Raw genomic sequence first — 57671 nt, 5'->3', positions numbered from 1 at the left:
CGATGCCGGCAACCTCACCGGCGACGACGACGCGTGGTACAGCCCGTACCACGCGCGCGCCGAACGCGTGGCCGAGCAGATGAACGCCTATCTCGCGTGGGAATTGCAGCTCGTCGAACAGGTGGAGCGCGACGGAATCGCGTCGATCGATGTCATCGATTTCGGCACGGCGACCGCGAAGCGCAGCCGCGCGCACCTCGCGAGCCTCGCGGAGCGCGCAGCATGAGCGCGATCGCTCCCGCGTTCGACGGCGCGACGAGTCCCGCCGACATTCCCGGCAGCCCGCTTGCGGCCGCCTTCGCGCAGCCGCTGATGCTCGGCCTCTTCCTGCCGATACAGAACGGCGGCTGGTCCATCTCGACGCTGCCGCGCGGGACCGACTGGCGCTTCGACTACAACGCCCGTCTCACGAAGCAGGCGGAGGCGCTCGGCTTCGACCTCGTGTTCGGCCTTGCGCAATGGCTCGGCAAGAACGGCCACGGCGGCGCGCTCAAGTATCGCGAGCAATCGCTCGATGCGTTCATCGCGACGAGCGCGCTCGCCGCCATCACTGAGCGCATCCTGCTCGTCTCGACGGTGCATGTGCTCTATGGGCCGTGGCATCCGCTGCATCTGGCGAAGTTCGGCGCAACGCTCGACCACATTTCGAACGGACGCTGGGGCATCAATCTCGTGACCGGACACGTTGTAAGCGAATGGGCGATGTTCGGCCAGCCGATGATCGAACACGACGAACGCTACGCGCGCGCCGCGGAGTTCGTCGGCGTGCTGGACACGCTGTGGCGCAGCGACGCGAACCTCGATATCCGCACGCCGCGCTGGCGGCTCGACAACGCGTTCGTCAGCCCGCGTCCGCGCTTTCATCGTCCCGTGCTGGTGAACGCGACGGGTTCCGACGCAGGCATCGACTACGCGGTGCGGCATTCCGACCTCGTCTTCATCACGAGCCCGGCCGGCGCGGATTTCGCCGATGCGATCGGCGCGCTCCCGGCGCACACCGCGAAGATTCGCGAGGGCGCGGCGCGCGTTCGGCGGCGCGTGCGCACGCTCATCAACCCGACCATTGTGTGCCGGCCGACCGAGCGCGAGGCGCGCGCCTATCACGACGCGATCGTCGCGCACGCCGACGAAGGCGCGCTCGACGGTTTCGTCGGCATGCACGGACGCAGCGATGCGAAAGCGTGGGGGAAACACAAGCGCGAGCAGCGCATCCTCGGCGGCAACCTGCATCTGATTGGCTCGCCGGAACAGATCGTCGATCAGTTGATCGCGCTCAAGCGCGCCGGATGCGACGGCGTGCAACTCACCTTCTTCGACTTCGAACCGGACCTGCGCTATTTCGGCGAAGCGGTCCTGCCGCTGCTCGTCGAAGCCGGCTTGCGCGTGCCCGCGGCACCGGTTCAACCTTCCTTGCAGACAAGCTCATGACCCAGCCGCGTCAACTCCATCTGAACACGAACATCACCGCGCTCGGCCGTCACCCGGCGGGATGGCGCACGCTCGACAATCCGCGCTCGATCATCGACCTGAACTTCTTCAGGGAGATCGCCGCGATTGCCGAGCGCGGCAAGCTCGACGCGGTGTTCCTCTCCGACCTGCTCGCGCTGCGCAATCCTGCCGAAGGGCCGTCGCAGGCGCTGGAGCCGACGGTGCTGCTCACCGCGCTCGCGGGCGCGACGACGCATGTCGGGCTGATCGGCACGGCATCGACGACCTTCAACGACCCGTTCAACCTCGCGCGCCGCTTCGCCTCGGTCGATCACCTGAGCGGCGGGCGCGCCGCGTTCAATGCGGTGACGACCTACGACGCATCGGCGGCCGCCAATTTCAGCCACGATGTGCCGCTCTCGACGGACGAGCGATACGCGCGCGCCCAGGAATTCGTGGAGGTCGTGACGAAGCTCTGGGATAGCTGGGAGGACGACGCCTTCATCGCCGATCAGGAAACCGGACGATATGCCGACCCGTCGCGCGTGCATGCGATCGACCATGGCGGCGCGTACTTCTCGGTGCGCGGGCCGCTTACCGTGCCGCGCAGCCCGCAGGGCCGCCCGGTGCTCGTGCAGGCGGGATCGTCCGAAGGCGGGCGCGCGCTCGCTGCCCGTTTCGCCGATGCCGTGTTCACCGCGCAGACCACGCTACCGACCGCGCAGGCTTTCTACGCGGAGATGAAGGAGCGCGTGCGGCGGCACGGCCGCAGTCCCGATCACTTCCTGCTGCTGCCGGGGCTGTACCCGGTCATTGGCGGCACGGAAGCGGAAGCCCGCCGGCGCAAGGCCGAGCTCGACGCGCTGCTCGATACCGATCGCGAAGTCGGGCGGCTTGCCGGTGCGCTCGGCCTCGCGCCGGACGACCTTCGGATCGATGGGCCGCTGCCTTATGAACTCATCGCGAAGACGGCGCGCTCGGACATTTCGCGCGGTTTCGTCGATTCAACCGTGGCGCTCGCGAAGAGCGAGAACCTCACGGTGCGCGACCTGCTGGACCGCAATCCGGGCGCGCACCGGATCATCGTCGGCACGCCTGAGCAAATTGCCGACGACATCGCGCAATGGTTCCACGAGCGCGGCGCGGACGGCTTCAATCTGAACGCGGACGTGTTTCCCTCGGGTCTCGCGGTGTTCGTCGATCATGTTGTGCCGATCCTGCAACGCAAAGGCATCTTCCGGCGCGACTACGAAAGCGCGACGCTGCGCGGCCATTTCGGGCTGCCGCGTCCGGACAGCCAATACGCGCGCCATGCGCATGCCGCCTAAGGACATCGCGTGAATCATCCATCACCAGCAGCAGTGGCTTGGGTCATCCGGTCCGATACCGAAGCCGTCGAAGCGGCGCGGCGTCTTGCGCGCCTGTTCGAAGCGGATGCATCGCGGCGCGATCGCGAACGCCGGCTGCCCTACGCCGAAATCGACGCGTTCACCGCGTCCGGCCTGTGGGGAATCAGCGTGCCGCGCGCATTCGGCGGCGCGGACCTGCCGCTTCGCGCCATCGTGGATGTCTTCGACATCGTCTCGGCGGCGGACCCGTCGCTCGGGCAGATTCCGCAGAACCATTTTGCGACGCTCGAGCGCCTCCGGCACGACGGCACGCCGAGCCAGCAGGACTTTTTCTTTTCGCGCGCGCTCGCCGGCGAGCGGTTCGGCAACGCGACCGCCGAACCGGGCGACCGTCTTCCGTCCGAGCACGAGACGCGGGTCCGGCGCGCCGGCGGCAAGTTTCTGCTTTCGGGCCGCAAGGTCTATTCGACCGGCGCGTTGTTCGCTCACTGGATACCGGTAGCCGCGCGCGACGACGACGGCTTGCCGGTGACCGCATTCGTCGCCCGGCACGCACCCGGCGTCGAGGTGATCGACGACTGGTCGGGTTTCGGCCAGCGCACCACGGCGAGCGGTCAGGTTCGCCTCGACGACGTTGAACTGGACGGCTTGCAGATCGTGGAACGGGGGAGGCGCGAAGGGATCGATGCGGCCAACGCGGTTTCGCAATTGATTCACGCGGCGATCGATCTGGGCATCGGACGCGGCGCGCTCGACGACACGCAACGTTTGCTGCGCACGCTCGCGCACCCGGCTCGCGGCAGCGGCGTGCAGCAGGCGAGCGCCGATGCGTACACGTTGCGCGACATCGGCGCGCTGACCGTCGATCTTCACGCGGCACAGGCGCTGTCATGGCGTGCCGCCGACCTGATCGATGCCGCGCGCGCCGTCGATGCATCGCGCCCGGACGTCGCCGCCGCCATCGTCGCGACGGCCGAGGCGAAGATACTGACGACGCGCTTCGCGCTCGAAGCATCGAGCAAACTGTTCGAACTGGCGGGCACGCAATCGACGCTCGAAGCGCACAACCTGGATCGTCACTGGCGCAACGCGCGCACGCACACGCTGCACGACAGCGTGCGCTGGAAGTATCACGCGGTCGGGCAGTATGCGCTGAACGGGCTGTTGTGTGACCCGTTCACTTACGCGCATCCGTACACTAATCTAAGTTCGGATGACGAATGATATGGCGGTCGCGATGAACTCAAAGGTCCGAGACGGCCGCTTCGCCGATCCGGAACGCCGCGAGTTCATCCGCCGCGCATTGGCCGATGAGACCCGTCTCCCATTCGAGATACGCCCGCGCCGCGTCGAGATTGCCGTCGTGGCGGTCGTGCACGAAGAACAGGAAATCGATGCGATCGGGCGGCGGAAGCTGAACCGCCGCGCGATCGACCGCGAACCCGGCGCGCTCCCAATCATCGGTGAAAGGCGCGGCCAGCGTCACGCGCGCATGGCCGGCTTCACGCAAGTCGCGCGCGACGAGCCGCGCCTGGGCCAGCGTAGCGTCGTCGGCGATGAGGACGAGCGGCGTATCGCGATCGGCCCTGCGTGCGCGCAGCGTCTCGAAGACGCGCGCGCGCGTCGTCCAGACGGAACCGGCGGGGCGCGACATCTGATGCGCCTCGCTAGAACGCAGATCGAGCACCACGGCATGCGGATCGGGCGGCGCGTCGTCGCTGGTTTCGGTGATGAACGGGTCGTCCGGACGCTGCAACCCGCGCAAGCCCGACACGAACGCCGCGTCGACGGTCGCCGTCTCGTAGCCCGCTTGCACGAGCCAGTGCGCGACGACCGGCGCGCGGATGCCGTCGTGGTCCACGAGCAGAATGCGCGCATGACGCACGGCCACGCGTTGGTCCGTCGCCTGGATGAGCTGGCCGCCCGGCGCGTGGCGCGCGAACGCGAAGCCGTCGCGGGCGTGCTCGTCGGCGGTGCGCACATCGAACAGGTAGGTGGTGCGCGACGGGTCGTCGAGCCACGCTTGCGCGCTGGCTTCATCGAGCGCCGCCACGCCGAATCGCTCGGCCAGCGCCTGTGCGCGCGAACGGGCCGTGTCGCGTTCGGGTGTAGTGAGCGGCGGAAGATCGGCATAGCTGCGCGTGCTGCCGCGTTCCAGCGCGAAGCCTGCGAGCGCCCATCCCTGCGTGCCATTCTCGAGCGCGAAAACCTCGCGGCGGATGCCCAGATTGCGCAGCGTCTGCGCCCCGATGATGCTGCGCGTGCGTCCGGCGCAATGAACGACGATGGTGGTGTCGGGCAGTCCGGCGAACGCGTCGACGTAGGCCGGCAACTCGCCGTTCGGCACGCACACCGCGCCCGGAACGGCCATCTTGCGATGCTCCTCGCGGGTGCGGCCGTCGATCACGGTGAGCGGGCATCCGCCGGGTTCGGCGCGCCACCGGTTCAATCGCGATGCGCTCACGTGCGGCGTGTCGTAAGCCTGCTCGACCAGTTCGCCGAAGGTCTTCGACGGCACGTTGACGCCGCGAAAGAGCGTATAGCCCGCGCGTTGCCACGCGGGCGCGCCGCCATCGAGGATCGTGAGATCGTCGTAGCCGAGTTCGCGCAGACGCGCCGCGGCGCGCCACGCGACAGGCGCGTGATCGATGCCGTCGCCTGTGGGCTGCGTGCCGTCATCGAGCAGAACGATGCGCACGCTCTTTCGCGGCAGCAGTGGCGGCGCGTCGAGTTCGAGGCGGCTGAACGGCAGCGGGATCGCAAAGAACGGATGGCCCTCGCCGAACTGGCCGGCTTCCCTTACGTCGAGCAGGGCGAGTTCGCGGCCATCGTTAAGCCAGGCGCGCAGCGTGGGCGCGTCGATGGCGCGGAAGGAGTCGATGCGAAAGGGCATGGGTCGGGTCAGGTGCAAGTGAGACGAAACGCGCGGCGCAGGTCGTCGATGAGATCGGCGGCGTCTTCGAGGCCGACATGCAGGCGCACGACGGGCGCGTCGCCGGAAAAGTAGCTATGCGGGCGAAGGCGCGATGGGGGCGCCAGTAGAGCGAGACTTTCGTAGCCGCCCCACGATGCGCCGAGCGAAAACAGTTGCAGCGAATCGATGAACCGGCCCGCACGCGCGATATCGCCATCCGCGAAGGCGAACGACACGAGGCCGTTCGCGCCGGAGAAGTCGCGTCGCCAGAGCGCATGGCCGGGATCGTCCGGCAGCGCCGGATGAAACACGCGGGCGACCGCGCGCTCCTGTTGCAGGAACCGCGCGACCTCCAGTGCGTTCTGCGCGTGGCGGGCGAGCCGCACGCCGAGCGTGCGGATGCCGCGCAGCGCGAGATACGCATCGTCCGCGCCGACGGCGAGGCCGAGCGCCTCGTGCGTATCGCGAAAACGCAGCGCGAGCCCGGGATCATTGGTGCTGATCGCGCCTTGCATGAGATCCGAGTGACCGCCGATGTACTTGGTCGATGCCTGCACGGACACGTGCGCGCCGTGCGCGAGCGGTTGATGCAGCCATCCGGCGCTCCAGGTGTTGTCGGCGGCGAGAATGAGTCCGTGTTGCTCGGCGAACGCGCCCAGCGCGGGCAGGTCGGCGATCTCATACAGGAACGAACCGGGTGATTCGACGTAGACGAGACGCGTGGCCGGACGCAGCGCATGCGCCGGCACGCCGTCTTTCGCGGCGAAGTAGGTCACGTCGACCCCGAGCCGCGCGAGCAGCGGTTCGAGCCGCTCGCGCACGGGGCCATAGACGCTGTCCTGAATCAGCGCATGGTCGCCGGGGGAGAGCAGCGACAGGAACGCGAGCGTGATCGCCGCCATGCCCGATGGCGCGAGCAGCGTATGATCCGCGCCTTCGAGTTCGCCGATCGCCGCTTCCAGCGCGCGATGCGTCGCGGTTCCGTGACGGCCGTAGGTCGCGACATTCTCGCCGTCGTGCCGCAGCCGATGCAGCCGTTCGTAGTCCGCGCCCGACCCGAAGCGCACCGTGCTCGTGCGCACGACCGGGACGTTGACCGGGGCGGCGCCGCTATCGTCGAATGCGCCGAGACCCGCGTGCAGCAGGCGCGTCGACAAGGCGTGAGCGCGCGCGGTCATCAGCCGACCGCCTGAGTCTGCCGATGCAGATGCGTCGCGTTGTAGCGCACGATGCGTCCGTCTTCGAAACCCAGCCGCCCTGAGAGCGTTTCGAGCGGGCGCCCGTACAGATGAAAGTGCAGCGTCGGCGCTTCGCCCGTCACGTGGATGCTGTGGATATCGTCGGGCAGGAAGGCGATCGGCGTGCCCGGCTGGACCAGCACCTCATGGTCGGGTTCGAGCGTCGCGCGATCGTCGTCGCTGCGGTCGTCGGTGCGGCGATACACGCGGTTCAACTCGCTGCCCTCGACCGCGACGATCACGGCCCAGGTGTCGTGGTTATGCGGAATCGTCGTCTTGCCCGGCAGAAGAGAATTCAGATACAACGCAATGCCGTCGGCGCCGGGATTGAGACGATAACGCGTGGACGTGTCCCCGCTCGCGGGGTCCGGCGGAGGAAAGTCCGCGCGCGAAAAAAGCGCGGGGCGGGCGGCGAGCGCCTGCAATGCATCGGCGATTTTGGCGAGCGCGTCGTGCGTGAGGCCATCGCGTTCGAGAATGGCCGCGCTGGAAGCGATCAATGCATCGACGTGTTGTGTTCGTTCGCGGGCGACGGAGTGGACAGGATCGGTCACGATGAAGTGGAGACGAGAGAAAGGGAAGACGCGCCGGATGAGCGCGAGCGCGTGCGTCGCACCCGGCCGGAGGCGCCGTCGAGAAAGCGCCGCGTGCGTTCGTCGCGCGGCGCATGAAAAAGTTGTTGGGGCGAGCCTTCCTCGACGACGACCCCGCCTTCGGTGAACACGACGCGGTCGCTGATGTCCTCCGCAAAGCGCATTTCGTGCGTGACGAGCACGCAGGTGAGGCCGTCGTCGACGAGCTGACCGATGACATTGAGCACTTCGCCGACGGTCTGAGGATCGAGCGCGGAGGTCACTTCGTCGAAGAGAATGAGTTCGGGCTGCATGGCGAGCGCCCGCGCAATGGCGACGCGCTGTTGCTGTCCGCCCGAAAGCTCGCCGGGATAGGCGTGCGCCTTGCCGGCGAGTTTCACCTTCGCGAGCAGCGCATGGGCCTCATGCTCGGCCTCGGCGCGGCTCATCCCGAGCACGCGCACCGGTGCGATGACGAGGTTCTGCAGCGCCGTCAGATGCGGAAACAGGTTGTATTGCTGAAACACGAAGCCGATGCGCTTGCGCAACGCGATGCGCTCTTCGTCCTTCGTGAGCGCCGTCACGTCGATGCCGTCGACACGAACTTCGCCGCGCTGAGGCGCGGTCAGCCCGTTGATGCAGCGCAGGATGGTGGACTTGCCCGACCCCGACGGCCCGATGATCGACACCGCCTGATTGCGGCGCACGTCCAGATCGATGCCGCGCAGCACGGCTGTCTCGCCATAGGACAAGTGGACATCGCGCAAGCGGACGGACACGTGAGGCGCGGGGTGCGCTTCGGCATCGGTATCGGCATCGGCTGCGCGGCCATCGATGAGCGTCATCATGCGATGCGCAAGGTCGCGGAGCAGGGAAAACGCGTCATGCCTTCGCCTCTCGATCGGAGCATTGGGAACGAGCCATTCTAGGAATGGAGCGGCGCATTTCGAACCAAGCATTCGTCACAACCATATATGCGCGGACGACGGCGCGCGGCGTGTTTTGCATCGCGCATGCTTTGCATAGCAAAACAGATTGGTTTTCAGCGGCACGGGGCTCGCCTACGCTAGCGTTCCTCCAAACACATGAATATCGAGGCGCCGATGCGATTCACGGTCAAGGCCTATACAGCGGTGCGGCGTGCGATGACGGCGAGCGCGCTGGTTGCCGCGGGCATCGGCGCGGCTCACGCAGATGCAACGCTCGACAAGATCAATGCGCGCCACGAACTCGTCGTCGGCGTGATGATCACGGGCGGGCCCTTCGGCTCCATCGATCCGGCCACGCAGAAGCTGCGCGGCGTCAACGTGGATATCGCGGAGGAACTGGCGAAGCGCCTGAACGTCGATGTGCAACTGGTGTCGGTGCAGCCATCGACGCGCGTGCAGTTCCTGCAGCAGGGCAAGGTGGATATTCTCGTGGCGAACATGGAGTACACCGAGCAGCGCAACGAGATCCTCGATCACGTGCCGACGCCTTACTACCAGGTCGGCGGCACGGCCATCACGTCATCGACGAGCGGCATCGCGCGATGGGAAGATTTGCGCGGCAAGCAGGTCTGCATCTCGCAGGGCAGCAGCTATATCAAGCCGGTCATCGAGCGTTTCGGCGCGGTTCCGCGCGCGTTTCCGAGCGCGGCGGAGTCGCTGCTCGCGTTGAAGGGCGGCAATTGCGTGGCGGCCGTTCATGACGCGGCGCCGCTGCTGTATCCGCTCGTCGCGCGCGATCCGGAATGGCGCGGCTATCGCACGCTGCAGCCGGAGCTGATCCCGTCGCCATCGGTCATCTGGGCGCGGCAGGGCGAGAAGGATACGGTCGCGAAGCTCGATCCCATCGTGCGGGACTGGCATCGTACGGGCTGGCTCATCGGCGTGGAGGCCAAGAACGGCCTGACGCCGCCGTCGCCCGCGCTCGCCGAGTGGCACGCGAAATATGCGTCGAGCACGGTATCGTCGAAATGAGCGTGCATGAGCTGATCGAACGGGTCGCGCGCGCGGGCTTCGATTACCGTTTCCTGTTCGACCACTACGATCGCACTTCGTACATCGAAGGGATGGCGATGAGCGCGGGCATCGTCGCCTGCACGTTGGCAGGGAGCGCGCTGGCCGGCGTCGTCCTGCTCGGCGGACTGCGCTCGCGGTACGCGCTCGTCGCAGGCGCGACGCGCGGCGTGATCGAGCTCACGCGCAACACGCCCGCCATCGTTCAGCTTTACTGCGCGTTCCTCGTGCTCAACACGCTCATTACCCAGCAGCTTCAGGCGCATGGCGCGCGCAATCCGCTCGCGCCGTTCTTCTGGGTCGTGCTCGTGCTGTCGGTCAACAAGGGCGCGTTCCATGCGGAAGCCCTGCGCGCGGGCTTCGAAGCGGTGCCGCGCGAAACGCTCGACGGCGCGCAATCGCTCGGCTTCTCGCGTTCCGCGCGGTTCTGGAGCATCGAGTTGCCGCTGGCCTTCAGGACGGCGCTGCCGGCGCTCACCAATAACGCCGTGGAGCTCGTGAAGGCATCGGCGATTGCGTCGGCGATCGCGGTCGGCGACATCACCTATCAGTCGATCATGATCTGGACGCAGCGCGACAACGTGCTCGCGCTGATGCTCCTGATCCTCGCGTTCTTCTACGCGTTGACCGCGCTCGTGACCGTGACCAGCCGATGGATCGAACGGCGGCTCGCGGTGCCCGGTTATGGCCAGCATTAGCCCGGCGGCGTACACTTCCCGGACCGGCAGCTATGCGGCGGCGACCATCGCCGTCGCGCTCGCCGTGCTGTGGCTTCTCGCGCCGCGCGACATCGAACCCGCGCATCTGCTCGCGCTGTTCGCGCAGTGGCTGCCCGCGCTGCTGCGCGGGTTCGCCGTGAATGCATCGATGAGCGCCGGAGCCCTTGCGCTCGGCACGATCATCGGCTTGCTGATCGGCGCATCGGAGTCGAGGCAGGGCGTGGCCGGGCGGCTGGCGCGGCTGTGGGTGCAGGCGTTCCGCAACGCGCCGTGGCTCGTGCTGATCTTCTTCACCACCTATGCGTTGCCGTTCGAATTCCGCATCGGCGGACACGGCGTGCCGTTTCCGGACTGGCTGAAGGTGATCGTCGCGCTCGCCTTGCCCGCGAGCGCCAACGTGGCCGAAGTGTTCCGGGGCGCGGTGCAGTCGATTCCGCGAACGCAGTGGGATGCCGCCGGATCGCTCGCGATGTCGCGCAGGCAGATTCTGTGGTGGATCGTGTTGCCGCAATGCGTGCGCCGGATGCTGCCGCCGTGGATGAACGTGTATTCGATCATCACGATGGGCACGGCGCTGTCTTCGCTCGTCGGCATTCACGACGTACTCGATACCGCGCGGATCGCGAGCACGACGGTCGCGCACTCGAGCTTCACCGTGCTCATGTACATCGCCGCGCTGGCGTTGTTCTTCCTCTATTGCTATCCGGTCGGCCTGCTGACGCGTGCGCTGGAGCGGCGCTGGTCCGGGCCGGCGCGCTGATGTTCTTCCGGCATCGCCGGCCCTATCTCATCTAACACTTCGCACATGACTTTCGATTCGCCCCGCATCACCCGACGTCAGATCCTGCAATTGCTGCTGGCCAGTTCGGGTGCCGGCGCGTTGTCTTCTGCCCGAGCGGCGCAGGCGCTGGCGGCGCTGCCCGGCTCCGTGATCCGCGGCGGCACGCTCGTCGCCAACGTCGCGCCGGAACCGGGCGGTCTCGTTGCAGGGATCAACATATCGAGCCCGGCGGTCGTGATCTCGGCCAGCATCTTCGATGGCCTCGTGACCTACGACAGCGAGTATCGCCCGCAGCCGCAGCTCGCGGAATCGTGGCAGACATCGCCCGACGGCAAGTCGATCACCTTCAACCTGCGCAAGAACGTCAGGTGGCACGACGGCACGCCGTTCACTTCGGCGGACGTGCAGTATTCCATTCTGAACGTCGTCAAGAAGACGCATCCGCGCGGCGCTTCGAACCTCGCCAAGGTAACCGGCGTCGATACACCCGATCCGCATACGGTCGTCTTCCGTCTCAGCGGCCCGTCGCCTGTGTTGTGGGCGGTGCTCTTCGGCACCGAGACGCAGATCGTGCCGAAGCACTTGTACGACGGCACCGATCCGTTGACGAATCCGTACAACGTCAAGCCGGTCGGCACGGGCGCATTCGTCTTCAAGGAATGGGTGCGCGGCAGTCATGTGACGCTTCAGCGCAACCCCGATTACTGGGACAAGGGACGCTCGGGAAAGGACGACAAGCCTTACCTCGACCAGATCGTCTTCAAGATGATCCCCGACAGCGCGGCCCGCGCCGTGGCGCTCGAGACCGGCGAGATCGCTTTTGCGGCGAACAATCCTGTGCCGGAGAGCGATGTCGCGCGCCTTCGCAAGGACCCGCGGCTCGCGCTCGACACGGTGGGCTGGCAGGCTCCCGCGCCGATGTTCTTCTTCGACTTCAACTACAAGCGCAAGACTTTCGACGACATCCGCGTGCGCAAGGCGTTCGCGCATGCAATCGACCGGGCCGCGATGGCGCGCATCGTGTGGTTCAGACTCGCGGATGTCGCGCAAAGCTGCGTGCCGAGCTACCAGAAGCAGTTCTTCAAGCCGGGACTGCCGCAATACGCGTTCGACCCGAAGGAGGCCGAACGCCTGCTCGACGAAGCGGGCCTGAAGCGCGGGCCGGACGGCGTGCGGCTGCGCATCGATCACGTCACCGAAGTCGCTTACGGACAGGTGTACTTGCGGGCCGCCGAGATGATGCGCCAGCAGCTCAGAAACGTCGGCGTGGAAATGACGCTCGTCAATCTCGATCTGCCGAGCGTCATTCGCAAGCTCTATACGGAGCGCGACTTCGATACCGCGTCGATGTGGTATTCGGCGTATCCGGATCCGCAGATCGGCGTGACGCGGCGTTTCTGGAGCAAGAACATCAAGCAGGGCGTGCCGTCTAGCAATGCGTCGAGTTATTCGAATCCGCAGATGGACAAGATTATCGAAGGCATTCAGGAGGAGGGCGATGTAGCGAAACGGAAGGTGCTCATCGACCAGTTGCAGCAATTCGTGCAAACGGAAGTGCCATCGATCAATCTGCTCGAGCTCAAGTTCTTCGGCTTTTATTCCAGCAAGATTGCAGGGCTGCGCAAAGGTCCGATGCTCTTCTATTCGACGCTCGCGGATGCGTGGCTGCAAGCTTAGGCGTCAAATAAGTTTATGAAGTTTGCTTCGTTGCCTCGCATGTCATGGCGACCGTAAGCTTGTCGCTCTCTCGCGATGCCGCCCGCCTGTCCGCACGCTGCGCCGGACACGGCTGAAAGCCGCGCGCATCGCGTCTTCTGTCTGCTCGGGAATTCCATTCGATGAACGTAAAACGACCGGCGCTCGCACGCGCTTTGGCCTTAGTCATGGCGATCGCCTCGAGCGCGGCGATCACCGCCTGCAGCAAATCGGAGTCCGCAACATCCACGCACGCGGCCGCGAAACAACCGGCGACGGGCGGCGATCTCACCTGGGGCGTGACGACCGAGCCCGCTTGCTTCGATCCGCATCGCTCGTCGCAACAAAACTCGTTCTGGGTCATCCGCAATTACATCGATTCGCTCGTCTCGAAGCGCACCGACGGCACCTACGCGCCGTGGCTCGCGAAGTCGTGGAGCATCGCCGACGACGGCAAGAGCTACACGTTCACGCTGCGCGACGACGTGAAGTTCACCGACGGCACGCCGTTCAATGCGGACGCGGTGAAGGCCAACTTCGACTACATCCTGAAGAACGTCAGCACGACATCGGCGTCGGCGTCGCTGCTCGTCGCGTTCGATCGCGTCGAAGTGGTGTCGCCTTACGTCGCGAAGCTCGTGATGAAGCAGGCCGATTCCACGACGCTCGAATCGCTCTCGAGCGTGAAGCTCGGCTTCATCTCGCCGAAGGCGCTCGCCGAGAACAAGGACCTGTGCGGCGGAGGACCGGGCATCGTCGGGACCGGGCCGTTCGTGTTCGAGTCGTATCAGCGCGGACAGCAGGCGACCTTCGAGCGCAATCCTAATTATGGATGGGCGCCCGACAACGCCGCGCATCGCGGACCGGCCTATCTCGATCGCGTCACGTATCGGTTCTTGCCGGAGGCGGCCGTGCGAACCGGCGCGCTGAGTTCGGGGCAGGTCGATCTGATCGAAGGCGTCCAGCCGACCGACATCGCCGTGTTCGACAAGGTCGATGGCTTCCAGTACGTACACGGTCCGTCCGCGACGACATCGTTCACGCTGAACATCAACTACACGGTGCCGCCCGCCAACGACGTTCGCGTGCGGCGCGCGCTGCGCGACGGCTTCGATCTCGACGCCATCGTGAAGAGCGTGTATCTCGGCACGGTGCGGCGCGCGTGGTCGAACATCGGTCCGGACAATCCGGACTACGCGAAACAGCTCGCGGGTTCGTGGGGCAACAAGATCGCCGACGCGAACCGTCTGCTCGACGAAGCCGGATGGACCGCGCGCGACAAGGGCGGCTTTCGCACCAAGGACGGAAAGCGACTAACGATCGAAGTCGGGTATCCCCAGCCTTATGTCCGTGATAGCCGCGACGTGTTGATTCGTGCCGTGCAGTCTGCCTTGCGGCAGAACATCGGGCTCGATCTGAACCTGCGCATCACGACCGCGGGCGACTTCGCCAATCAGAAGGCGACCGGCGTGTGGTTCATCTATCCGAACACGGACAACCCGTCCGATGTCGCGATGGAACTGTGGGACATGCTCGGCGACAAGGGCTTCCTGTATAGCGCCATTCCTGCCTCCGACAAGAAGATCACCGGCGACATCGACCGCGCGCGCCTGATGCCGATCGGCGATGAACGGCGCAAGCTGCTCGGCGAGATTCAGGCGCGCGCCGTCGATCAGGCGTTCATCGTGCCGCTGTTCGCGCCGGTGTATCACCTCGCGTCGAAGTCGAACGTGCATGGCATCGGGTTCGAGCCGCAACTCGACGGCCCGGCGAGCGCTTACGACATCTGGATCGACAAACAGGGAGCGTGAGATGCGCAGACAGATCGCGACGCGCCTGATGACGGGATTGCTCGTGCTGTGGCTCGCGGCGTCGGTGGCTTTCGTCGCGATACACGCGCTGCCGGGACGCATCGAAGACGTGCTCGCGGGCGATCTCGCGTATCCCGGCTTGCGCGAGGCCATCGCCGCGCAATGGGGCCTCGATCACAGTCTGCCGTGGCAATACGGGCAATTCCTGCTGCGGCTCGCGCATGGCGACCTGGGCACGTCGTTCGTGATGCAGCAGCCGGTGCTCGACGTGCTGCGCAGCCAGCTTTGGCCGACGATGCAGCTCGCATTGTCTGCCGGCGCGCTCGCGCTCGTGCTCGCCATTCTGGTCGCGACGGTGACGGCGGGCGGGGAGGGCACGCGCGGGGCGTGGGGCGCGCTCGGCGCGCGATGCGCGTCGCTGATCGAACTCACGTTCACGTCGACGCCGGTGTTCTGGCTCGGCATGTTGCTGCTGATCGCGTTCTCCTTCCAGTTGCGGCTCTTTCCCGTATCGGGGGCGAACGGCTGGCGCGCGCTCGTCCTGCCCGCCGTGACGCTGGCGTTGCCGACCGCCGGGATTCTTTCGCAAGTGATGCGTGAATCGATCGAAGCGGCACTGGCGAAACCGTTCGTCACGACGATACGCGCGCGCGGCGTGTCCGAACTCGTCCTGCGCGCGCGTCATGTGCTGCGCCATGCGTTGCTGCCGGTCGTGACGCTCGGCGGCTGGCTGATTGGCAGCCTGCTCGGCGGCGCGGTCATCACTGAAAAGATGTTCGGCAGGCCGGGCATCGGCAGCGTGACGCTCAACGCGGTGACATCGCAAGACGTGCCGGTGGTGCTGGCCGTCGTGCTGCTCGCGGCGTTCGTGCATGTCGTCATTTCGACGTTGCTCGACATCGCCTATCTCTTCATCGATCCGAGGTTGCGCAGACAATGAGCACCGTTATACGTACCGCATTCGCTTCGCGCGGGCGCGCGCCGTTGCCCGCGGGCGTGATGATCGCCGTCGCGTTTCTCGTCGCGCTAGGCATCGCGATGGCTTTTCCACGCATCGTGACGCCGTTCGATCCGCTCGTGAGCGACGTCGCCGCGACGCTGCAGCCGCCGGACGCGCAGCACTGGTTCGGCACCGATCGCATCGGGCGCGACGTGCTTTCGCGCGTGATCCACGGCGGGCGCTATTCGTTGCTGATCGGGCTCGCGAGCATGATTGTGAGCCTCGCGATCGGGCTCGTCGTCGGCCTCTTTGCGGGCTTGTCGAACCGTCTCGCCGATGAAGCCGGGTCGCGCGTGTTCGACGTGCTCTCCGCGTTTCCGCCAATTTTGTTGTCGCTCTTCGTCGTGACCTTCTTCGGACAAGGCATCGTCAATATCGCCATTGCCGTGGGTATCGCGGGCATTCCGAAGTTCGGGCGTGTGCTGCGTTCGCAGGCGCTCGTCGTGCGCCGCGCGGATTATGTCACGCACGCGGTGAGCTTCGGTCTGTCACGTACGCAGATCTTCTGTCGCCATGTGCTGCCGAACGTGCTCGTCGCAGTGCCGGTCATCGCGACGATCGATATCGGCAGCGCGATCATCGCCGTGTCGGGACTGAGCTTTCTCGGGCTGGGTCCGCAACCGCCGACGCCCGAGTGGGGCGTGATGCTCGCCGAAGGACGCGACGTGTTGCGCGTCGCCTGGTGGCCGAGCGTGTTTCCGGGCATGGCGATCACGTTGACCGTCTTGTCGTTCGCGGTCATCGGACGCTTCCTGCAACGCAAGTTCGAGGTGCGCGCATGAAGACGCAGGCATTGGGGATGGATCGGCCGCTGGTCGAAATTTGCGGGCTGTCCATCGGTTTCGCGAATGAGAACGGCGGCGCGCCGCTCGTGCAAGGCGTCGATCTGATGATCCGTCCCGGCGAATGCGTCGCGCTCGTTGGCGAGTCCGGCTCGGGCAAGAGTCTCACGGCGCGCAGTCTGATCGGTCTCGCGGGGCGCGGGGCGCGGATCGGCGCGGAACGCTTCGAGATCGCCGGACGCGATGCGCTCGCGTTCACCGAGCGCGACTGGCGTGGCTTGCGTGGTCCGTTCGCCGGACTGGTGATGCAGGACGCGCTCGTCTCGCTCGATCCGCTGCGCACGATCGGCGCGGAGATCGAAGAAGTGCTCGCGCATCATCGCGTGCTGCGCTCGCGCGCCGGTCGTCGCGCGCGGGTGCACGACGTGATGACGGACGTCGGCATTCCCGAACCGGCGATGCGTGCCCGGCAATACGCGCACGAACTCTCGGGCGGCCTGCGGCAGCGCGCGCTGATCGCGTCGGCGATCGCGGCCGGCCCGGCGCTCGTCATCGCGGACGAACCGACCACCGCGCTCGATGTGACCGTGCAGGCGCAAGTGGTCGCGGTACTTGGCGAGCGTCTCGCCCAGGGCGTCGGCGTGTTGCTCATCAGCCATGATCTCGCGGTGGTCGCGGGCATCGCGGATCGCGTGCTCGTGATGCACGGCGGCAAGGTCGTCGACAGCGGCGCGACGCCCGACGTGCTGCAGCATCCGTCGCACGACTACACGCGGCAGTTGATGGCCGCGCAGCCATCGCTGGAGTCGCGGGGGCATCGGCTGAGTTCGGCGCGCATGGCGGTCACGACGCGCGGAGCCATGCCGGCGATCGTGCGCGATCCGCTGCCGCCTCGGGCTGCTCCGTCGGATCGCGTCGTGCTCGATGTCGGGGGCATCGGCAAGACCTTTGGACGGCGCGGCGGGGGGCGCGACGAACGCTTCACCGCGCTCGACGATGTGTCGTTTCAAGTGCGCCAGGGCGAAGTGCTCGGCATCATCGGCGAATCTGGATCGGGCAAGAGTACCTGCGGGAATATCGTGCTGGGGCTGCTCGAACCGGATCACGGGGCTGTGCGTTTTCTTGGGCGTGAATGGAACGGCGCCGGTGTCGGCGAGACGGCGCGTCGGGCGCTGCGCTCGCGCATTCAATATATCCCGCAGGATCCGTTGAGTTCATTCGATCCGCGGCATGCCGTGCGCGAATTGCTTGCCGAAGGGTTGCATTCGCGAGGTCTTTCCAAGGCGGGGGTGCTCGATCGCAGCGTCGAATTACTGGAGCAGGTCGGGCTGAGCGCGGCGTATCTGGACCGGCGGCCGGTGTCGCTTTCCGGCGGGCAGCGGCAGCGCGTGGCGATCGCGCGGGCGCTTGCGCCGGAGCCGGCGCTGATCGTCTGCGACGAGCCCGTTTCCGCGCTCGATGTGTATGTGCAGGCGCAGGTGCTCGATCTGCTGGTGTCCTTGCAAGCCCGGCTTGCGACCGCGCTGCTCTTCATCTCGCATGACCTCGATGTCGTTGCGCATCTGTGCGATCGAGTGCTCGTCTTCAAGTCTGGGCGCGTCGTAGAGGAAGGCGACGTGGAGGGGGTGCTTGCGCATCCGCGGCACGCCTATACGCGATTGCTGAAGGCATCCGCACCGACTTTGTGGCAAAAGCACGGAGAGAGACGGGATGAAGCGGCGCCCCTTGCGCGAGAACTGATGCTTTGACGCGGGGCGTCATTCGTGGCGCGTGTCAGCCTGCGCATTTGCTATGCGCGCAGTCTTGTGCTTTGGGACCGCCACTTGAAGCGCGGCTTCAAGTACTGGTAGCCCGTCCATGTCGCCGAGTTCGGCGAGACTGCCGGACACGTATCGTCTGCTGCGCGTGGCGGTCAGCGATCAAGTGCTGCTTGCCGAACTAGGCGAGAGTGTTTTGCCGGAGGATTAGAGAGAAGGCGCGTCATGGGCGCAATCTGCCGGCAACGAATCGTTAGGGGGCGGATCAACGGCGTTGCCGATAGTCCCTAGTGCGGTGATGCCTTTCGCCTGCAACTGTATTCTCAACCCCGCACATGCGGATGTCGTCAATGTCACGATTCGAATGGTGATCGATGTCCGACATGATCCGTGCCTCTTGCGCATACTAACGCGTCCATGAGGGGTGACAGACGATGCAAATATCGATTGAGCAAGCCAAGACCATCTATCGCGAAGCGATCGACCTAAGGTCGCACGACGGCGAATCAGCGAGTGGGTGCGAAGCGGTGACGGCGGAGATTGAGCGGGTTGCTCGTGCGAGGACCGAGCGTGATGCCGCAGCGGTCATCGCGTGGTGGCATCACGACTCGTCTTTAGTGTCAGACACGCCTGCTGCCGCAGTCAGACGCATTCGTCGCGCTACGCGGGCGGTGAGGGGACCAACCTAACGCCACCGCCTAGGCACTGCGACAAATGATGAACATCTTTTCGATCGATGTTGCCTTAACCGCGACCAGGTACTGCTATCCTTGAATGCCGAAAACTTTAGGGGGGCGCAGTCAGCCCGGCCGCGAGGTCCCAGAGTGATGATGCGCGCCGTGCGTTCCATCGCGCGGCGTCACGTCACGGGGTCGCATCCTGCGTGGAGTTGCAATTCACGCTGAGGTGCTTACACCAGTGCCGGATTTGTTCCTTCGAGCGCAATTTAGGAAGGCTGTTTTACAGCATCCACGTTAGGGTAGACGGACAAGCCGTTGGTCGCTCGTTGAAAATGCCACTAATCTCCAACGTTCGATCTTCATTCGTACCATTGATCCATTGATTCCTGAAATCGAATCTCGGACGGACGTTCCACCGTGGCTATCCGTCCGATTGCCGCCGTGCATGGCGGCTGCGCAGCCGGCGGTATGCGCGTCGCGCGCAGCCGCTGCGACGCTCGCGGTGCCGCCCGTGACCGGCATTGACCAGGTGGATCGGCAGCCCTCCCCGGTCACCGGTTGCAGCCGCACGGTCTACGTCCCGACGTCGAGCCGTGTGGCACTCGCGCAGTTTCTCACAGGCCTTCGACGCGCAATCTTGATAGCGCTGTCAGCGGTGCGGCAACGGTGGGCTTCTGTGCAAGTCAAACCCTCAGCCGCAATATTGTTCCGGTAGATCTTTGAGCCAAGATTACGTTGATCGTGTCTTTTCGAAGTGATGCCGCTCCGACGGCTGCGAGTATCGCTCGTTCGGAGCTCGGGGGAGTTTCAATGAACAACCGTTATTGACTGAAAAATGAACATCTCGGACTTTCGCATCGGCCTTGATTTCGCTTGCGGCCCGTTCATGTGGCGCTGCACCGACATTGGCATGCGCACGGTGACTGCTATTCGGCTGGTTGAGGATGACCCCTTCTGGTACCAAGGACCGCCATATATGGTAGAGGAAGTCGTACTTGACGAAACGGACTTAGAGGATGCATATCCCAACCACGATGCTCAAATCCGCGCGACTGTCAATGATCTCGCCGACGGACACCCTGGCTATCCCAGCGAAATCCTTCCGAGGCTGATGCGCGAGAAGGTGAGCGGCGAACGCTATCCAAGACGGCGCCTACTTCGGTTCGATCGAATACGGACCGACGGTGAATTGTTGCACCCGTACGGAGCGCGTCGCCAAGCGGGCGAGGACAGTCCGTGGATCATTAGGCTCTACCTCCCGTTCACACAAGAATGGGCGGAAATGGAAGAGGGCCAGTTCAGAATACTGCCGCTATCTACGCCCATGGCCGTTCGTGCCCGAGCTAGCCGCGACCGCCCGCGCGACTAACGAGATATGCGGCGCCTCAAGGCGGCTTTCGCGGAGTTCGTACCGTACGAGCACCGAACTTCGCTTTGCGGAGTCGGCGGCCTCCGCATCGACGAAACTGCGAAAAGTTCACTGAGTGGCTGCGCGGCGACCGCATCGTGCCCGATCGCAACGAGAATTACTGGTCGCCGGGTGGGGCGTATCTCGACCGCATCACCTGGAAAATTGCGCCGGTGTGTCGGGCCGCGCAACCGCGCTCGAGACCAGCACGGCGCGCGCTCACGCGGCTGATCGGGGCGACGGCACGGCGCTCGGCTTCAGGTCGCTCGTCAAGGACTTATCGCTCGCGCTGAAGGCGGCAGATGACCAACCGACCATTGGCCTTAACAACGTCCGACCTAATCGGCATAAGTGTCTTGATCATTCGCACCGAATGTACACTTGGGATGCCGTCGAATTGGGTTGCTAGTGATCTTCCGAAAGATGGTTGAGCAAGTTAGAAAAGAAGGGGATGTCTTAAATTTTCCCCTCGCAACAGATAGTCGGTGAGACGACGGCCCGCGAAACGCGCGGCGTTTGCGGCTGCGGCTCATATGGGCGGGATATGCTGGCGAGGGTTGATGAGCAGAAAACGCATCTTTTCGGAGTTCGGCTACCGCAGACGAACTTCCGCGCTCGAAGTTGACGCAGCCGGTCACGATCGGTTGATGACTCAACTGCGTGGTGCGTAGGCCGTCCGGGTGCGTGGGGATATTCTAATCAGGGAGCTTGCGGACTGTGTCGAGGCGCGCGGCGAGCGCCGCGCAACCCCTTTGACTCAATCAGCCCGAGACCGTAACGATGCCCTGCACAGCCAGCGGATTTCCGCCGGTCACCGCTGCCATTGGCCTCCTGTGCTTTGGCTGTCGCCTCTGGTTGTGGTTCAGCGAGGTCTGCCACGCAAGCGCCAAACCTACGAATCGCACGCGACTTCGGCCAACTCGTTCTGCCCGGGCAAAGCGCGTCACCGCCGGACGCTGCCAATTTGGTGTAATATAAATGCCAAATGGCAGGAGGCGTTATGACCGTCATCGACAAAGTGTCGGCGGATTCGTTGTTGGGCGGACGCTCGGTCTTGCGCCGCGCACCTCGGTCGGGCCTCGAGTGGGTGGATATCGTCCGTCACGGCATCTCCTCACAGGCGCTCGACTCAATGCTCAAATCCATTGCGATTTCGCAGTCAGAGCTGGCGCAGGCGCTGGATATTCCCGAACGGACCTTGGCGCGGCGCAAGCGCGAAGGCGTTTTCAGCCGCGAGGAGTCGGCCAAGTTACTACGACTCGCGCGTGTCGTGGCGCGCGCGGCGGAAGTATTCGAAGACCTCGATCTGGCGATCGGGTGGCTCAAGGCGCCGGCAGCGGCACTAGGCGACGTTACTCCGCTCAGTCTCCTCGATACGGACATTGGTGCCGATAGCGTGATGGATACGCTTGGGCGCATCGAGCATGGTGTTTTTGCATGACCTTGTCGGCTTGGCGGGTCGTGACAGAGCGGTATGCTGATAGCGCCTTCTCCGGCGAAGGTGCGCGCCTCTATGGCGGGCGGTGGAATCCGAAAGGCATCGCGCTCGTCTATACAGCACAGACACAATCGCTTGCGCTCCTCGAGATGCTCGTGCAGGACTCACCGCTGCGGGCCCGGTATGTACTGATCCCGGCGCGAATTCCTGAGACTCTGATCGAGCGCGTCGATGCTGCGAATTTGCCGCCCGACTGGAGAGAGCTCACTGCACGGACCGAACCGCAACAAATTGGGGCTGCGTGGGCGCAGAAGCGAACGAGCGCGGTGCTTGCGGTGCCGAGCGCGGTCGTCCCTGCCGAAACAAACTATCTGCTCAACCCCGGTCACCCAGACTTCGCGCAGATCGTGCTTGGAGCCCGCGATGAATGGGAAACCGACCCGCGGTTGTTGCGTCGCGCCGCTCGAAACGACGCATGATAACGTGTCGCCGGCGCGCAATCCGCATCTTGATTTTCGCAAACGGGCTTGAGCTGGGGCTTCGGCCGCGTTCGGCCGCCGCCAGGGAGGTCCGCAACGGGCGGTGAACGGGAATGTTTGAAGGCAACTGGTAAAATCTCAAACTGATTCCAGGCAAGCTTCATGGGATTCGAACAGCTCGTTGCGCTTAAGGCGCAGTTGTGACGTCGAGCGTGGAGCCACCTTTTTGCTCTTCGCGCCCTGGTTCAGCCTGTCGACGTCGCACGGGAAATGCAGCCGGAGCCTCGGCGCACGTCTGCCGATGCAGCCGCGCGGGCGGTCACTACGCTGCAACGACATTTCCCACGGACGTTTCCGCGCAGTCCGGCACCAAAGGTCCCGCTCAAGGTCGGGATTCTTAAGGACGTGCTTGCGAGAGCGGCGTCGCTTGGACTCAGTGAACGAGACGCTCGGAACGGCGTGAAGCTCTGGTGTCGTGGCCAACGCTATTGGACGTGTCTCGTCGAAGGCGCTGGGCGCGTGGATCTTGCCGGTGCAGTCGCTGGCATCATCACCGCCGCCGAAGCAGAGTTCGGGACGAGTCAGGAGAAGACTCGACTCGCACGCAGGCGGGAGCAGATTGCAAACAAGCGTCGCGCTTGATCCGTCGAGCGGTAAACATTCTCCCGTCACTTACACTTGACATAAGCCAATAGCGCATTGTCGTTAGAATTGCTAAACGAATATCGCCGGTCGCAGCTGGAGACTGGCAATAGACGTCGCATCGATTCGTCGCAGGCTTCGGCCTCTATTGCCCAGTCGTCGGACCCATACTCGCTAGAAGGTCAGTCTTGCAAGTGATGAATGCGCGTCACCAGACCTGCGCGCGAAGCACAAACCGGCAGCTGGATCAGGGATAGCATTGGCGCGCGTGGAGCACATTCACGATCAGTATGCGATCGCGCTTCACGCGATAAACAATGATGTAATTTGGCAGCTGACCATCTCGCGCGTTGGGCACGCGGCCTTCGCGGTAGGCGTACGGGTGGCTAGGTAATGTGGCGGCGGCCGCGACAATCGTGTCGAACACTGCGTCTGCCGCAAGGAAACGTCCTTCGCTAGTGTGGGCGTGTATCTTATCGAGTCGGCGTACCGCACGCGGGCGCCAGTCAACGATCATTCGTCACCTTGCGCCGCTCGACAATACGTGCGCGCATCCACGCGACCGCTTCATCGTGAGGAATGTCCGCACCTTCTTCTTCGAGTGACATGCGCACCTCTTCGCGAAACCACACGTCGTAGGCTTCCGATTCCTCCTTGGTGTCGTGCCCGCTAATGGCAGGTTCGGTCCAAATATTTCCCATGCGTCACCTCGTTAGGCATGCCTTCCGTGATAGCGTGGGCCCGTACCGCTCACGGCGCAAACTCGGGCACCTTGCGGTCAGCCTAGCGCCAAAGCTCGACAGCACGGCGACCACCGCACCGCGCTCTGTTTAGCCGGCAGCGCTGTTCAGCCGGCGATGTTGGCCCTATTAGTTCCTCTAACATTCCGCGCCCCTAGCCAGACCTGCCGTAAATTCATTATCGGACGATCGTTCGCTACAAGGCTCAGGGCGGGCCATGCAAGACCTGCTTAATGGCGCCAGTTCCAGCGCAAAGGCGGCAATTACCGGGAAAATGGACAGTCCGACGCACGCACGCAAGCGGCACCTTTCCGATTTTGCCTTTCCCCCGCGGCCTTACGGTGGCGGATCATCGGGAAAGGACACCGGCTCAGTTTGCAGTCCAAGCGATCCTGCTTGCCGCCATAGCGCGGCGCTCCGCGCGCCCAAATCGCACCTTGGAAACCCTCCCACTACTGCCTAGACTTGCCACGCTTGTAGCTTAATTGCAACAGATAATGAAAACCCCTTTTCACAATGTATCCTTCAGTCCGTCGTGTATAGCAATATTTCAAAGAATTCACGCGTGGAGCGATCGAGATGAAGAAAACCCGAGTAGCGGTGGTATCCCTGGCACTTCTTGGCGCAGCCGGTGCGGCTAACGCCCAATCCAGTGTGACGCTCTACGGCGTTCTGGACGCTGGCCTGACGTACGTGAGCCGTGTTGACAACGGCGACGGCACCGGTGGTCACCTGTTTGGCATGCAGAACGGCAACCTGTCCGGCAACCGCTGGGGCATGAAGGGTCAAGAGGACCTCGGCGGTGGCCTGAAGGCGATCTTCCAGTTGGAAAACGGCTTTGACCCGGGCACCGGCCGTCTGAACCAAGGTGGTCGCGAGTTTGGCCGTCAAGCATTCGTCGGCGTGACCAGCAACCAGTTCGGTACCGTTACTCTCGGTCGCCAATATGACCCGTCGGTCGATCTGGTCCAGGGCCTCACCGCTGACAACTATTGGGGTGCGGCGTTTGCAACGCCGGGCGACCTCGATAACTACGACAACAGCCTGCGCGTGAGCAACGCTGTGAAGTACGTGTCGCCCGTGTTCGGTGGCTTCCAGTTCGAAGGTATCTACGGCTTTAGCAACTTGGCTGGTGCAACGGGCCAAGGCAAGACGTGGGGCGGTGCGGTCGCCTATAACAATGGCCCGCTCGGCCTGGCGGCGAGCTACTTGTACACGGATAACCCGTCGGCAGGCCGCAACGCGACGACGTGGAATAGCCCGTCGTCCGACTCGCTCACGTACACTGTCATCAACAACGGCTACGCATCGGCTCACTCGATCGGCATCGCACGAGGCGCAGGTCAATATGTGTTCGGTCCGTTCACGGTCGGCGCATCGTACAGCTTCGCTCAGTACAAGCCGGACGCGTTCTCGTCGTTTGGGTCACAAGAGAAGTTCCATGTTGCCAATGGCTTCGTGAACTTCCAACTCACGCCGGCTGCGCTGCTCGGCCTCGGCTACACGTACACGCACGGCCAGGGCGACACCAATGCGACTTACCACCAAGTGAGCATCGGCGCGGACTACGCAATTTCCAAGCGTACGGACGTCTACGCTCAAGGCGCGTATCAGCACGCAAGCGGCCAACAGCGCCAGACCGACGGCACCTCCGCTGCGGCTCAAGCTTCGGTCGCCGACTTTGGCTATGCGGCTGGTCGCAACCACCAAGAAATCGCCATCATCGGCGTGCGTCACAAGTTCTAAGAACCACGGAACCACCTTCGAAAGCCCGAACGCCATCGGCGTTCGGGCTTTTTTCATTTAGGTCGCGGACGTGCCCAGTTCTTCGACGGTTTCCGCGTCCCGGAAGTGGCGTCACAGAAGCCATAGTCGTTAGAACATCGTTCGCTGGCGCGTCTACTGCAGGCATTTGCCAACGCGTCGGCGCGTGCAAGAATAACGACTCCTCTAACAAACATCGTTCGAAGTCACAGGCGACGTTCGCGCCTGCTGTTTTCGTTGGCCTCTCTCCTATGCGCTTGATCTTGATTGAACGAAACGGCATAGAAGCCGAGGCGGTAGTTGAATCGATGCGACGGGCGGGGTACACGGTAGATTGGAGACGTGATAGGGGTTCGGCCGAGCAAGCACTCAGGAACGAGTCGTATGATGTCGTACTCTTAGCACTGGACCTCCCGAATTCCGAAAGCATCGAGTTGCTCATCACATATCGGAAAGCGGGCGGCGCAGCCTCTACGCTCGTGCTCACCGACCACCAACAAGCTCACGAGCGTATCCACGCTCTGTACGCCGGCGCCGATGACCATATGACCCGGCCTTTGAATCTCGAGGAACTGTCCGTGCGGATCCACATGCTGCTGCGGCGACGTAAAGGTCACAAGCAAAAAGTCCTCCGCCACCGCAACCTCATGCTGGACCCGACCGCACAAGAATTTAAATTCGCCGGTAAACAGCTGTACCTTACGCCCCGAGAGTTTGCGGTGATGCATGCTCTTATGGAGGAGCCAGCGCGCGTTTTGAGCAGGGCTGAGATCGAGCAAAGAATCTACGGCGATGCAAACGAGGACCGTACCAACGCGATACAGGTCTACGTCAACACACTGCGCCGAAAAATCGGAAAGGATGAAATCTTGACAGTTCGAGGTGTCGGCTATCGATTGGCTTAAGCTACGGACGCTAGCGGCGGCCGGAGAACAGACAGCCTTTTAGCCGATAGGCTGTGTAGCCGCCTTCATTCGGGATAACGTTGTGATGCGCTATTCGATGAGTAAATCCGTCGTGTCACATAGGACCGGCATGTTCAAGGGCGCGCGGATGCGGTCTTCTCGCAGTGACGCTCAGTGGGAGCTGATCTTGCCAGCAGCGATGGCCTTTGCAAGTTCGTTGGCGAGCGCCGATTGCACGGACGCGTGCTTTTCCCGCACGGCCTCGGCGTCCTTCATAAGTTCGGGAAGATCATGGACGAGAGATGCGATCTCTGCGTCCCGAGCAGCGGCCAACTCCACCAGATTCTCTGGCCGCAATGCGCGTTCAAGGACTCCCGCGTCAATGCCGAAATGCTTGCCGATAGCGTCGCAAGCATGTACGAGCGCGAACGAGACTTGCTTTTCCTCGTCTAAGTCTTTGCGCTTCGCCGGTGGTCCAACTCATCAGCACGATTCTCGAGCGTGGCGTGTCAACCGGGCACTTTCGACGAGACGTTGATCCGCTCGACTTCTATGGTAAGCGGCTGGCCAACTCACCTTGATTGTGGTTGAAGCGCTTGGGAGTATCGTGTCCACTAAAGCGAATAAGCGGACACGTGAACACTATCGAAGAAGAGGCGTTGCCGACCCGTCGCCGTCGTCGGCGCTACACCGAAGACTTTAAGGCACGCGTTGTTGCCGCTTGCCAGGGTACCGGCGTGTCGGTGTCGGCGGTCGCGCTGGAGCATCGGCTCAACGCGAACCTACTGCGCCGCTGGCTTGATCAGGCAGAAGGCAGACTTCCGAAGCGGTGACCCTGCCTCCTTTCCACGTACAGCAAATTATGCAGCGATCATCCTAGCCTCGTAATCGACGGGAGTGGAGAAATCGATAGAGGTGTGCAGGCGTTGTCGATTGTAGTAGCCCTCAATCCAGTCGACGATATCCAGACGAGCCTGAGCGCGGGTTTCGTAGCGAACCTGATAGATTCGCTCGACTTTCAGGGTTTTGAAGAAGCTTTCCATTGGCGCGTTGTCCCATGCATTAGCGCGACGGCTCATCGAAACGTTCATCTTGAAGTCGGCGGCCAGTTTTCGGTACGCCCGACTTGCATATTGACTTCCGCGATCGGAATGTAACAACAACCCTGGCGGGGGCTTACGGTGCCAGCACGCGCCGCGCAGTGCCTGGCAGACCAGTTCCGCGTTGATGCGCTCTGACATTGACCAGCCTACGATGCGTCGGCTTGCCAGATCCAGAATGGCAGCTAGGTATAACCAACCTTCGCCGGTCCTGATGAAGGTGATGTCGCTGACCCAAGCCTGATCGGGCTGCCAGCCGTCAAAACGACGATCAAGCAGGTTGGGAGCCACCGGTAAGCGGTGTGTCGAATCCGTCGTCACCCGATACGGGCGTTTATAGACCGGCCGCAGCTCTAAGCGTTGCAGGCTACGGCGTACACGCTCAGCGCTGGCCGGCTGGCCCTGGATCCTTAATTGCCTTACGATCCGAGGACGGCCGTAGCTGCCGCGACTGGCGCGATGAATCGCTGCCACCTCCCGATCAAGCGCGGCGTTGGCCTGCGCTCGCTGACTTGGCCCGCGCTTACGCCACTGGCAATATCCGCTGCGCGACACCGTCAGGATGTGACACAGCCGAGTAACACTGTACTGGTCGCGGTGCTCGTCGATCCATGCGTACTTCACCGCGACCCCTTCACGAAGTACGCCGTCGCTTTTCGAAGGATCTCGATATCAAGTCGCGCACTGGCGAGCTCTTTGCGAAGGCGGCTGTTCTCCGCCTCCAGTTCGTTGACCGGGCGCGTCGGTCGCGTGCTCTTCACTTCGTGACTGTCGACCTCGCCGATACGTTGAGCAGCGCGACTGCGTCGACTCCAATTGCCCAAGGTTGCCACGGGCACTCCAAGCCTACGCGCGGCTTCGTGCTGCCCGACTGATTCGGCAAGCCTAATGGCCTCGACCTTGAACTCGTCCGTGTACTGCCGCTTTGGCACTAGCTTCTCTGACATTAAAACCTCCGTACAAACAGAAATTAGCAAATTCCTGCTGTACGTGAAATCGAGGCATGGTCACGGTTGTCTGAACGCCCGGTAGAAGCTCAATCGACACCACTACCAGCGTTCGTTCCGGTTGCCGTGGGGGCAAAGGAGGTAGGCTCGGCGGAGATCCGGGTCGAAGTTCGCCGGGGCAATCAGTCGATAACGGTGAGTTGGCCGGTCTCCGAAGCCGCGCAATGCGCGACATGGCTGCGCGAGTGGCTGCGGTGATTCGTGTCGACGCGATCTGGCTAGCAGTTGATCCGCTGGACATGCGGGCCGGCTTCGACACGGCGTTGGGGCGCGTGGTGAAGGTCTTCGGCGCCGCGCATCCGCACCACGCTTATCTGTTCACCAACCGCCGCGCCAACCGACTCAAGGTCCTGGTCCACGACGGCATCGGCATCTGGTTGGCAGCGCGGCGGCTGAATCAGGGGCAGTTCGTCTGGCCCCACGCTAGCAGCGAACCCAAGCGGCAGGTGCTCACGCACGAACAATTGGCGGGCTTGGTGCTGGGGCTGCCGTGGCAACGCATCGGCCAGGATGGCGTGATCCGCATCATCTGACGCGTCGGCGGTGACGTATACAGTTCTCCTTCTCGCGCGTGCGGGGTTCTGGCAGACTGGTCTGCATGAACCCGCCGGCCGATCTCGACGACCTCAGTCCAGAGCAGTTGCGTCCCCTTGCAACGCAACTGCTCGCTGAGGTCCGCGCGAAGGACCAAGAGGTGACGGAGAAACGCAGAGAAGTCGATGCGTTGGAACGGGAGCTGCATTACCGGCAAACCCGCATCGACCAACTGACTCACGAGATCTCCGTGCTCAGGCGCCAGCAGTTTGGCAGTCGCAGCGAGCAGCTCAGCAACGAGCAAATGAGCCTGCTTGACGAGGCGATTGATGGCGACTTGACCATGCCTCGATTTCACGTACAGCAGGAATTTGCTAATTTCTGTTTGTACGGAGGTTTTAATGTCAGAGAAGCTAGTGCCAAAGCGGCAGTACACGGACGAGTTCAAGGTCGAGGCCATTAGGCTTGCCGAATCAGTCGGGCAGCACGAAGCCGCGCGTAGGCTTGGAGTGCCCGTGGCAACCTTGGGCAATTGGAGTCGACGCAGTCGCGCTGCTCAACGTATCGGCGAGGTCGACAGTCACGAAGTGAAGAGCACGCGACCGACGCGCCCGGTCAACGAACTGGAGGCGGAGAACAGCCGCCTTCGCAAAGAGCTCGCCAGTGCGCGACTTGATATCGAGATCCTTCGAAAAGCGACGGCGTACTTCGTGAAGGGGTCGCGGTGAAGTACGCATGGATCGACGAGCACCGCGACCAGTACAGTGTTACTCGGCTGTGTCACATCCTGACGGTGTCGCGCAGCGGATATTGCCAGTGGCGTAAGCGCGGGCCAAGTCAGCGAGCGCAGGCCAACGCCGCGCTTGATCGGGAGGTGGCAGCGATTCATCGCGCCAGTCGCGGCAGCTACGGCCGTCCTCGGATCGTAAGGCAATTAAGGATCCAGGGCCAGCCGGCCAGCGCTGAGCGTGTACGCCGTAGCCTGCAACGCTTAGAGCTGCGGCCGGTCTATAAACGCCCGTATCGGGTGACGACGGATTCGACACACCGCTTACCGGTGGCTCCCAACCTGCTTGATCGTCGTTTTGACGGCTGGCAGCCCGATCAGGCTTGGGTCAGCGACATCACCTTCATCAGGACCGGCGAAGGTTGGTTATACCTAGCTGCCATTCTGGATCTGGCAAGCCGACGCATCGTAGGCTGGTCAATGTCAGAGCGCATCAACGCGGAACTGGTCTGCCAGGCACTGCGCGGCGCGTGCTGGCACCGTAAGCCCCCGCCAGGGTTGTTGTTACATTCCGATCGCGGAAGTCAATATGCAAGTCGGGCGTACCGAAAACTGGCCGCCGACTTCAAGATGAACGTTTCGATGAGCCGTCGCGCTAATGCATGGGACAACGCGCCAATGGAAAGCTTCTTCAAAACCCTGAAAGTCGAGCGAATCTATCAGGTTCGCTACGAAACCCGCGCTCAGGCTCGTCTGGATATCGTCGACTGGATTGAGGGCTACTACAATCGACAACGCCTGCACACCTCTATCGATTTCTCCACTCCCGTCGATTACGAGGCTAGGATGATCGCTGCATAATTTGCTGTACGTGGAAAGGAGGCAGGGTCAGTATTGTAGGAACGGCCGAAACGATCGTTGAGCCGTATGCTCGGCGACGACGAGCAGCGGAATCGCAACCAAGCAGCGGACATGGATGCCGAAGTGTGAAGCGAGCGAGCCCTCGCCATGAGTCAGTGATGCGCGGCCAGTCGCAACGGCCCATACAGCGGTGGGAAGCCAGCAAATCGCCGCCAGGAAAAGCGCGCGCCGAGCGACGCCTAAACCTTCATAGGGTATCAGACCGATTCGTCGCTGTAAGCGAAATGCTGCATCGTCGCGGACGATCGAGAATTCCAACGAAGATTGCTCGAAGCGGGCGCTCACGGCGCCATCCGGCCTTTCCTCTGATGCCCGCATCTTTGACTCTCGATGAACGGTTTGTCGTGGAAAGATGGCATTAGAGGGCCAATCGCGCTATTGGGAGAACGGGCAAAGCGTTTGCCCGCAGGGGCAATCTAATTCTCGGCCCGGATGGGCAGTTCAAACTCCTCCACCTGTGGGCGGCTAAATTCCCCCAGGCAGGACCAGTGGATTATGCGTCGGATTCCTCAGTGACGGCAAGCCTGGTCGCTGCTTCCCGGAGGCGATAACTCTTTCCTTCAAACTCGAGGAGTTTTGAGCGATGCAGGAGACGGTCAAGAATCGTCGAGGCCATGGTGCTGTCGCGAAGGTAGCGCCCCCAGTCCTGGACGATGCGGTTGGATGTGACGAGAATGCTGCGGCGATGCTTGTATCGTTGGTGAACAAGGGTCTGCAGCAGTTCGGCCGCGGCATCAGGGATGCGTTTGGCGAGGAACAGATCGTCAAGCACGAGAAGTTCGGGCTCAACGAGTGCCTTGAGCAGACGGTCCTGATCGGCCCGCGTTTCCACAGCATAGCCGGCGAACACGGTGTCGGACTCGACGTAGCGCACCTTCCTTCCCTGCAGGGTGGCGTTGTAGGCGATGGCCTTGGCGACGTGGCTTTTGCCGGTGCCCGTTTTTCCTATCAGCAATGCGTTGTCGCTGTCGGCGACGAACTTCAGGGTATGTAACTCGAAGCAAGCCTGACGAGGTACTTTGGGGTTGAAGGACCAGTCGAAGTCACTCAAGGTTTTTCGCTCGTCCAGACCGGACTGCTGATAACGTCGTTCGAGAAGCCTGGATTGCCGCCGATCGAGCTCGTCCTGCAGAATCATGGAGAAGGTTTCGAGGAACGGCTGCTGGCTGGCCTGGGCTTGCAGCACCCTCGTTTCCAGCGTCGCGCTGATGCCAGACAGACGCAGTTCGCGCAGCGCGCGGTCAATTTCAGCGAGGCTCATGCTCAAGAGAGATCTCCGTTGGGTGATGACATGGCGGCGCTATGACTGGCGCCGAGGGTGAACAGGTCGGCATAGTCGTCGCCGTCCCGGATGAGGTGATGTTCTTGAGTCAAGGGCAGTTCGCCCTGGATGGGCGTGTCCAGTTCAGCCAGCGCCTGCTCCAGAAGACGCTCGGTTAGCGCTTTGACCTGCTTGTAGCTGGTCACACCTTCTCTCACAGCGATCTCGCACGCCGAATCGATCAGGCGGCGGGGGTAGCGCCGGGCGAGACCGACGATGCCCCAGAGCTTGCGCTGACCGATTCTCCCTTCCGTATCGAACAGCTGCTGACACAAACGCTCGGCCGACGGCCCGATCGCCTTGGCCTGCAACAAGATGCGGCGCGTTTCCCGGGAGGGATTGAACGGTCGCTCATCGTGCGGCAACACCACTGATCCCGGCTTGTCGGCCAGAACGTGCGTGCGCAGCAATGCCTGTGTCTGGAGGTTGCGGACTTCCAGGCGACGGGCAAACTTGCGTACGAGCACCTGGCTGCCGATGAGAGCCGGTCGGGCGGCGTAGCTGCTGTGATCCACCCGTACGCACGTGTCGTCGCAGACCGTGTAGACCTTGTCGGTGAAGTATTCGAAACTGCGCGTGGGCAAAGCACCTAGATGGGGGCGCTCTTCCTCGAACATCGCCTGAACCTGGCGACGGGTGCTGCCGTGGATCCTTCTGGCCGCCCAGTTCGATTCCCATTGATCAAGGAAGGCGTTTTGCTCCTCGATCGATTCGAATCGTCGCCCCTTCAGGGCCGTGCCCTGAGTGTGCTGGATTGCGTTCTCGACGGTGCCCTTGCGATTCGGATCCCGTACGCGGGCTGGGTCCGCCACCACGCCGTAGTGAGCGAGCATGGCGGCATACACCGGATTGAGCTCCGGCTCGTACAGGTCCGGTTTGACTACGCCTTCCTTCAGATTGTCGAGAACGACGTACTGCGTGACGCCACCAAAGTGGCGCCAGGCCTGCTCGTGCAGTTCAGCCCAGACCTGTTTGCTGGACTTCCACACGACGCGGCGGAAGCTGCGCCGCGAGTAACGCAGCGTCATCACGAACAGCCGGGGCTTGCGGTATCGGTTGGTGCCCGGCACCCTGGTCAGGGCGCCTTCGCCATAGTCAACCTGCGCCTCTTCGCCAGGCATGAAGTCCAGCCGGTCGAACTGGGCCGGCTCGTGCTGACGCATTGTCCGCACGAACCGCTTGACGCTGTCGTATCCAGCGACAAAACCAAATCGGTCCACCAGATCCTGGTAGATGGCCATGGCATTGCGCCGAAGCCGCAATTGAGCCTCTATGAACTCCCGGTGAGGCTCGCAAGCTGATATCTGGCTGCCCTTTGTCGGTGGGCATGGTGGAGGAATTTGCAGCGCGCAGCCGGTGGGCACCGTGGGGGAATTTGCTTGCGCCGCTGCGAATTGCTCCTGGTACTTGCGAATCGTCTTCCGATCAACCCCGGTAACCCGGGAGATTTCCCGCTGACATTTGCCCGCAGCGACGAGTGTGGCGATGGTTGTTTGCAGATGCGGCTTCAAGACGTTCACTCCAGCCACCCCTCTTGTTCATTCTTCGAGAGGTGCAAGGTAACGTCCTGCCAGACCGCGTCAGCATCATGCTCCGCGTGTCTCTAGGTGGGGGATTTTGAGGTGCCCACAGGTGGGGGAATTTGCCCGCCCATCGGGGTTCTCGGAAAGCCATTGCCCCAAGGGGCAACGGCAGTTGCCCCATATCCCTATGGCGCGCACCGGCGTTGGGGTGAATGATTCTTAACGTCGTTCATTCCAACAGGGGTAGAACATGTCTAGGAAACTCAGATGGCTAGCCGCGATTGCCATCATGGCCCTCGACGCTGCCGTCAGCGTGACGAGCGCCGCGCCCAATCCGGCGACCGACGCTACACGCAAGGCCAACCAGGCGGTCGCAGACTATCTGCCGTTCTCAAACACGCAGGATTTCGAGGACGTGCGTCGGGGCTTCATTGCCGATCTGCCGAGTGCGGTGATCAAAGGCACCGCCGGCAACACCGTCATCGATCTCTCCCAGTATGATTTCCTGCATCAGAACGGTCCTGCTCCGGCCACAGTAAATCCGAGCCTATGGCGGCAATCGGAGCTGCTGTCCACGCGCGGACTCTTCAAGGTGGTCGATGGAATCTATCAAGTGCGTAACATCGACCTCGCAAACATGACCTTCATTCGCGGGAAGACGGGCTGGGTCGTTATCGATCCGTTGACGTCCACCGAGACCGCAAAGGCTGCCCTCGATTTGGTCAACGACAAAGTCGAGCGCTTACCCGTGACCGGTGTGATCTTCACGCACTCGCACGTCGATCACTTCGCAGGCATTCGAGCGGTTGTGGACGAAGCGGACGTTCGCTCGGGCAAAATCCCAGTCGTCGCGCCCGAAAGTTTCATGGCGGAAGCCGTCAGCGAGAACGTCTTCGCGGGCAATGTAATGAGTCGGCGCGCGTCGTACATGTACGGCAATCTGCTCCCGAAGAATCCGGAAGGGACAGTCGGCGGCGGTCTCGGTCTCACGACGGCGGCGGGCACCATCACGCTGTTCCCGCCGAACAAGCTCGTCGAAAAGACCGGCGAAAAGATGACCATCGACGGTATCGACATCGTTTTCCAGATGGCCCCCGGCACCGAAGCGCCCGCCGAGATGCTCTTCTACTTCCCGCAGTTCAAGGCAATCGACCTGGCAGAGGACGCCAATCACACGCTGCACAACCTCCTCACGCTGCGCGGTGCGAAAGTGCGCAGCGCGCAGAAATGGACGAGCACGCTCGACGAAACCATCGACATGTGGGGCAGCGACGCCGTAGTGTCATTCGGCAGTCATCATTGGCCGCAGTGGGGCAATCAGCGCGTCGTCGAACATTTGGAAAAACAGCGCGACCTATATAAGTACATCAACGATCAGGTGTTGCGCATGGCCAACCAGGGCTTGACGATGAACGAGATCGCCGAGCAGTTCAGGCTCCCAGACAGCCTCGCGAAGGAGTTCTATAACCGTGGCTACTACGGAGACCTGAAGCACAATGTTCGTGCGACATACCAACTTTATCTCGGCTTCTGGGACGGCAACCCGGCGAACTTCAACCCGTATCCGCCGGCGGAAGAAGCTAAGAAGTACGTCGCGATGGTTGGCGCGGCCAAGATGATCGACACCGCGAAGGCTGCGTACAGACAAGGGGATTATCGCTGGGCTGCCACAGTCGCGAACAAGGTTGTCTTCGCTGATCCGCAGAATCGTGAGGCGCGCAGTGTCGAAGCGGACGCGCTGGAGCAACTGGGCTATCAGGCCGAGTCGGGGCCGGCGCGCAACTTCTATTTGTCGGGCGCGCAAGAGTTGCGCGGCGGTGTGCAGAAGGCGGCGACACCTAATACAAGTTCGCCCGACATCATTCGCGGCATGACAACCGACATGTTCCTCGACTTCCTGGCCATTCACCTCAACGGACCGAGAGCGGGAGACAAGTCCTATGTCTACAACCTGAGTTTCCCGGATACGAAAGAGCAGTACGTGTTGACGGTGAAGAACGGGGTGATGAACTATCGGAAGAACAAGCAACTGGACAAGGCGGATGGCACCGTCACGTTGAATCGCGCGACGCTTGACGACATTGCTCTCGGGAAGATCAAGCTCGGCAATCTCGCCGAGAGCGGTCAGGTCAAGATCGATGGCGACTCGGCAAAATTCAAGGACATGCTCGGAAACTTCGACAAGTTCGATTTCTGGTTCACAATCGCTGAGCCTTGATAAAAAAGGCCGTGCTCCGAAATCCTTAGGTCACATTTCACGCGCCGCGTTACGAAGATGCAAATGCCGCGCGTGGAAACGACTGCGCCCTGCAGAGGGAAGCCATACGACAAATGCGCTTCCACCGCCTTCCCTGGACCGGGACGTGATGGTGCCGCCATGGCACTCGACGATCGTCCGAACAATTGAGAGCCCAAGTCCCATGCCGTGGACTTTAGTGGTGAAAAACGATTCGAAGAGCTTCGGTCGCATTGCTTCCGGGATGCCGTGACCGCGATCGGCAACGGTCAGCTCGACGCCGTGCTCGCAGGGTTGAGTCGTTATCGTGAGAAGGCGCTCCGAAGGCTCCGTCTCATGCATTGCGTCCATGGCGTTGACTGAAAGATTGAGAAGTACCTGCTGAAGCTGAATCCGATCTCCGACGACGTCGGGACATGTCGTACAGAGGTTCGACTCGATAGCGACATGGCGACGTCGAGCTTCAGGCGCCAACAACGTCAGTGTTTCGTCGATAGTGAAATTTAAGTTCAGTTCGACGAACTCGACGGGGTGCTTTCGCAGCAAATCGCGCAGGCGTTGAACTACCTGACTCGCGCGTACTGCATCACGGCGCACATCAGCAAGAATCTGCTGAAGTTCTGCCACTTCGGGCTCGCGATGCTCCAGGATCATCCCCGCCGCGTCGGCGTTGCTCAGAATGGCCCCTAGCGGTTGCCCAACTTCGTGCGCAATCGATGCGCTCAACTCACCGGCAGACGAGATGCGTGTAGCTCTGGCGAGCTCGTTGGCACGTACGGTTGCGGCTTCTTCGGCGAGTCTTCGCTTGCGATGCTGCCAGAGCAACGCCGCAATTGTTAAAGCTTGCAGCGCTACCACAGCAGCCACGAAGAGAACAGTGCCTCGATATTGATTCCAAAGGGATAGAGGCACATTGAGTTGCTCACAGTCGTCCGGAATCAGAGCGGAGCGAACCGCCAATTTATTGGCCTGGCCTCTGTCGACAATGCATCGAGATCGCTGCGTCGGCAAAGTCGCACTGTGGGGCGATACCTTGCCAAGCAAGATGGATGCGGCGAGCTCGCCCGCTCGGCGTCCGTTGTCCTCGTAGCTTATAAAAGCACCGCCTATCAGACCTTGATTCAGGTAAGTGGGATACCACCCGTAAATGGGAGCGCGCGACGCATGTGCGATCGGAGCGACAACTTCAAACGGGAAATAGGTTCGGCTTTCACGGTCGCGATACATCGTCGTATAGATAACTGCAGCGGCGGACGGGTCAAGTGCGCGGAGCCGAGTCTTCAGTTCCTCGAGGGTGAGCCCGCTCCATATGCTTACCTCCCATTTTCGAGCTCGCCGGGATCGAGCCGCCTGTTCAGCCAGCCGCGAGGTAAAGTCGTCGAAATTGCTGTTTCCTGCCACGATCACGAGTTGCGTCGCTTGCGGCTGGAGCGCTTCTGCAAGGGCAATCGTCTTGTCCGCGTCAAAATGCCAAGGGATATAAGCAAACTCGGGAGGCATGCGTGCGACACGGCTTTCGTCGATGCTTGTGATCAGGATGGGTGTCTTGGGCCAGATGTCCCTGTGATATCGCGCGGTGAAATCGAGCGCGAAGTCGGCGATGCCAATCACAAGATCGATTCGTTTGTTGCCGTATTTCTTTTTAAGAAGCGCGAGGAACTGTGGAGTCAAGTCGTCACGATCGAATCGCAATTCGTCAAGGGAGTCTGTGTAAAACTCGACGCCATCTGGCGCAGCCGCAGTTAGGGCGCTACGCAGTGCTCGGATTTGGATCGCTACCGCTGGCTGCGTAGGATCGGCGCCCGGAAGAATGACGACTCGCCACCGCTCGCCGGCATGAACGGCCATTGAGAGCAAGCCAAGAAGCAATACCAGACAATACAAGCGGCAACGTCGCTGCAATTGCGCGGGGTAAGGCGATGCAACGCGCTGTGCCGCAGTTCCCTCGGGCATATCAACTCCGAACGTTGGCGAGCCGATTTGTCGTACGCACGACCGGGGCGGCCTGCGGTGTTTCTCCTCCGATGATCGTACGACGCCCAATATAGCAAAGCTTACATTCACCTTGACTCGTTTCGGTACTTCGTGATCATGTCGGCATTCGGCGCTGGGCGCGCGCGTCTTGCCTTCAGAGGGCCGCTTTATGTTTCCTACCGGCCCATCCGCTGTTGTGTGTGTTGGATGACCGCGAAGGGTCGAAGTGCGCGTTCACGACCGGCTGCTTTCGGGAGGCGAAATTCCAGTGACCGTTTTACTGCGATGAGCTCGAAGGGCCGATGGACGCAGCCCGGCCCCGATCCGGCCGTTCAAGAGATGCATCCTCAATGACTGTTGCTGAGGAATATCGTCATCCGTCAATTTGCATCGTGCGACAAGTTCGCTGCGCTCTTGATGGGCACTGTGTGGGGCACCAAGGAAACCTGCAAACGAAAACGCTACCGTGGCCGCGACCGGCACTCAATGTTCGTAGTGCCGGGAGCGACGACGTGTCCTTTTGTTGGCTGGCCGAAAGGCATGCTACTGTCAAGCGTTCCGGTCGACCTATGCGGGGGCTGCGACGATGGGCATTCGTGCGTACCATTGTTTGCTTCACGACCGTGGGCGGCATGGAGCCGCGCTAGTCGCTATGGGAGACGGCGCGCGCCCGATGCCGGCTGTGGCACCGCGCTTCCGTCATCTATAGTGAGATAGACAGGAGGCCATCAATGCCCCAATCCATCGAGATCAAGCTTGAAAGGCAGTCCGGCGGCTGGGTTTGGGCTGCCGTGTTGCACGGAGCAAGCGACGGCGAGCCCGTCATACTTAGGCAATCGAGGGAAGCGTTTCCAACTGAGGGAGAGGCCCGGCAAGATGCAGAACTCGTGGTACCGGCCCTTTCCGTCAAGTCACGGCAGTGGGTGGACGAGAGTATGGAATAGCCATTGCTGCTTGCCAGAAATAACGGTCTCTTTAGTTACCGACAATGCCTGGCGCGCCCGCTCCGCTTTTAAAAATCTGGAATCCTGGCCCATTTGCAGTTGTTACCCCACCCGTGGCGGTCCTCATCGTCGATGATGACATCGCGGGCGCCGAAGCGCTCGCTGCTGCGCTCGCAACTGAGGGAATCCGAACAATCGTCGCCGATGGCGGGACTTCTGCCCTCATGACGCCGCCTGCTTGGACGCCGCATGTTGTCATACTCGACATCGAAATGCCGGCTTGCGACGGATTTGACGTGGCATTAGCGATGCGCGGATCACGCCGTTTCGCAAACACACCGATCATCGCGTATACCTCGCTGGATGAGACGGAAGTCATCGAGCGCGGCAAGGAAGCGGAAATCGACGCTTTTCACAGAAAAGGAGAGCCTTTGCGGTGCCTGCTTAGATTAATCGATCACCTTGCTCCCGGTGAGGCGGCGAAGATCCCATGATGCAGGGGCACACCGAACACTTGCGGCCTTCTCTGATCGGACTTCGCTTGTTTTCAGCTTACGCGACCGACTTAGACCGAATCAGCGTGCGGCATCGCCCTGAGCGCGAGGCCGGCATCTGCGACGCTTACGCGGTTGCGGCCTGCACATTTAGATGCATAGAGCGCTTCGTCGGCCAATCGAAGCGCGTCAGAAAGGTCGACCAGCTCGACGAACTCTGCGCCGGGCGGAAAATCGCATACGACATAGCCAATGCTCACGGTCATCGGCGCCCGCAAACCGACGGAGCCCGATCCGCTCGCGCGCTTCGATGATTCGGACTCGACGTCGCTGCGGATCGATTCGGCTACGCCTGCTGCATGCTGAGCGTCCGTATCGGCGAGCGCCAGGACAAACTCCTCCCCGCCATAGCGCGCAGCGAGGTCGCTGCCGCGGCGTGCATAGCGCGCGAGACACTCGGCGATCAGCTGAAGCGCCCGATCGCCTGCGTCGTGACCATGCTGGTCGTTGTACGCCTTGAAGTTGTCCGCGTCGATGAAGTACAGCGCGACCGTCAAGCGCTTCCGGTTTGCCAATGCCCACAACTCTTCAAGCGCGGCGTCCAGCGTCCTGCGGTTGGCCAGCCCGGTGAGCGCGTCGGTTCCTGCGATGTGCAACAGTTTCGCCTGCGCGGCGTCACGTTGCCGTAACGCCAGAAAGAGCAACCAGACGGCGAAGGTAAAGCAGCCTGTGACGATCAGAACCAGGGCCGCCACGATCAGCGAACGCCGTTTCCATTCGGCGGTCACATCTTGCAGCGACGGCGACATCGAGACGATCAGATTGCTTCCACGCACGCGAGCGAACGTGTAGACGCGCTCGACCCCGTCCATCGGAGAGGCGGCGACGTAGGACCCGCTCTTGGACGTCAGCAGTGTCGCGAGGCTTGGCGAATTCAGCGTCGGTGGCAACAGGCCCTCAGGCAGCGCCGGGTTCCTCGCCAGCAACTTGCCGTCCGTCTGAATCACGAACGCCGAGCCGTGAGGTCCGACTTGCAACTTGTCCACCATCTGCTGGAAGTACTTGAGGTCGATGGCAAGCATCGCAACGCCCGCGAAGCGCCGATCGCGTTCGGCCGTAATGCGACGGCTCAGGGCGATGGATACGTTGCCATTCCTCAAGCGCGATCGGAATGGCGCAGAGACGTAAAGTCCAGCGTCAGGCCGGCTGCGATGGACGATGAAATAGTCGCGGTCGGCGAAGTTGGCGAGAATCGTCCTGCCGCCGGGCTCCTCCGAAACGGCGCCGAATGCGTCGAGCGCGTAGATGCCGCTGATGTAGCCGGCAATCGTAGATCGATCGAACAGGACTTTGCGACGCATCCCGGGTGTAAGCGCCGCGACAGCGGGATCCTGCATGCCCTCGACCACCGCCTGCAGCGCCAGGTCATATACCTCCAGGTTGCGTGCGACTTCCCCTGCCATGGCGGAGACGACGTTGGCCGAGTTCTGCGTTGCCCGATGGATCGCCTCCTGGCGACCTTCGATCAGCACAACGCTCGTGACGCCCACGACAAGCCCGCTCATCACGGTCGCGCCGATTGCCAGCCAAAGTGGTCTTCGGATCGCAGATGTCGCGGACCTGCCGAGCAGAGAAGTCAGATGCAGCTCTGGATTGAGTTTTCCGGCGGACTGGCGGCGCACTTGCCCTCTCACCCCGTTATTGTGGTAGCACGGGACAGAAATCCCGCACGATGCCTGAAGCTGCGGCCTGTAACCGAGCGCAACGTAATAGCTCCCACCCTGCCAGCCGAGGCAAAGACGATCACCACGTCGGGCGGCGTAGCCGTATCCTGCCCGAATTCATCGCGATGTCAAATGCTTACGATGCTGTAGAGCAATTGCCGCGCTCGCTTGCGTCGGGTACCGGCGCCTTGCCCTGCCTCGCGGCACGATTGCCCCGTACACCAGCGAGTCAAAGCAATGCGGGATGGCCCCGCCTGCTTGAGGTCGGCGCGGCGTGCGGCTGGTCTGCAGCTCGATCCAGTCGGCGACCTAGCGGCTCGACGGCTGCGATTGAGGCGACCACGAAGAGTGCGCCGCCGAGCAGCGTGCGCCCCATGCACAGCGGCTTTTTTTCTCTCCCTTGCTGCGTTGACGTCCGGGCCATGAGCAGTTTCGTCGAGAAGGCTACACGCGCATCGCATCAGCGGGGAGCCCCAATAAGCTGAGCTTTCCCGGGAATGAGGCGCATCTCAGTGGGGCTACCGAAAGTGAAGCGATAAACAGCTAACGGCTTCAGAGGCGCCGATATCGTTCGCGGACTGCCCGAACGGGTCATTAAAAGCCCTTCGCTGCGAGGCGCAGCGAGGGAGAAACGGCATGATCGAAACAGAGGGCGACAAAGAAAAGCCCGCTGACAGGGGCGGGCGAAAGATTGCGTGCAACGAGAGAGGGCACGCATAAGCAGCGTAGGCCCCGGGGCGGTAAGTAAGCAAACAACGAGCAGTGGTTGCTAACCCTCGCTCGGTTTGTTGCGTCCGCTCCTTGCCCCGGCACCGCGCGCTCGCTTTTCTGCATTTCTGAATATGCACTTGATGTACCAACCTTCCTGTTCACCTCGGCGGGGCCACGGCCGTGTCCGCGTGCAAAGGAGCAAAACTAAGCAGAAAATTCGTTTATTGGCCGTGCGAGTGAAACGGCAGCCCGGGCAAGCCACCACCGAATAGCAAGGCACGGATTGCGGCAGCGACAGCGCCCGAGCTTTCGGCCACGGCAGAAGCACTGGAGGGCCGGGAGGGAACCGACCGCGCCGGCGACTATCCTCCTTGAGTCTGGAATTGCTCAAGCGGGACGATAGGCGGTAGGCTAGCTTTTGGTACAGCAAGATTCAGGTTGAGCGTTGAGCTGCCTATCGACTGACAGAACGGCGCATTGCTTTGACAACCAACGAGCGTCGAAGACACAAACACTGGAGACGGACATGCGCGCTTGGGAGCCCCACCGATGTCATTCCTATGCAATAGCCCGCTTTGGGCGCGCGGTGGACCGCTTCATTCGAGCTGAAACGCGGGCAGACCGCGAGCAGGCGATGAGGTGGGCGCGAGCTTGGCAGCGTTTGAGCGAACTGGCCCAACTGCGAGGGCAATTACGCGCGGGCCGCTAGCGCCCGCAGCAGTGGCGAGACGGCGACTATCCGCGTCGATGGACGCGAATCTAGCCATGCACCTTCCCGTCAGCGCCACTTCTCGGGTGCGTGACGCAGAAGTGATCATCACGCGTTTTCATGCTTCCCAGTTTGGACCAAAAACAGCGCTGGACAGATAGGGCTACCAGGCCCCCCCGCGATGCGCTACGCACTGCACGGGTGTTGGCTAGGGCGCTACGACCGTACCTGCAATGGCTTCGTTGAGTTGGCCGGCGTCAACAGGCTTCGTGAAGTGGAAGTCAAACCCAGCGTCAGCCGTGCGCGCCCGATCTTGAGGCTGCCCCCATCCGGTGATGGCGACGAGCGTGAGGTCTTTCGTCGAGGGCGTCGCCCTGATACGGCGCGCCACGTCTAGTCCGCTCATGCGCGGCAAACCGAGGTCAAGCAGGACCACCTCGGGGATGTACTGGCCAAGGATCTGGACCGCTTCCTCGCCCGAATAGACAGTCCGTACTTCATGCCCGTCCAATTCGAGGAGCGCCGTTATCGCATCAGCGGCATCGACGTTGTCATCAACCACTAGGATGCGGCGCGTCTCAAGCGACGATGGGAAGGCGGCTGCATCGCGCGTCGGCGCTTGCGGTGGCAGGACTCTGTACTTTGCCGGCAGATGGATGGCAAAACGGCTCCCCTTATCTTTTCCGCCGCTCGATGCCGTCAGACGGCCTCCATGCAGTTCGATCAACGATTTCGAAAGCGCCAGTCCGATGCCAAGGCCGCCTTGCCGGTGATGGTCCGGGTTCACTTGCGAGAACATCGAGAAGATCGCCGACAACTTGTCCGGCTCAATGCCGATGCCGTTATCCGTGACTGACAAGACGATCTCCACATCGTCAGCCGTCGCCGTTAGTTCAATTCGCCCGCCGGGTTGAGTGTACTTCGCCGCATTAGCGATAAGGTTGGCGATCACCTGCGCGAGCCGCAGGCGGTCAGCCTCAACGTGGAGGGGTCGGGCGGGAAGCTTGACGACGATCTGGTGGCCCTTACCCTCGAGCATCGGCGTTGCGGTTTCTACGGCATCGTCGACCACTTCCTTAAGCGCCACCGCTTCCTTGCGTAGCGTCAGCGCCCCGCGCGTGATGCGCGAGACATCCAAAAGGTCATCCAGTAAAAGGGCCATCGCCGCCGACTGCCGGCGTAGCAGCGTGATGCACCACTTCCTGCGCTCATCGGTCAGCCCGGGCTGTTCGAGTATCTCCGCGACTTGCCTGATAGGCGCGAGTGGATTGCGCAGTTCATGGGCGAGCGTCGCGAGGAACTCATCCTTGCGACGGTCAGCTTCTGCGAGCGCCTGTTCAGCGCGCACCCGCGCAGTCACGTCGCCGAACCACACAACGACCGAATCCCCAAGCGACGCAGCGACGACGTGAAACCACTGCTCGCCGTTGGCTCCTTGGATGCGTATGTCAAAGGCGTCGCGCCCTTGCCGTTCTGCGAGTGGCGCAAGTCGGTTGAGCAGAATGTCAGCGCACCCGGCCGGACGGACATACGAGGTCGAACTGCCGCCGACCACGCCTGATCCCTCATTGAATAACGACGCGGCCGCCTCGTTCAAGTAGTCCCATCGAAGCTCGGTTTTATGGGACTCGCGCACCACTGGCGTCACGATGAGAAACGGCGCGCCGGCACTGTTCAACGCCACGTCGAACCGGTGCCGAGCATCGCCCTCGACTTGCAGAAGTCGATTGGCCGCTTCCTGCGCAGCCGCTTCCGCTTTTCCTGCGCGGCGGGCCACCTTCGCCAGTCGGTATCCAGCCACTACCAGGAGACTGCCAATGACCGTGTATGCAAGCAAGACAGCACGGTCCTCCGACTGCTCAACAGCCAGACCTGAAGGCGGCAACCAAAGGGCGCCGAAGCAAAGACCGCTCGCTAGAAGCAGAAGTCCCGATCTGGCACCAAAGAGCACGGTAATCAACGGCAGCGATGCACTGACTATAAGAAACGTCAGGCGGCCATGAGCAAACATTGTCAGCGTCTGCTGAGCCAAAAGAACGACGGCTGTCGCGGCAATGCCAAACAGCAGCCGCTTCATCGGTGGGAACTGGTTGATTCGCACAATCATAGTGAGGGCCCCGTGTCGTCGTTGCGCCATCGACGTGCACTATCGTCTGCATTAAGCGTTCCTCCTATTACGAGAGTGACACCGCCTTCGGCACTGGCGAGTTGCGCATTCCGAGATCGACCGCAATGGCGCCATTCGCGCGGGCGCTACGTCGCCGCGTTGATCGCTGCTGCCGTGGGTCGGGCAGCTGGGCAAGGTGCATAGCTCGCCAGCTATCGTCGGCTATCCGATAGCCGCCACACCGACGCTTATAATCGGCACCTGCTCACCATTTATGCTGTCCGCATGCAACGCCCAATACTGCTCGCCGACGATAGCGAAGCCGATCGTGAACTGGCACTCATCGCCTTTGAACGAAGCGGAATCACCAACCGTGTGATAGCCGTCGCGGACGGAAAGGAGGCGCTCGAATTCCTGAACCGTGAAGGCCGGTGGGCGAACCGCGAGCGCGTGCCACCAGCGTTCGTGATGCTCGATCTGAAGATGCCAATAGTTGACGGCTTCGCGGTGCTCACCGCCATGCAGAGATCTCCCTTTCTGCGCCATATTCCGGTCGTCGTGCTAACGTCCTCGAGACGGGAAGAAGACCTTGTGCGTGCTTACAACCACGGGGCGAATGCATACGTGGTCAAACCTATCGAATTCCCTGAATTCGAGCGCGCTATTTTTGACCTCGGGCGGATGTGGGGCATGCTTAACGTGCCGCCGCCAGCGTTGCCCGTGTAACGTCCCCTTAGCGCATCCGCAGCTACAGCGGCCGGTCTGAGCGGTACAATTGCCCGCAGAGGTGTCTTATGCCTGGTACGACGTTCTGCTATCGCTGCTGCTTTCGCACCTGCTCCGGATAAAAGCGAAGGTTGTTAGGCCCCGAAGGTCCGCGTCGATCTCCACGCGGTCCGCGCCCGGCATGTGCGTCTAGGGGCGAGCCGGCTCTCATCTGCCACCGCGCGTCGCCGACGCCATGATGATCGGTGTCCCTGAGCGTCGGCCCACACCGGGCTCGGTGACAGCATTCGACGCCATCCATTTCGGGCATCTCCTAGTCGGTGGCAACGAGCAAGAGGCGCGTGTGGCGTAGCCTGTCAATGCCTGTTTGCCACCCTCGGCGGACGTACATCCGCGGCGGCACTGATCGCTCCACCCGGCAACGCGAAGGCGATTCGCCAATACATTCAGATCAACGACACTGATCCGAGACCTTTCAACTGGACCAAATCGGCCGACGACATCCTGGCCAGCGTCAAGCGATTCCTTTTGGCTGCTTTGTGCCGCGTTCCTTCGCTTTCCGCGTTCACCGTAGCGCGTGTTCTTTTGTCTACAAGTTTCTAACTCGGGACACGAGTGGAGCATTCTGAGCATGCTTGTACGGGCGCGGCATTTCACTTTCTGGTTAGTCGGTGACCGAGCCCTAGATCGTTCGTTAGCTGCCAGACATAGACGCGTGAGTAGCGCACGCCGAACTTCTCCTCAATGAGGTCCCGAAGTCTGGCGTTCGTCCACGACTCCGAGTCAAAGCCGTAATCCACCGCGGAGCCATTCAACGCGTCGACTATCCATTCCACGGCGTCCGGATTAAGCGCGGAAACTTTGCCTCCCACTTGCATCTCGCGCAGCGCGTCAAGTCCGCCTTTGCTAACCAGTGCCTGATACCGCTTGACCGTCGTCGGCGTCATTCTCAGCTGTTCGGCAACTTCCTTTACCGAACGTCCCTCAAGGAGTAATTGACCCGCACGTAGCCGACGGGAAACGCTGGGTAGGTTTTCCGGCGGCGTACGCATTATCACCTCCGCTGTATGAGACGCACAGATGCATGTCGAACTCTCTCAGTGGCGCAAGTGCGCCCTCCGCACAACGGAAACGCAGCTACATATTGATATACCGCGGACCGGTTCTACGCCACCCTTGCGTTACAAAAATATCACTTGAAATCGCGCCCGACATCGTTTATCTATCGGCCCCGTCAAATTTCGAGATGCCGATTAAAAAATTTGGCAGAAAGGATTCTGTTTGCTATCGTTTTCTTACTGGCAACGCGATGTCAATGCCTAGCGCGTCCGATTCGTAGTCCTACTCGATGTCCAAAGTTTGTCGGCCTGTCGCAGATGTCATCAGCGACAGCGGTTGAACTCGCCCGGAGCTGGCGCCTGCTGGTCATGGTAGGCGCGGAGTAAGCCGTAATCCGCAGCAGGCGCGGCACCATTTGGAGTGTCGATCATGAAGTTGGCAATGCAGGCTGTCTTGGCAATTCTGTTGGCGGTATTGACTGACACTGCGTCGTCACAAAACGCTTCTGACGACGCAAACAAAAGCAATAATCCGCTTAACCTCGCCGCGTCGTTTAACGTGCAGAACTACTTTACGCCCAGCATTTTCGGGGCGAGCGGTCACACAAATGATTTCCTCTTGCGCCCGACTGTCCCCCTCGGGCCGAACAACGTTATTCCATTTCCCGAAATATTCCGCCTAACGGTTCCAATTAGCACACGTCCGGATCCAGCGGGGGGTTACAACACGGGTCTCGGCGATATCAATCTCTTTGATATTTTTCTGTTGTCACAAGGTCAGACGCAAATTGGCGTGGGCCCGCTGATTACGGCCCCGACAGCGACCGACCGCACGCTTGGGACCGGCAAATGGCAAGCCGGTCTCGCCGCAGTTGCGGTAAATGCAACGAAGCAACGCCTGCTGGGCGCGCTCGTGCAATGGCAGCATTCGTTCGCCGGACAACGCGACCGCCCGACCGTACAAAGCCTGACGACGCAGCCGTTTGTCATCTGGAATCTTCCGGAGGGCTGGTATTTGCGCTCGACAGGTGTCTGGACCTTTGACCTCCAGCGTGGTTGGTACTACATCCCGGTTGGACTGGGCGCCGGTAAAGCATGGCGGAGCGGCACGACGATCTTTAACGCGTTCATCGAACCGCAGTACTCAGTCGCGCATTCGGGCAACGTCTCGCAGTGGCAGATTTTCGCTGGCCTCAACATGACCTTTGGCAAGTGATGCACGGATAAGATCATGAACATTCGAGCCGATCGCTTCGGCAGATGTCTGCGCGTGCCATTGACGCGCCTAGCTGTCGCAGCGCTAATGGCCGGTTGCCAACTGGCTCACGCGACGGAGGGCGGCCTCGGCAGGCCCATCGCGGGCATGACCGTTCTTTCAGGCATCGGCATTGTGCCGCCCGAGCCGGTCACCATCTTCAACCTTCAGCAGATCTATTTCGATGGTTCCATCAGTGCGGGTCGCCAGGTGCCGATTGCTGGCAGGACGTCGGCTGGTATCAACGGGGAAATCGCCTTCACGCTCGCTTCCATCTTGCACGTGTGGGGAAACGTGAGCGGATGGGATATCGCAAGCAGCGTTACGCTGCCTTATGTCTGGACCAAAGTGACAGGCTCCCTTTCGGCTGGTCGCTTCTCTTCGTCGACGAGCGACCGAGCGTCGAACCTTTTTGACATGTACTTCACGCCCCTTGAAGCGGGGTATCACATCACGAAGACCGACCATATCGCTCTCAGTTTCAACTTTTGGGCGCCGACGGGCCATTACAACAGCAACGATCTGGCTAACCCGAGCCTAAACAACTGGACGTTCGTGCCCCAGGTTGCCTATACCAAGCTCATCCCGCAGTACGACCTGGAGTTCGATGCCGTGCTTGGCGTGCAGTTTTACACGCGCAACACTGCGACGGATTATCACAACGCCCCGCTGCTAACGGCGGATGCGATGGGTATCAAGAGGTTTCCAAACGGCTTGGGCGTAGGGCTGGTCATGGGCACGGTGCAGCAACTCGGCAACGACAGCGGACCCATTGCTGACAGATTGAACGGCTTTGTCGGCCATGACTTCTCGCTCGGCCCTATCCTGACGTACGACACCAAGCTCTATGGCAAGCACCCCTTGTCGGCCACCATCCGCTGGGTGCCGAGCATTGCAAGCACGAATCGCCTGAAGAGCACCAAGAGCTTCCAGGCAACGGCCACCTTGGCGTTTTGACGCGCGACCCATGGAGCAATGCCATGCGCACTCGAATCGTTTTGCTGGTCTACCTGCTTGCCACTTTCGTCGCGGGATGTGCTCATGAGGTTGAGCGCCCCGCCGCATCAGCTTCCGCCCAGACTCCAGCTCCCGACGCGGCCGGTGACGTGTCCAACGCGACTACGTCCCCCGAGCCCGACGGGGACGCCCACTTAGAACCGGGTGCAATGGGTGCGCTGACGGACATGGGCGACTACCTACGCTCGCTTCCGAAGTTCGAGGTGCGTGCGGACACCTCAACCGACGTCGTACTCGACAACGGCCAGAATGCCAGCTACCTGCACCGGACGGTACTCGATGTGCAGCGCCCCAACCGCGCACGGGCCGAGGTAATGGGTAGCAGAAAGCCGCGTGGCATCGCCTACGACGGGCGCGACTTCGTCATCTTCAACGAAGGCGAAGGCTACTATTCGCGCAATCCAGCGCCGCCAACGCTTGACGGCCTCGTTCGCGAGTTGGCGACTGTCTACAACATCGAGATGCCGCTGGTCGATCTGTTTTACTGGGGCAACGGCAAGGTCGATGAGCTTGTGCTCACATCCGCTCAAGACCTTGGTCTCGAGAAAATCGACGCACGCTGGTGTGCCCACTACGCTTACCAGCAGCGAGGCGTCGATTGGGAGCTGTGGCTTGAGCGAGGCGCGCGACCGCTCCCCTGTCGAATGGTCATCACTGACACCACCCAAGCGTCGCACCCGCGTCATACCGTCACCTACCACTGGGATCTTCATCCAGCCTTCAAAACATCGACCTTTGCCTATCGTCCTTCACCGAGCTCCCACGCGATTGAACTGAAGCCGGCCACCGATTCGCCCTTGCAGGAGGTGCAATGACGCGCCGTCAACGCCTGCTAACCACCGGCGTAATTTCTGTCGTGGTGCTGTTCTCGCCTCCCGCGCTGGCGTTTCGCGGCATGGCGCGCACTAGCGTCCATCCGATGCCCCATGGTGCCTTCAGTGGCGCACAGTTCGCCCACGGCGCTTCGCACGGAGGCGGTGGGGCCTTCCATGGAGGACAACTACCGCATGGCGGCGCTGACGTGCCAACAGGCGGGGGCCGACCACCTGGTCCTGCGCCGAATCCCTTGCCGCCTTCAGGGCTCGGTCCAGGCCCGGGTCCGCATCCGCATGTCGGGCCTCCGCCCGATCCCGTTCCACGTCCGGGGCCTCAGCCACCGGGCCCGGGTCCGCATCCGCCCGGTCCAGGTCCAGGACCGCGGCCGCCCGGCCCGCCGCCGCCACCTCCACCGCCACCATCTCCACCCCCGCCGTTTTGGGGAGGTTGGTATGCAGACCCGGTCGCAGTCGGCTTAGCGGTCGGCGTGACAACTGCGCTCGTCGTGGGCACAGCCGTCGCGAGCCTGCCCCCGAGCTGTACCGCTGTGGTCGTGGGAGGCGTCACCTATCAGCACTGCGGGCTTAATTGGTATCAACCGCAGTATGTCGGAACCACGGTTCAGTACGTCGTCGTCGATCCACCGCATTGATTGCTGGGAGCAAGGATGGTCCGCTCATCTATCCAATGGTTGGTGCTGTACTGCCTCTTGGTTGCGGCAACGGCTGCCCGTGCCGCCCGAGAGGAGCCGTCGCGTCTGCGCGACACTGAGGACGGGCAGTTCGATATGAGTGACGTCCTGCTTAGTCATCGCGGCGTGCTGCCTGTTCCAAATATCATCACTGAGCCTGCCATTGGGTATGGGCTCGGACTGGGCCTGCTGTATTTCACTGCGCCCAAGCACGAAGACGGCAACTCAGACCCTGCGAGCGAAGGTAGAGAGCTAAGTCCACCCAACATTACAGGTGTGGGCGCATTCGGTACCGGAACGCACAGCTGGGGCGTGGGGGTCGCGCACTTTCATACGTGGATGGACGACCACATCCGTTACTTCGGAGCGCTCGGCAGAGTCAATCTGCATCTGAACTGGTATGGGCCACAAGGCAACGCCAATGCCTACCAGCTCAGCGGCGTCGCGCTGGTCCAGCAGGTCCTCTTCAAGCTTGGCGGCTCCCCTTGGTACATCGGACCCCGATACACCTTTTTCGACACCACAACACGCTTCGGGCCCGTTATTCCCAGCGGCATCAATCATTACGAGCGCGACGTGAAGGTGGGCAAAGCGGGCGTCGTCGTCGACTACGATACTCGCGACAACATCTTCTTCCCGAGCAAAGGCACCTATGCGGAGTTCGAGGCGGATTTCGCGCGCGGAGGTTTTGGCAGCGATGACGCGTTCGAAATGCAGACGGCCCGGGGTTATCACTGGATGCCGGTGTCCGATAAGTGGGTGCTCGGGCTGCGCGCGGATACAGGCTTCTCCCAAGGCGATATCCCCTTCTTCGTTCAGCCATACGTCAATCTGCGCGGCATCTCCCAGGCCAAGTATCAGGACCGCAACCAGCTCACGGGCGAGGTCGAGCTTCGCTACAACATCACCCCACGCTGGTCGGTCCTCGGATTCGGTGGCCTAGGCAAGGCCTACGGCAACGTTCATTCGTTTTCCGATGCGCCCACCGCGTTTGCTTTCGGTGCAGGTTTTCGCTATCTCATTGCCCGCAAGCTCGGCATCTCCATGGGAATTGATGTCGCGCATGGCCCAGGGCAAAACGCGTTCTACGTTCAAGTGGGCAGCGCATGGCGCTGAGTATGTCACTGTCATCGGAGGCAAGCATGAACACACGAACGGTTGAGGAAATCGCAGCATTACTCCAGCTCGCGGCCAAGCAGAAGACGCTAGTCAGCTATCAACGCCTGCATGCGCTGTTTGTAAAGGGCCAGTCGCTCACGGAGCGGTACCGGACACTCCAAGACGCCGCTCAACTGCTAAGCGATTGCAAGAGCCTTGACTACGGGTGCCTGATGGCGCTTCACAACGGCTTGCCCGGCGACGACTTTTTCACGAGGTTTCGGATGAACAGACCGACCGAGTTCCAGGCAGTGATGGGATTTGCGTCTCCTGGCCGCTCAACAACGAAGAAGCGTCAGATTGCCGAGCGGGAGCGAGCGCGCGTGTATCGGCACGCGTCTCAGCCCGAGTCAACTGTCACCGCTGCCGACAGCATGTAGTCGCCAGCATCCTCCTATATCGAACGTTACATAAACTGAAGGAGCAGCGTTCATGAAGATCACGCATGCAGTAGTGCTGATAGCTGTCGCCTTAGCCGGAGCAATCCTTGAGCACGCCACCGCGCAACAGCCCGACGTCGCTGTGCACCGAGGGGAGCCGCCACCAACGCAACAGACAATAGCGGAGCCCACACGTGTTCAAGGCCGGCCAGGATACAACCAGCCGAATCAATATATGAGCACGCCGGTGACCAAGATCGCCGACAATATGGAACCGATCATCAGTCATCCCGACCAGCTACAGCAGGCCCAGCAAAAGTTGAGCACGCTCCAGCAACGCACTGGGAAGCGCCCGAACATCGTCGTCTTTCTGCTCGACGACGTCGGGTACAGTGATTTCGGCTTTAATGGCGGCGGCATCGCAATGGGCAACGACACGCCCGACATCGACCGTTTAGCCAATCAGAGTCTTATCCTGTCTTCTGCTTACTCTCAGCCGAGCTGCTCGCCGACGCGCGCGACGGTCCTGACCGGCCAAAATCAGGCCCACCACGGTATACAGTCGCCGCCGATGTATGGTCAGCCTGGTGGGATGGAAGGCTTGACATCCCTGGCGCAACTCATGTCGAAGCAGGGATATACCACTCAGGCCGTCGGCAAGTGGCATATCGGCGAAAACACCGGCTCACAACCGCAAAACGTCGGCTTCGACGATTTTCGCGGCTTTCTGTCCGTCTCGGACATGTACACGGAGTGGCGCGACCCTGCTTACAATCCCGAGGTGGCCCTCAGCCCAGAGCGCTACAACTACATCCTCAACCTGCCGTTCAACAAGAGCGATGTGCATGCCGTGCGCGGTGGACAGATCGAGAACCTTTACGAAATCACTACCGATAACATCAAAGACCTCGATCAGAAATGGTCCGCCTATGTCGTCGATTTCTTAAACCGACAAAAAGACGCAACGAAACCTTTTTTCCTTTACTACGGGCCACGCGCCTGCCACTTTGACAATTATCCGAACGACTTCTATCGTGGCCGCTCTGCATCGCATACGAACTACGGCGACTGCATGGTTGAGGTGAATGATCTGTTCAAGCGGCTAGTGTCCACGTTGGAGAGTAACGGACAACTCGACAACACCATCATCTTCTTCGCCTCCGACAATGGCCCGGAAGCCGAAGTGCCACCGCACGGCCAGACGATGTTCCGCGGGGCCAAGGGGTCGACGTGGGAAGGCGGTGTTCGAAGCCCGTTCTTCGTCTACTGGAAAGGCATGATCCCCGCGCGTCGCTCCGAAGGCTTGTTCGACTTTGCCGACGTTTTCAATACGTCACTTGCACTGGCTGGTCAACCGGGCGCGTCGGTGAGCAAGCTCGTTCCCGCTAAGACGTACATCGACGGCATCGACCAGACGTCGTTCCTCCTCGCAGACAACGGCGTGTCAAACCGGAAAAGCGTTCTGTACTTCTGGAACGACGAGATATCAGCCGTGCGCGTTGACGAGTTCAAGTTCATGCTCAAGGCTCAAGAGGCGAACTCACTGACGCAGCAAGGGTTCAATGGGGGCTTCAGCGGCTCAATGCAGCAGTCTTGGGCGAGCATCATGTTCAACCTCTACACGAACCCAAAAGAAGATGAGACGATCGGCATCCGCCACATACCGATGGGCGTTCCGCTACAAGCTGAATATCTACGGTACGCCGACGTCTTGAAGAAGTACCCGCCAAGGCATCAAATCTCTCTCAAGTAGCCTTTAAGTCACGCCGGCCCTTGTGGCCGGTCTCGGGAGGAGGGCGCTATGAACGCCAAGATAATTCGTCGGTTCACTGTCGGCACCGCCATTACTCTTGCGGCACTTGCAACGTCCTTCGCCGCCTATCAGTGGACGAGCGTTCCAAAGCCGCTGACCGTTGGCGACGGCACCAATGGCCCATCGAACATGGTGTGGATTTCAGGCGGCGAATTCATCATGGGTAGCAATCATCGCCATGCGCAACCTAATGAAGGGCCCGCGCACGCGGTGAAGCTGAGCGGCTACTGGATTGACCGATACGACGTCACAAACGCTGATTTCGCGCGCTTCGTCGCGGCCACCGGCTATGTGACGACTGCCGAAAGAAAGCCGCGCTGGGAAGATCTCAAAGTACAGCTGCCTCCCGGTACTCCAAGGCCAACTGACGCTCTCTTGGTTCCCGGCGCGCTAGTTTTCCAAGGCGCTGACTCGCCAGTGCCGCTCAACGACTATTCCCGTTGGTGGAAGTTCGTACCCGGGGCAAATTGGCGGCACCCGACGGGCCCGGGCAGCTCTATTGTCGGGAGGGAGGATCATCCGGTCGTCCAGGTTTCGTTCGAAGACGCCCAATCTTATGCAAAGTGGGCGCACAAGCGACTCCCGACTGAAGCAGAGTGGGAGTATGCGGCACGTGGTGGTCTTGAGCAGGCCGATTTCGCATGGGGAGCTGAATTCTCTCCCGACGGCAAGAAGATGGCCAACACCTGGGATGACGGCGCGCGACCTTTTCCGGTTACTGCGGCGAGCGACAGCAATGAGAAGGTCCAAGTCGGCACAACGGCTGTCGGAAAATACGCGCCGAACGGGTACGGGCTTTACGATATGGCCGGAAACGTATGGCAGTGGACCGGCGACTGGTACCGGGCCGATGCGTTCCGTATCCAAGCCGCAAGCGCGAGAGTTGTTCGCGATCCAAGGGGACCCCGTGATAGCTATGATCCCGAAACAGGGGCGGTTCCTTATGCTCCCGAGCGGGTTACGCGCGGTGGCTCGTTCCTTTGCAGCGAGACCTACTGCCAGAGCTATCGTACCAGCGCGCGACGCGGAACAGATCCGATGAACGGCATGTCGCACTTGGGCTTTCGCTTGGCCATGGACCAAAGCGAATGGGCCCGTCAGGCGCAGAGGTAGCAACAAAGCGCCGGCCGCTGCCGGACGGTTTCGGCCGTCCGGAGGCCGCCGGAAGCAATGACCGAGTTACTGCAGATGGCCGCGTGCTGCCGGATGCATTGCGATTCATCGGCCGCGATATCTCGCGACGCCGTCGGCGGTCATGCATCGGATGCCGCAAGGTGATACTTAAAACGCGCGACGCTACCGGGGCCTGAAAGGTCCCGAATCGACGAGTTTCATGATTGCACGTTGACATATCCCATGCGTTCACGCTTTTCACTGCGGCACTCCGTGAGTGATTTCATGCGCCCATCGCTTGCCTGCACTCCACGTCAGCCACTGCCGCTCGCTCTTGGCATGCGCGCAGTTTCGGCATGCGGGCAGGCCAGTGAACCGCCTGGGCAGGCGCAACTGCGGCGTCAGCGGCCATGAATGCTGGAAACGCGGCGCAACGGGAAGAACGCGGGTCCACTCCTGCTAGTCACGGAGGTGTCCCCGGGGCGCCAACAGTCGCACACTGCGACGGGATGCACGCACAGCACGCGCGTATGAACGACAGTGTCTCCGCTTGCTGTCCGTTAGTTATGAAAGGCGTGACTCGGAAGATCGTCGATAAAATTTACCGATACACTGATCTATCGACGAACAAGACGGTGAAAGTGACTCTTTTCGTCGCTTATATCGCGAGCCAGAAAGTTAGAATCGCGATGCGGATGCACGATTGAGCTTCCCCTCACGTCTTGGGAAGAATATGACTGATTGGAAAAGCGATCGCCGCTGAGCGACGTCGTTCGATGATGATGTACGGGGTTATCGTTGCCGCGTTGGTCGCGTGTGCAATTGCGTCGGCATTTCAGGCAGTCGCAGTCGTCGCGGATGTGCGCATGCAAAACCGCGCGGCGGCCGCAGTGAGAGACGGCAATGCATTGACCAGCGGTTTAGAGCGAGCCGAAACCAGTCAACGGGGATTTCTGCTCACCGGTGATCAGGCCTACCTAGACCCGTTCGAAAACGGCAAACGACAGGCTTTAGCATCGCTGCAGAGTTTGACCACTTCCCTCCAGCGGCCGCAGCAACGCACCGCGCTGTCACAGATCGAAGCGGATCTCAAAGACAAGCTAGGCGAGCTCGATCTCACGATCACCCTGGAGAGGCAAGGAGACCATCCTGGCGCAATGAGAGTAGTGAGGACGAATTCGGGCAAAGCAGCGATGGACCGCATACGTCTTCGAATCGCAGGGATCACTGCGGAATGCGAAAACAAAAGGATCGCCGCCTTGCAGGATGAAACTTTCCGCGTGAAGCTTACTAGCTACGCGTTCGTGGGATTGCTTCTATCTGTGGCCGCCCTTCTCGCATTCGCGACGACGATGCAGATGAAGGCGTTCGCTGGCCTTCTGCGCGGAAACGCGCGAATAAGCCGTGCCGCGTACCGGGACTCGCTGACGGGTCTGCCGAATCGCCGCGATTTTGAGCGCAAATTGAATGAGTTAGAACGTTGGGGCAAGTACGCGAAGAGCCCGGTTACTGCACTGTTCATTGATCTTAACGGATTCAAGTCCGTGAATGACACATTGGGTCACGCGACCGGCGACACGCTGCTGCGTCAGATTTCGGGAGCGCTCCGGCAAGTGACGAGATCCGGGGATACGCTCGCGCGCGTTGGAGGCGACGAGTTCGTCGTCATTGCGCCGGGACTAGGCAAACGGGAGCAGATTGATCAACTCTGCGAGAGGCTGCTGTCGGCTGTGCGTCCGATCGAACTGGAATTTGCGTCGATAGGTCTGAGTATCGGAGTGGCAACTCGCAAAGCGCCGGATGAGACGCTTGAACGACTCGTCCAGCGGGCGGATATTGCGATGTACGAAGCCAAACGATCAGGCGGGGGGTATCGATTCAGCCAAGAAGATGAAGGGACAGCGTTCGCGTGAGTCGCACGCCACAAAGCGATTCTCCTTCGTCGTCTCGTGTTCAGCGGCCGTAAGCCCGCACAAGGCAGAACAGTCGATGTAAACAAGTAGGTGCAATTGCATCTTTCCCTTCAGTACTAAAAGCGCGAGCCGTAATTAGCGCTAGAGCGTCGCGCAATTTTGCGCTTGCATCTCCGCTCGGGCGGAGCCAGTATGGCGCGCCGCGCGGGCACAAGACGCCGTACGGGCCCATGAACGGACTCCGAGAGAACCCGAGAATGAAATTTAAGAACATCACAATAAAGAACCGGTTGATCGCTGGCTTCGGCCTTCTGGCTGTGCTGGTCGTGCTGGTGGCAGGCATGTCCGTGCGCGCGCTGTCCGTCGCGACGGGCGAATTCAAAAGTTACGTGAACGGAATCAATGCGCGCGCCGACGTCGCCAATCAGATCCGCACGGCTGTAGACCGGCGCGCGATCGCCGCGCGCAATCTTGTGCTGGTTATGAAACCCGCCGATATCGAACTCGAAAAGGCCGCCGCCACGCGCGCCCACGAAGACGTGCAGGCGCGCCTCAAGCAACTCAACGACATGCTTGCCAGCGCGACCGACACGAGCGAGAAGGCGAAGAGCCTCGCCGCCGAGATGATGCGCGTGGAAGCGCTCTACGGCCCGGTCGCGACGAAGATTGCCGGTCTCGCGCTCGCGGGCAAGCACGATGAAGCCGTGACGGCGCTCGACGATGACTGCCGACCGCTGCTGGCGCAACTCGTCAAAGCAACCGACGACTACGCGGCCTACACCGCGACGCGCCGCGAGGAAATCGTGCGCGCCGACGAGGCGAGCTATGAGGCGCAGCGCAACGTACTCATTGCGCTGTGTGTGGTGGCAGCGCTTTTCGCGGTCATCGGCGGGCTCTTGGTCACGCGCTCGATCACGGCGCCGATCAGCGAGGCCGTCGGCATCGCGCAGACGGTGGCGCGCGGCGATCTGACGAGCCGCATCGTCGCGAATACGAAGGACGAAACCGGCGATCTGCTGCGCGCGCTCGCCACGATGAACTCGCGCCTGACGAATATCGTGAACCGCGTGCGCGAAAGCAGCGGCACGGTCGGCGGCGCGGCGAAGGAGCTCGCGACCGGCAATACCGATCTGAGCCAGCGCACCGAAGAGCAGGCCGCTTCGCTGCAGGAGACCGCAGCGAGCATGGAAGAGCTCACGTCGACGGTGCGTCAGAACGCGGAGAACGCGCAGCAGGCGAGTTCGCTTGCATCGAACGCGTCGAATATCGCGAAGAAGGGCAGCGATGTCGTCGGCCGAGTCGTGACCACGATGAACGGCATCAGCGACAGCTCGGACAAGATCGCTGATATCACGGGCATCATCGAAGGCATCGCGTTCCAGACCAACATTCTCGCGCTCAACGCGGCAGTCGAAGCGGCGCGCGCGGGCGAGCAGGGCCGCGGCTTCGCGGTCGTCGCGAGCGAAGTGCGCAGCCTCGCGCAGCGTTCGTCGACGGCGGCGAAGGAAATCAAGGAACTGATCGCCGATTCGGTCGGCAAGGTGCGCGACGGCGCGCTGCTGGCAAGCGAAGCGGGCACGACGATGGCCGAAGTGAC

Annotated in this window: 47 protein-coding genes and 2 pseudogenes (1 of these 49 running past the window's edge); 35 read left to right on the top strand and 14 right to left on the bottom strand. The window is 61.7% G+C overall.

Going from position 1 to position 57671, the window contains the following annotated elements; genetic code table 11:
- The 4 genes in view from P9220_RS19320 to P9220_RS19305 are tightly spaced (at most 9 nt apart) and all read left to right on the top strand, a layout consistent with a single transcriptional unit that may run on beyond the window.
- Nucleotides 1-226, top strand: partial view of a rhodanese-like domain-containing protein gene (locus tag P9220_RS19320; RefSeq protein WP_309766921.1) — the final stretch only. 1448 nt of this gene lie to the left of the window's left edge; 226 of the gene's 1674 nt are visible here — the last part of the coding sequence; its start codon lies off the left edge, out of view; the stop codon is at nt 224-226.
- Entirely contained in the window at nt 223-1428 is a 1206-nt protein-coding gene (locus tag P9220_RS19315; protein ID WP_309766920.1) for an LLM class flavin-dependent oxidoreductase, read from the top strand. The genes P9220_RS19320 and P9220_RS19315 overlap by 4 nt, the downstream gene beginning before the upstream one ends.
- The gene (locus P9220_RS19310) at nt 1425-2756 is read left to right on the top strand and encodes an LLM class flavin-dependent oxidoreductase (RefSeq protein WP_309766918.1); all 1332 of its coding nucleotides are present in this window, start codon (nt 1425-1427) and stop codon (nt 2754-2756) included. The genes P9220_RS19315 and P9220_RS19310 overlap by 4 nt, the downstream gene beginning before the upstream one ends.
- Nucleotides 2757-2765: 9 nt before the next feature.
- Complete coding sequence (locus P9220_RS19305; protein ID WP_309766916.1) at nt 2766-4001, top strand: SfnB family sulfur acquisition oxidoreductase; 1236 nt, start codon at nt 2766-2768, stop codon at nt 3999-4001.
- Between the two features lie 19 nt (nt 4002-4020).
- Here the strand turns inward: P9220_RS19305 and P9220_RS19300 are convergent, their stop codons facing one another.
- From P9220_RS19300 to P9220_RS19285, 4 genes are read right to left on the bottom strand one after another with little or no spacing between them, the layout of a single operon-like run.
- Nucleotides 4021-5670, bottom strand: a complete 1650-nt coding sequence (locus P9220_RS19300; protein WP_309766914.1) for a rhodanese-like domain-containing protein — start codon at nt 5668-5670, stop codon at nt 4021-4023.
- Between the two features lie 8 nt (nt 5671-5678).
- The gene (metC, locus tag P9220_RS19295; protein ID WP_309766912.1) at nt 5679-6869 is read right to left on the bottom strand and encodes a cystathionine beta-lyase; all 1191 of its coding nucleotides are present in this window, start codon (nt 6867-6869) and stop codon (nt 5679-5681) included.
- Nucleotides 6869-7429, bottom strand: coding sequence for a cysteine dioxygenase (locus tag P9220_RS19290; RefSeq protein ID WP_404989564.1), 561 nt, complete (start codon nt 7427-7429; stop codon nt 6869-6871). Before P9220_RS19290 ends, metC begins: the two co-directional genes overlap by 1 nt.
- 50 nt (nt 7430-7479) lie before the next feature.
- Entirely contained in the window at nt 7480-8346 is an 867-nt protein-coding gene (locus P9220_RS19285) for an amino acid ABC transporter ATP-binding protein (RefSeq protein ID WP_309767228.1), read from the bottom strand.
- A gap of 258 nt (nt 8347-8604) precedes the next feature.
- Here P9220_RS19285 and P9220_RS19280 point away from each other — a divergent pair, with 258 nt between their 5' ends.
- The 12 genes from P9220_RS19280 to P9220_RS19225 all read left to right on the top strand — a co-directional run bounded on the left by P9220_RS19280 (nt 8605) and on the right by P9220_RS19225 (nt 22693).
- Nucleotides 8605-9462: a transporter substrate-binding domain-containing protein gene (locus P9220_RS19280; protein ID WP_404989560.1), complete on the top strand. Its 858-nt coding sequence runs from the start codon at nt 8605-8607 to the stop codon at nt 9460-9462.
- Entirely contained in the window at nt 9459-10199 is a 741-nt protein-coding gene (locus tag P9220_RS19275) for an ABC transporter permease subunit (protein ID WP_309766909.1), read from the top strand. Before P9220_RS19280 ends, P9220_RS19275 begins: the two co-directional genes overlap by 4 nt.
- On the top strand, nt 10186-10980 hold the full coding sequence (locus tag P9220_RS19270) for an amino acid ABC transporter permease (protein WP_309766908.1): 795 nt from the start codon (nt 10186-10188) through the stop codon (nt 10978-10980). The genes P9220_RS19275 and P9220_RS19270 overlap by 14 nt, the downstream gene beginning before the upstream one ends.
- A gap of 45 nt (nt 10981-11025) precedes the next feature.
- Entirely contained in the window at nt 11026-12678 is a 1653-nt protein-coding gene (locus P9220_RS19265; RefSeq protein WP_309766905.1) for an ABC transporter substrate-binding protein, read from the top strand.
- Nucleotides 12679-12884: 206 nt separating this feature from the next.
- Complete coding sequence (locus P9220_RS19260) at nt 12885-14507, top strand: ABC transporter substrate-binding protein (RefSeq protein ID WP_309766903.1); 1623 nt, start codon at nt 12885-12887, stop codon at nt 14505-14507.
- A 1-nt stretch (nt 14508) separates the two neighbouring features.
- The gene (locus P9220_RS19255; RefSeq protein WP_309766901.1) at nt 14509-15447 is read left to right on the top strand and encodes an ABC transporter permease; all 939 of its coding nucleotides are present in this window, start codon (nt 14509-14511) and stop codon (nt 15445-15447) included.
- Nucleotides 15444-16289 carry an ABC transporter permease gene (locus P9220_RS19250; RefSeq protein ID WP_309766899.1) on the top strand — a complete coding sequence of 282 codons (846 nt, stop codon included), beginning with the start codon at nt 15444-15446 and terminating at the stop codon, nt 16287-16289. Before P9220_RS19255 ends, P9220_RS19250 begins: the two co-directional genes overlap by 4 nt.
- On the top strand, nt 16286-18037 hold the full coding sequence (nikE, locus tag P9220_RS19245; RefSeq protein ID WP_309766898.1) for an ABC transporter ATP-binding protein: 1752 nt from the start codon (nt 16286-16288) through the stop codon (nt 18035-18037). Before P9220_RS19250 ends, nikE begins: the two co-directional genes overlap by 4 nt.
- A gap of 1524 nt (nt 18038-19561) precedes the next feature.
- Nucleotides 19562-20095 carry a hypothetical protein gene (locus tag P9220_RS19240; RefSeq protein ID WP_309766896.1) on the top strand — a complete coding sequence of 178 codons (534 nt, stop codon included), beginning with the start codon at nt 19562-19564 and terminating at the stop codon, nt 20093-20095.
- Between the two features lie 1039 nt (nt 20096-21134).
- Nucleotides 21135-21575: an antitoxin Xre/MbcA/ParS toxin-binding domain-containing protein gene (locus tag P9220_RS19235; protein WP_309766895.1), complete on the top strand. Its 441-nt coding sequence runs from the start codon at nt 21135-21137 to the stop codon at nt 21573-21575.
- Nucleotides 21572-22051: an RES family NAD+ phosphorylase gene (locus tag P9220_RS19230; RefSeq protein ID WP_309766894.1), complete on the top strand. Its 480-nt coding sequence runs from the start codon at nt 21572-21574 to the stop codon at nt 22049-22051. Before P9220_RS19235 ends, P9220_RS19230 begins: the two co-directional genes overlap by 4 nt.
- A gap of 270 nt (nt 22052-22321) precedes the next feature.
- Nucleotides 22322-22693: a ProQ/FinO family protein gene (locus tag P9220_RS19225; RefSeq protein ID WP_309766892.1), complete on the top strand. Its 372-nt coding sequence runs from the start codon at nt 22322-22324 to the stop codon at nt 22691-22693.
- Nucleotides 22694-22940: 247 nt separating this feature from the next.
- On the opposite strand, the gene P9220_RS19220 is transcribed toward P9220_RS19225, so the two are convergent.
- Nucleotides 22941-23210 (bottom strand): type II toxin-antitoxin system RelE/ParE family toxin, encoded by a 270-nt coding sequence (locus P9220_RS19220; RefSeq protein ID WP_309766891.1) that lies wholly within the window; start codon nt 23208-23210, stop codon nt 22941-22943.
- On the bottom strand, nt 23200-23394 hold the full coding sequence (locus P9220_RS19215) for an antitoxin (protein WP_309766889.1): 195 nt from the start codon (nt 23392-23394) through the stop codon (nt 23200-23202). Before P9220_RS19215 ends, P9220_RS19220 begins: the two co-directional genes overlap by 11 nt.
- Nucleotides 23395-24012: 618 nt before the next feature.
- On the opposite strand from P9220_RS19215, the gene P9220_RS19210 reads away from it, so the two are divergent.
- The 4 genes and pseudogenes from P9220_RS19210 to P9220_RS19195 all read left to right on the top strand — a co-directional run bounded on the left by P9220_RS19210 (nt 24013) and on the right by P9220_RS19195 (nt 26935).
- Nucleotides 24013-25179: a porin gene (locus tag P9220_RS19210; RefSeq protein WP_309766887.1), complete on the top strand. Its 1167-nt coding sequence runs from the start codon at nt 24013-24015 to the stop codon at nt 25177-25179.
- Between the two features lie 269 nt (nt 25180-25448).
- Nucleotides 25449-26102: a response regulator transcription factor gene (locus P9220_RS19205; protein WP_309766885.1), complete on the top strand. Its 654-nt coding sequence runs from the start codon at nt 25449-25451 to the stop codon at nt 26100-26102.
- A 455-nt stretch (nt 26103-26557) separates the two neighbouring features.
- Nucleotides 26558-26683, top strand: a pseudogene (locus tag P9220_RS19200) (hypothetical protein); the annotation flags it as partial.
- A 54-nt stretch (nt 26684-26737) separates the two neighbouring features.
- Nucleotides 26738-26935 (top strand): transposase, encoded by a 198-nt coding sequence (locus tag P9220_RS19195; RefSeq protein ID WP_309766884.1) that lies wholly within the window; start codon nt 26738-26740, stop codon nt 26933-26935.
- A 27-nt stretch (nt 26936-26962) separates the two neighbouring features.
- On the opposite strand, the gene P9220_RS19190 is transcribed toward P9220_RS19195, so the two are convergent.
- Nucleotides 26963-28149, bottom strand: a protein-coding gene (locus P9220_RS19190) for an IS3 family transposase (RefSeq protein ID WP_309766881.1) whose coding sequence is annotated in 2 segments (ribosomal slippage) — nt 26963-27855 and nt 27855-28149 — 1188 coding nt in all. Because the reading frame shifts where the segments join, the coding sequence is not laid out codon by codon here.
- A gap of 224 nt (nt 28150-28373) precedes the next feature.
- On the opposite strand from P9220_RS19190, the gene tnpB reads away from it, so the two are divergent.
- The 3 genes and pseudogenes from tnpB (at nt 28374) to P9220_RS19175 (ending at nt 30331) form a co-directional block, all read left to right on the top strand.
- Nucleotides 28374-28742 carry an IS66 family insertion sequence element accessory protein TnpB gene (tnpB, locus tag P9220_RS19185; RefSeq protein WP_309766883.1) on the top strand — a complete coding sequence of 123 codons (369 nt, stop codon included), beginning with the start codon at nt 28374-28376 and terminating at the stop codon, nt 28740-28742.
- A gap of 65 nt (nt 28743-28807) precedes the next feature.
- Nucleotides 28808-29110 (top strand): annotated as a pseudogene (locus P9220_RS19180) (transposase); the annotation flags it as partial.
- A gap of 34 nt (nt 29111-29144) precedes the next feature.
- Nucleotides 29145-30331, top strand: a protein-coding gene (locus P9220_RS19175; RefSeq protein WP_309766881.1) for an IS3 family transposase whose coding sequence is annotated in 2 segments (ribosomal slippage) — nt 29145-29439 and nt 29439-30331 — 1188 coding nt in all. Because the reading frame shifts where the segments join, the coding sequence is not laid out codon by codon here.
- Between the two features lie 27 nt (nt 30332-30358).
- On the opposite strand, the gene P9220_RS19170 is transcribed toward P9220_RS19175, so the two are convergent.
- The 3 genes from P9220_RS19170 to istA all read right to left on the bottom strand — a co-directional run bounded on the left by P9220_RS19170 (nt 30359) and on the right by istA (nt 33232).
- Nucleotides 30359-30676, bottom strand: a complete 318-nt coding sequence (locus P9220_RS19170; RefSeq protein WP_309766880.1) for a hypothetical protein — start codon at nt 30674-30676, stop codon at nt 30359-30361.
- A 208-nt stretch (nt 30677-30884) separates the two neighbouring features.
- Entirely contained in the window at nt 30885-31652 is a 768-nt protein-coding gene (istB, locus tag P9220_RS19165; protein WP_309765432.1) for an IS21-like element helper ATPase IstB, read from the bottom strand.
- Between the two features lie 2 nt (nt 31653-31654).
- A complete protein-coding gene (gene istA / locus P9220_RS19160; RefSeq protein ID WP_309764531.1) occupies nt 31655-33232 on the bottom strand; it encodes an IS21 family transposase in 1578 nt (525 codons plus the stop codon).
- A gap of 316 nt (nt 33233-33548) precedes the next feature.
- Between istA and P9220_RS19155 the strand changes: the two genes are divergently transcribed.
- The gene (locus P9220_RS19155) at nt 33549-35453 is read left to right on the top strand and encodes an alkyl sulfatase dimerization domain-containing protein (RefSeq protein WP_309766879.1); all 1905 of its coding nucleotides are present in this window, start codon (nt 33549-33551) and stop codon (nt 35451-35453) included.
- Between the two features lie 30 nt (nt 35454-35483).
- Here P9220_RS19155 and P9220_RS19150 read toward each other — a convergent pair whose 3' ends face one another.
- Complete coding sequence (locus P9220_RS19150) at nt 35484-37424, bottom strand: ATP-binding protein (RefSeq protein ID WP_309766878.1); 1941 nt, start codon at nt 37422-37424, stop codon at nt 35484-35486.
- Nucleotides 37425-38502: 1078 nt separating this feature from the next.
- Here P9220_RS19150 and P9220_RS19145 point away from each other — a divergent pair.
- Entirely contained in the window at nt 38503-38883 is a 381-nt protein-coding gene (locus P9220_RS19145; RefSeq protein WP_309766876.1) for a response regulator, read from the top strand.
- Nucleotides 38884-38954: 71 nt separating this feature from the next.
- Here the strand turns inward: P9220_RS19145 and P9220_RS19140 are convergent, their stop codons facing one another.
- Nucleotides 38955-40448 (bottom strand): sensor domain-containing diguanylate cyclase, encoded by a 1494-nt coding sequence (locus P9220_RS19140; RefSeq protein WP_309766874.1) that lies wholly within the window; start codon nt 40446-40448, stop codon nt 38955-38957.
- 1787 nt (nt 40449-42235) lie between these two features.
- Nucleotides 42236-44104 carry an ATP-binding protein gene (locus P9220_RS19135; protein ID WP_309766872.1) on the bottom strand — a complete coding sequence of 623 codons (1869 nt, stop codon included), beginning with the start codon at nt 44102-44104 and terminating at the stop codon, nt 42236-42238.
- A 315-nt stretch (nt 44105-44419) separates the two neighbouring features.
- Between P9220_RS19135 and P9220_RS19130 the strand changes: the two genes are divergently transcribed.
- Nucleotides 44420-44860 carry a response regulator gene (locus P9220_RS19130; protein ID WP_309766870.1) on the top strand — a complete coding sequence of 147 codons (441 nt, stop codon included), beginning with the start codon at nt 44420-44422 and terminating at the stop codon, nt 44858-44860.
- A gap of 653 nt (nt 44861-45513) precedes the next feature.
- Here P9220_RS19130 and P9220_RS19120 read toward each other — a convergent pair.
- Nucleotides 45514-45912 (bottom strand): helix-turn-helix domain-containing protein, encoded by a 399-nt coding sequence (locus P9220_RS19120; RefSeq protein WP_309766869.1) that lies wholly within the window; start codon nt 45910-45912, stop codon nt 45514-45516.
- A gap of 436 nt (nt 45913-46348) precedes the next feature.
- Between P9220_RS19120 and P9220_RS19115 the strand changes: the two genes are divergently transcribed.
- From P9220_RS19115 to P9220_RS19075, 9 genes are all read left to right on the top strand, one after another.
- Nucleotides 46349-47134 (top strand): hypothetical protein, encoded by a 786-nt coding sequence (locus tag P9220_RS19115; protein ID WP_309766867.1) that lies wholly within the window; start codon nt 46349-46351, stop codon nt 47132-47134.
- 15 nt (nt 47135-47149) lie between these two features.
- The gene (locus P9220_RS19110) at nt 47150-48130 is read left to right on the top strand and encodes a transporter (RefSeq protein WP_404989559.1); all 981 of its coding nucleotides are present in this window, start codon (nt 47150-47152) and stop codon (nt 48128-48130) included.
- Nucleotides 48131-48153: 23 nt separating this feature from the next.
- Nucleotides 48154-49005 (top strand): DUF2092 domain-containing protein, encoded by an 852-nt coding sequence (locus tag P9220_RS19105; RefSeq protein WP_309766865.1) that lies wholly within the window; start codon nt 48154-48156, stop codon nt 49003-49005.
- A 668-nt stretch (nt 49006-49673) separates the two neighbouring features.
- Nucleotides 49674-50813 carry a BamA/TamA family outer membrane protein gene (locus P9220_RS19100; RefSeq protein WP_309766864.1) on the top strand — a complete coding sequence of 380 codons (1140 nt, stop codon included), beginning with the start codon at nt 49674-49676 and terminating at the stop codon, nt 50811-50813.
- A 26-nt stretch (nt 50814-50839) separates the two neighbouring features.
- Nucleotides 50840-51235 carry a hypothetical protein gene (locus P9220_RS19095; RefSeq protein ID WP_309766862.1) on the top strand — a complete coding sequence of 132 codons (396 nt, stop codon included), beginning with the start codon at nt 50840-50842 and terminating at the stop codon, nt 51233-51235.
- A gap of 52 nt (nt 51236-51287) precedes the next feature.
- Nucleotides 51288-52988, top strand: a complete 1701-nt coding sequence (locus P9220_RS19090) for a sulfatase-like hydrolase/transferase (RefSeq protein WP_309766861.1) — start codon at nt 51288-51290, stop codon at nt 52986-52988.
- 48 nt (nt 52989-53036) lie between these two features.
- On the top strand, nt 53037-54161 hold the full coding sequence (locus tag P9220_RS19085) for a formylglycine-generating enzyme family protein (RefSeq protein WP_309766860.1): 1125 nt from the start codon (nt 53037-53039) through the stop codon (nt 54159-54161).
- A 776-nt stretch (nt 54162-54937) separates the two neighbouring features.
- Nucleotides 54938-56074 (top strand): diguanylate cyclase domain-containing protein, encoded by a 1137-nt coding sequence (locus tag P9220_RS19080; RefSeq protein WP_309766859.1) that lies wholly within the window; start codon nt 54938-54940, stop codon nt 56072-56074.
- Between the two features lie 257 nt (nt 56075-56331).
- The coding region (locus P9220_RS19075) for a methyl-accepting chemotaxis protein (RefSeq protein ID WP_309766858.1) at nt 56332-57671 on the top strand (1340 nt) is incomplete at its 3' end.

It is taken from the genome of Caballeronia sp. LZ016, assembly GCF_031450805.1.
In the GTDB taxonomy this organism is placed as follows: Bacteria; Pseudomonadota; Gammaproteobacteria; order Burkholderiales; family Burkholderiaceae; genus Caballeronia.
Note: the sequence above shows the minus strand (reverse complement) of the source record. Positions and strands in the feature narration are given on the sequence as shown.

Coding starts and splice junctions, on each gene's coding strand:
- P9220_RS19280 (WP_404989560.1), top strand. CDS start 8,605: ATGCGATTCACGGTCAAGGCCTATACAGCGGTGCGGCGTGCGATGACG.
- P9220_RS19150 (WP_309766878.1), bottom strand. CDS start 37,424: ATGCCCGAGGGAACTGCGGCACAGCGCGTTGCATCGCCTTACCCCGCG.
- P9220_RS19285 (WP_309767228.1), bottom strand. CDS start 8,346: ATGACGCTCATCGATGGCCGCGCAGCCGATGCCGATACCGATGCCGAA.
- metC (WP_309766912.1), bottom strand. CDS start 6,869: ATGACCGCGCGCGCTCACGCCTTGTCGACGCGCCTGCTGCACGCGGGT.
- P9220_RS19115 (WP_309766867.1), top strand. CDS start 46,349: ATGAAGTTGGCAATGCAGGCTGTCTTGGCAATTCTGTTGGCGGTATTG.
- P9220_RS19230 (WP_309766894.1), top strand. CDS start 21,572: ATGACCTTGTCGGCTTGGCGGGTCGTGACAGAGCGGTATGCTGATAGC.
- P9220_RS19315 (WP_309766920.1), top strand. CDS start 223: ATGAGCGCGATCGCTCCCGCGTTCGACGGCGCGACGAGTCCCGCCGAC.
- P9220_RS19265 (WP_309766905.1), top strand. CDS start 11,026: ATGACTTTCGATTCGCCCCGCATCACCCGACGTCAGATCCTGCAATTG.
- P9220_RS19080 (WP_309766859.1), top strand. CDS start 54,938: ATGATGATGTACGGGGTTATCGTTGCCGCGTTGGTCGCGTGTGCAATT.
- nikE (WP_309766898.1), top strand. CDS start 16,286: ATGAAGACGCAGGCATTGGGGATGGATCGGCCGCTGGTCGAAATTTGC.
- P9220_RS19250 (WP_309766899.1), top strand. CDS start 15,444: ATGAGCACCGTTATACGTACCGCATTCGCTTCGCGCGGGCGCGCGCCG.
- P9220_RS19120 (WP_309766869.1), bottom strand. CDS start 45,912: ATGCGTACGCCGCCGGAAAACCTACCCAGCGTTTCCCGTCGGCTACGT.
- P9220_RS19130 (WP_309766870.1), top strand. CDS start 44,420: ATGCAACGCCCAATACTGCTCGCCGACGATAGCGAAGCCGATCGTGAA.
- P9220_RS19210 (WP_309766887.1), top strand. CDS start 24,013: ATGAAGAAAACCCGAGTAGCGGTGGTATCCCTGGCACTTCTTGGCGCA.
- P9220_RS19240 (WP_309766896.1), top strand. CDS start 19,562: ATGAACATCTCGGACTTTCGCATCGGCCTTGATTTCGCTTGCGGCCCG.
- P9220_RS19255 (WP_309766901.1), top strand. CDS start 14,509: ATGCGCAGACAGATCGCGACGCGCCTGATGACGGGATTGCTCGTGCTG.
- P9220_RS19215 (WP_309766889.1), bottom strand. CDS start 23,394: ATGGGAAATATTTGGACCGAACCTGCCATTAGCGGGCACGACACCAAG.
- P9220_RS19225 (WP_309766892.1), top strand. CDS start 22,322: ATGCAGCCGGAGCCTCGGCGCACGTCTGCCGATGCAGCCGCGCGGGCG.
- P9220_RS19205 (WP_309766885.1), top strand. CDS start 25,449: ATGCGCTTGATCTTGATTGAACGAAACGGCATAGAAGCCGAGGCGGTA.
- P9220_RS19310 (WP_309766918.1), top strand. CDS start 1,425: ATGACCCAGCCGCGTCAACTCCATCTGAACACGAACATCACCGCGCTC.
- P9220_RS19110 (WP_404989559.1), top strand. CDS start 47,150: ATGAACATTCGAGCCGATCGCTTCGGCAGATGTCTGCGCGTGCCATTG.
- P9220_RS19135 (WP_309766872.1), bottom strand. CDS start 44,104: ATGAAGCGGCTGCTGTTTGGCATTGCCGCGACAGCCGTCGTTCTTTTG.
- P9220_RS19085 (WP_309766860.1), top strand. CDS start 53,037: ATGAACGCCAAGATAATTCGTCGGTTCACTGTCGGCACCGCCATTACT.
- istB (WP_309765432.1), bottom strand. CDS start 31,652: ATGAGCCTCGCTGAAATTGACCGCGCGCTGCGCGAACTGCGTCTGTCT.
- P9220_RS19095 (WP_309766862.1), top strand. CDS start 50,840: ATGAACACACGAACGGTTGAGGAAATCGCAGCATTACTCCAGCTCGCG.
- P9220_RS19235 (WP_309766895.1), top strand. CDS start 21,135: ATGACCGTCATCGACAAAGTGTCGGCGGATTCGTTGTTGGGCGGACGC.
- P9220_RS19090 (WP_309766861.1), top strand. CDS start 51,288: ATGAAGATCACGCATGCAGTAGTGCTGATAGCTGTCGCCTTAGCCGGA.
- P9220_RS19275 (WP_309766909.1), top strand. CDS start 9,459: ATGAGCGTGCATGAGCTGATCGAACGGGTCGCGCGCGCGGGCTTCGAT.
- P9220_RS19300 (WP_309766914.1), bottom strand. CDS start 5,670: ATGCCCTTTCGCATCGACTCCTTCCGCGCCATCGACGCGCCCACGCTG.
- P9220_RS19260 (WP_309766903.1), top strand. CDS start 12,885: ATGGCGATCGCCTCGAGCGCGGCGATCACCGCCTGCAGCAAATCGGAG.
- P9220_RS19100 (WP_309766864.1), top strand. CDS start 49,674: ATGGTCCGCTCATCTATCCAATGGTTGGTGCTGTACTGCCTCTTGGTT.
- P9220_RS19270 (WP_309766908.1), top strand. CDS start 10,186: ATGGCCAGCATTAGCCCGGCGGCGTACACTTCCCGGACCGGCAGCTAT.
- P9220_RS19220 (WP_309766891.1), bottom strand. CDS start 23,210: ATGATCGTTGACTGGCGCCCGCGTGCGGTACGCCGACTCGATAAGATA.
- tnpB (WP_309766883.1), top strand. CDS start 28,374: ATGCGCGACATGGCTGCGCGAGTGGCTGCGGTGATTCGTGTCGACGCG.
- P9220_RS19105 (WP_309766865.1), top strand. CDS start 48,154: ATGCGCACTCGAATCGTTTTGCTGGTCTACCTGCTTGCCACTTTCGTC.
- P9220_RS19140 (WP_309766874.1), bottom strand. CDS start 40,448: ATGAGCGGGCTTGTCGTGGGCGTCACGAGCGTTGTGCTGATCGAAGGT.